The organism is Brevundimonas abyssalis TAR-001 (assembly GCF_000466985.1).
Lineage (GTDB): Bacteria > Pseudomonadota > Alphaproteobacteria > Caulobacterales > Caulobacteraceae > Brevundimonas > Brevundimonas abyssalis.
The window spans coordinates 1-41,153 of the sequence record NZ_BATC01000019.1 but is presented as its reverse complement, the minus strand read 5'-3'; the positions used below and the strand labels follow the sequence as shown (position 1 = coordinate 41,153).

The window sequence follows — 41,153 nt, the reverse complement described above, 5'->3', positions numbered from 1 at the left end:
GGTGGAGGGGGCGCTTCCGCTGCACAGAGAGTTTGATTGCGGTCGAGGTTTCAGAGTGGGGGAGCGGACAGCCCCCTCCACCATGCTGCGCATGGTCCCCCTCCCCAGTGGGGAGGATTACGCCATCCCCGCCAGCCGCGTCAGCTCCGCCACATGGGCGGCGAAGGCCTTGCGTCCTGCGGGCGTCAGCGACAGCCAGGTGCGCTGGCGCCCGTCCACCGCCGCCTTGCGGGGCTTCAGATAGCCGGCCTCCTCCAGCTGCTTCAGATGCTTGGACAGCACCGAGTCCGACACCTTGATGGAGTCGCGGATCATGGCGAACTCGGCCTCGTCGATGCGGGACAGGATGGCGCAGATCTGCAGCCGCCCTGGCGCGTGGATCACCGGATCGAAGACGGGAACGGCGGTCATCCCGCCGTCTCCGCCAGCTCCCGCTTCCACACCGCCATCCAGATGCGGCCGCCGACGATGGCGGCGACGAAGCCCGCCGCCCCGGTGGCCAGCGGCGTCCAGGCGATCCCGGCCGTCTTGCCCCAGAGGGACAGCCCCATCAGGCCGATCAGCACCACGACCAGGCCGATGGCCGCCCAGCGGGCGCGCTTCGGCGAATAGCCGCTGACCCACCAGCCGTATTTCTGCTTCCACCAGTGGATCAGGCCCACCAGCCCGACCATGGACACCACCAGCGCCAGCGCCGCCCACGGCGTCGGCATCCCCTGCCCCGCCACCAGCAGGCCGCAGCAAAGCCCATAGGCGATGTCGTAGCTGAAAGGATACTTCATCTCGCCCGGCACGGCCTGGCGGGCATTTGCGATGGCGTCCAGCGCCTCTCGCGGGTCGGGTTGGTTGGTCATGGCGAACTCCTCACTTTCCATACCGGAAAATGAAGCTGACTTTCCACTTCGTCAAGTGATAGTTTTCCAGATTGGAAAATCAGCGCAGCGCCGCGAACCACCGCTCCAGCATCACCGCCTCGGCACGCAGGCCCTCGGCCCGCTCCGCCGCCTCGGCGTCCACGCCCCAGCGCTCCTCGGTGAAGGCTTCATCCAGCCGCGACAGGTCGAACGCCTCGGCGCCCGACAGGGCCCCGCGCTGCACCGCAAAGGCCAGCACCGCCGAACCCAGCAGCGGCGTGGCCATGGCCAGGCCGGTCAGGGCGTAGTCGTCTAGCGCCAGCGCCTGTTTGCGCACCGCCGCCAGCGCCTCTTCGGCCTGGGACCGGTGCACGATCCCGGCGACGGGAACCAGCACGCAGCCCAGATCCCGCTCGGCCCAGTCGCGCCACGGCGTCCAGTCCCGCGCCTGACGCTCCACCAGGGTGTCCGGCGTCTCGGCCAGATAGCAGATCGCATCCGACCCGGCGTAGGCGGTGATCTCGTCGGCCACCGCCTCGCGCACCTCGCGCACCCGGTCGATGGCGGTGAAGGCCAGCCGTGTGGCGGGCATGGTGGCGGGGATGAGGACATCGCCCTGCCCGGCCCATTCCTCGGCCACCAGCTGCGCGGCGCCTTTCGTCGGCAGCACCAGACTATGGCCCGCCGGGGATTTCGGCATCTTCCCGTCCAGCCTGACCGCCCAGCCCTGCCCGTCCGGCTCGACGCTGACGGCCTTCCAGAACCGGCGCACCTGATCCGGCGCAAACTCGACAAAGCCCGCGGGGCGCTTGGACGGCGTGTCGGCCGCCTTATGGTTGTCCACTAGGGCCCTCTCCTGAAATGCACACGCAACGCCTCAGTCGCGTCATCGAAAACTATACTCTCACCGAATACACCGGGCCCCTCGCACAGGAAAATTCGCCAATTTGCATCAGCGGTCATGCCGAAACGGGCGGTCGCGTTCCTGTGCGCAACCAGATCAGGATGGGTAAGGAAATCGCAAGGACGACGCAGAGCCTCTTCTACGACTTGGCGTATGGCGGGATCGGCGAACAACTCCCGATCATACTGGAAGCTCGCACAGGAATCCGCGTTGATGCAGTCCGGCGCGGGGGGGGCCGCTCAACAAGTGGCAGCCCTGCGCCTTGTGAACCAGGTAACGTTCGAGGCCTGCTCGATCACACGTTCCGCCAGCAGCAAGCGTATAGGCCGCATCCCCCATGTGTTCGTAGTAGCCGCGGCCGGTCATTGACCGAACCAGTGCTTCCTCGGCTGCGGCAGTGAAGGCCATGGAATAGAGGTAGGGATGGTGGCCGTACCAATTGAGCCGTTCGGGGAACGGCCGGGAGCATCCGCTGAGCAGCAACAGCGCGGCCGTCAGGCTGATGAGCGCTTTCACCTGATCCCCCCTCTTGATCGAGGAATTTCTCCTGCCCTCAGGATCTGAGTTCGCAGCACACGGTCAAGTGGTAATGCGCGAAACGGGAGGCCGAAGCGTCCACGAAGCAAGGAAATGGTGAGCCCCCTCGGGTTCGAACCGAGGACCCTCTGATTAAAAGTCAGATGCTCTAACCAACTGAGCTAGGGGCTCCCACACCTTGAAGCGGCGCGGACCATACGGATGTCGCCCCGGCGGGGCAAGACAGGTTGCGACCTCTTTTTTCGCGCCCCTCAGGCCGCCGCTTCGGCTTCGGGTTTAGCCGCCGGGCGTCGTTCGGCGCAGGCCTCGCCCAGGGTCCGGGCCAGCAGGGGCGCGTCGATGGGCTTGGTCAGGAAGGCGTGGACCCCCGCCGCGTCCCAGGCCGCCTTGTGCACATCCATGGCGTTGGCGGTCAGGGCGATGACGGGCGTCGCCACGTTTGGTCCGCCGGCGCGGATGCGGCGCGTGGCCTCCAGCCCGTCCATCACCGGCATCTGCATGTCCATCAGGATGGCGTCGAAGGGCTCGACCCCCGCCGCCTCCACCGCCTCGGCGCCGTTCTCGACCAGGGTCAGGCGACAGCCGTGGGGCTCCAGCAGCAGGGCCAGGATGCGCCGGTTCACCTCGTGATCGTCCACCGCCAGGATGGACCGGCCCTGCAGCGAAACGGTCGCGGGGCGCACGACGGGCGCGGCCTCGACCGCATCGGCCGGGTCCACCGCCTCGACCCGCACGGTCAGGGTGAAGGTCGAGCCCTCGCCCGGCGCGCTGGTCGCCGTCAGGTCGCCGCCCATGGCCTGGGCCAGACGGCGGCTGATGGCCAGGCCGAGGCCCGTGCCCCCGTACCGCCGGGTGTCGCCCGCCGACGCCTGTTCGAAGCTGTCGAAGATGCTGTCGATCTGGTCCGGCGCGATGCCGCATCCGGTGTCGTGAACCTCGGCCGTGAGGGTCGAGGTCGCCTCGTCCCAGCCGACGTTCACCCGGATCGCCCCGTCCCGGGTGAACTTCACCGCATTGGACAGCAGGTTGAACAGGATCTGCTGGAACCGCAGGGGATCGGTGCGGATCGCGTCGGGCACGGCCTCGTCCACCACAACGCTCAGGCGAACGCCGCGGGACGTGGCCTTGGGCTCCCACAGCCGGCGCAGGGCGGCCAGCTTGTTGCGCACATTCATCTCGGTGGATTCCAGCCGCATCTTTCCGGCCTCGATCTTGGAGAAATCCAGCACGTCGTTCAGCAGGCCCAGCAGCATGTCGCCGCCGTCCAGCAGCATGGAGACATGCTCGCGCTGCTGGGCGTCCAGCCGGCTGCGGCGCAGCAGGTTGGCCGCGAGATGACCGCGTTCAGGGGGGTCCGGATTTCGTGGCTGATGACGGCCAGGAACTCGGACTTGGCCGCGCTGGCGTGTTCGGCCCGGTCGCGCTGGGTCAGGGCCTCGGTTCTGGCCGCCTGCATGTCGCCCGTCGTCCGAATGGACTGCTTCACAGCCACCACCAGGTGCGCCACGTACAGAAGCGCAGCGATCAGAATCGCCACCGCCGCCAGATCGCGGGTCATCGCCAGGGTCAGAAGGGGCAGACCCAGGAAATAGGTCGCATGGGGGATCACCGAGGCGATCAGCAGGGGCCGCACATGGTGCATATGCAGGCTGACGTGCAGCAGGGCGCCCGCCACCTGGATCATGGCGAACAACGGCCCGAAGGGACCGCCCTGGAACCACAGATAGACCGCGATGGACGAATAGATCGCCGTGTTCAGCGCAGCAACGCCGGCACAGAAGGCGCGCCGGGCCCGCGAGGGCTCCCCCTCGCCGAGGCGCATCGGCCGGAACGCGATCCAGTCGAGCGCCTGGCCCGCCAGCATCGTCGTAAACCAGATGACAGGCCAGATCGAGGGCGACATCACCATGGCCGCACCACCGATGAACAGGGCGAGGCCGATGCGGGTGGGCAATTCCCTGCCCCGCGCCGTCGCCACCGCTGCATATCCGGATGTGAGCATGGCCTGTCGGCCTCCCTTGCATTTGCGAACAAGGGTATCTCTCACAGTGCAAACGATTAGTTTCCAAGCCTTGACGGATGTCTCCCCCTCGCGGATGGAACAGGGGCGAGGATCAAGCGTTGCGTGTGGCGACAGGATCCGACCGGGTTGGGGAATGAAGATGAGCAAATTCAGACTGATCTTGGCGATTTCCGCCGTTGCGGCCCTCGCCGCCTGTGACGATGAGGCCTATCGCGATCCGGCGCAGGGCGACCTGCCCCCTCCGCCCGCGATGGAGCCGGCCCCCGCCGCCGAGGATGAGGGCGTGGACACGGCTGCCACGACCCCCGAAACCCCGCCGACGGACTACTCCCAGCTTCCCCCGCCGCCCGAGAGCTCCGAATCAACGGTTCAACCGGAAAGCGAGACACTGTTCTATTGAGGCCCGGTTCCCGCCGCGAGGCTGTCACACGGAGATGCTTGACGCCGGTCACGCCCGGCCTCCACCAGTTCCCGGCGGGCCGGAGAGATTGCGTTTGAAACGTCCGCTTCCCCTGATTGTCGTCGCCCTGACGGTCCTCGGCGCCGCGACGGCCGTCCAGGCCGAGCCTCGCGCCCTGGTGCGCGGCGAGGTCGACGGCGATCTCTTTGAAGCGCTCGAACGCGCCGTGGGCGAGACCGACGCCCGCATCGAAAACCGTTTCCAGGCCCGCCGCCGGGCCGCCGCCGCCGCCGCGAACGCCGAAGCCCTGCTTCGCTCCGAAGGCTACTATCAGTCGGTGATCGAGGAGGTCGTGGAGGGTGAAAGCCCGCCGCGCGCCGTCATCATCGTGACGCCCGGCCCCCGCTTCGCCCTGGATCAACCGCGCGTGGACTGGCTGCAGACGCCGCCCGACGACCAGACCGCCCAGGCCGTGCTCGGCACGGTCGAGACCAAGCCCGGGGCGCCCGGCCGGGCCGCCGACGTCATCGCCATGGAGGGGCGGATCGTCTCCGGCCTCACCCGCCGGGGCTACGCCGACGCCGCCGTCGAGCCCCGTCGCGTGGTCGTGGATCACGCCGTCTTTCTGGTCCAGCCCACCTACCGCATCGACGCCGGGGATCTGGTCCGGCTGGACGGCGTGCGGCTGGAGACCCGGGGCCCGACCCGCCCGGCCTGGGTCGGAGGCCTCGCACCCTGGACCGAGGGCGACGTCTACGATCCCGATGACGTGGCCGAACTCGAGCGCCGCCTGCTGGAGACCGGGGTCTATGACGGGGTCGGCGTCGCCCTCGCCCCCGCCGACCAGACCGACGACCAGGGCCTGCGCCCCATCATCGTCACCCTGACCGACCGACCGCGCCGCATCCTTGAGGCGGGGGTCAGCTATTCCACCACCGAGCGCCGGCGTCGACGGCATCTGGACCTGGCACAACCGGTTCGGGCGCGCCGACACCCTGCGCTTCCTCGCCCGCGCCGCGCGCATCGACAGCCGCATCGGCGCCGAGCTGTCCCTGCCCCACTGGCGCCGCCCCGGTCAGACCCTGAGTCTGGCCAGCGCGGCCGTCTATGAAGACACCGACGCCTACGAACGCACCGCCATCAACCTCAGCGCCGACCTGCGCCAGCGCTTCGACCGCACCTCCTGGTACAGCTATGGCGTCGGCCTGGAAGGCGGCCTCTACAACGAGACCCGCTTCGACCCGATCACGCGCGGCCCCGTGGATGTCGAGCGCGACCTGGTGATCCTGACCGGTCGCGGCGGGTTCAACCTGGACCGCTCCAACGACCCGCTCGACCCGCGCCGCGGCTGGCGCCTGTCCGGCTCCGCCCAGCCGACGGCTGTGACCGGCGACGACGACGTCTATTTCCTGCGCGCCGATGTGACGGGCACGGGCTACCTCCCCCTTCAGGATGAAGGCCGCACCGTCCTGGCCGGACGCCTGCGCGTCGGCTCGATCGTCGGCGCCGAGGAGTTCGTGGTCCCGTCCGACCGGCTGTTCTATTCCGGCGGCGGCGGCTCGGTGCGCGGCTATGCTTATCAGGGCGTCGGTCCCCGCCTGACCGACAACACCCCCCGCGGCGGCCTGTCCCTGTTCGAGGCCTCCGTCGAGGTGCGCCGCGACATCGGCGAGAATTTCGGCGCCGTGGTCTTCGTGGACGGCGGCGCGGTCGGCTTCGAGGAGACCCCGAACCTCAGCAACATGCGCTACGGCGCCGGCTTCGGCGTCCGCTACCGCCTGCCCTTCGGCCCCATCCGCGCCGACGTGGCCTTCCCGCTGGACAAGCGCGAAGGCGACGCCGACTTCCAGCTCTACATCAGCATCGGACAGGCGTTTTGACCGACACGCCCACCGAACCTAAAACCCCGCCCGAAACCCCGAAAGAGGCGAAGGCCCGGCGCACGCGCCGGCAGTGGGCCGCCCTGATCGCGGGCATGGTCGCCGGCGGCCTGATCGCCCTCACCGTTCTGGTGCTGATCGGCGGACGCCTGGTCGTCCTGTCCCCCGCCGGGCGCGACCTGGTGATGGGCTTCGTTTCGGGCAAGCAGCTGGGCGACTACGGCGCCATCACTGTGGAGGGCCTGTCCGGCGACCTCTGGGACGACTTCACCATCGACCGGGTCACGGTCACCGATGAGGAAGGCGTCTGGCTGGAAGCCACCGACGTGCGGGTGGACTGGTCCTATCTGGCGCTGGTCACCCGGCGCTTTCACGCCAGCGAGATCACGGCCGACCGCATCCGTCTGATCCGCCGCCCCATCGTCGAGCCTTCCGACGACCCGCCCGGCGGCGGCCTCCCGCTTACCATCGACATCGACCGGTTCTCGGCCAACATCGACCTGGAGGAGGGCTTCAGCCAGGAATATGGCCGCTGGACCCTGACCGGTCAGACCAACATCCGCCGCGTGGGCCTGAAGACCGCCGAGGTCCGGGCCTTCAGCCTCACGCGGCGGGGCGACTTCCTCCGCGCCGACGTGCAGTGGGGCGACGGCATCGACGACCTGCGCGTGAACGCCCTGGCGCAGGAGGCGGGCGGCGGCCCCCTGGCCGGCGCCCTGGGCTATTCGCCGGACGAGCCGTTCCGCGCCCGCGCCCGGATCGACGGCGAGGGCGTCAGCGCCCTCGTCCGCACCGGCGAATTCACGCCCCTGACCATCGACGGCCGCTTCCGGCAGGGCGGCGGCACCCGCATTTCGGGCCATGCCGACTTCTCGGGCTCGGACCTGCTGGAGCCCTTCGTGCGCCGCATCGGCCGCACCGCCCGCTTCGGCCTCGCCACGGTCGCCGATCCCGAACGGCCGGGCTTCGAGGCCATGGCCTGGGATCTGCGCGCCGAGAATTTCACCTCCCGCGCCCGGGGCTTCGTCCGCTCGGCGGACCGCGCCGTGCCCGACGGCATCCGCCTGAACGTGGCCACCCCCTCCCTCACCCGGCTGACCGGAGCCCGTCTGGCCGGACCCGCCGCCTGGGCGGGCCTGTTCCAGGGCGACGCCGCGGCCTGGTCGCTGGACGGCGCCGTCAGCGTCCGCAATCTGACGGCCGCCAGCTACAGCGCCGCCCGTCTGAGCGGCCCCCTGAACGTGCAGGTCCGCGACGGCCGCATGGCGCTGGACGGCGACCTGGCGGTCCAGGGCGGCTCCCGCTCGGGCGTCATCGGCGGCCTCCTCGGCGCCCAGCCGCGCGTGGCCTTCGAGAGCGCGCGCACCCCTGACGGCGCTTTCCTGCTCGAGGACATCGACCTGCGCGGTCAGGGCCTGATCGTGGACGGTTCCGGCGCCCGTGGCATGAACGGCTCGCTGCGCTTCTCGGGCCGGGCCGAGGTCACGGACGCGAGACTGGTCCGCCCCGCCGCGCGCGGCGCTTTCGGCGGACCCATCCGCGCAAGCCGGGCCGAGCCCGGCGCGCCGTGGCGCATCACCTTCGACGGACGGGGCCGCCGCTTCGCCACCGGCATGGCCGAACTGGACCGGTTGCTGGGCGCGACACCGCGTCTGGCCGTCACCGCCGCCTATGACGAGGGGCGCATCGCCATCGACAGCGCCCGGCTGACCGGCACGGCCGGTCGCGCCACGGCCCGGGGGCTGATCGGCGGCGACGGCGCCTGCGCCTCGCCCTGGACTGGGACGCCGAGGGTCCGTTCGGCGTGGGTCCCGTGGCCATCGACGGCGCCATGACCGGCGAAGGCGCCCTCACCGGGACCCTGTCCCGGCCCCGCGCCGACCTGACGGCCCAGTTCGCCGAGGTCGCGGCCGGGCCGCTCACCCTGACGGACGCCGATCTGGTGCTCAGCTTCCGGCGCGGCGCCAACGCCTCCGACGGCCGCGTGGCCCTGACCGCCGACAGCAACTATGGCCCCGCCCGCGCCTCGGGCGACTTCTTCCTGGCCGACGGCGGGGTCCGGCTCAGCGGCGTGGACGTGAACGCCGGCAGCGTCGAGGCCCAGGGCGACATCGCCCTGGTCGGCGGCGCCCCCGCCAGCGCCGACCTGACCTTCACCGCCCGCCAGGGCGCCTTCCTCGCCTCCGGCCAGGCGGACGGGCGCGTGCGCCTGACCGAAGGCGCCGGCTCGGACACCGCCATCCTCGACGTCACCGGCCGCAATGTCCGCTTCGCCGGCTCCAGCTATCTGATCCGCACCCTGGACCTGGAGGGCCGGGGCACGCTGAGCCGCCTGCCCTTCACCCTGACTGCGGACGTTGTGGGCGACACCCCCGTGGAGTTTGACGGCTCCGGCGTCTACGCCCGCGCCAATGGCTCCCAGACCGTCACCCTGTCCGGCGACGGACGGGTGCGCGAGATCGCCTTCAACACCCGCAGCCCCGCTGTGATCGCCCTGGCGGGCGACGGTCGGGTCGTTCGGGTCGATCTGGGCGTCGGCGGCGGCGCCTGGTGGGCGAACTGCGTCAGGACAGCAACGCCTCCCTGATCGAGGCCAATCTGACCAGCGTGAACCTCGGCTCCCTGTCGCCCGACCTGCGCGGACGCGTCACCGGCCGGGTGTCCCTGCGCGGCGCCGGCGACGACCTGTCCGGCTCCGCCAATCTGACCATGACCGAACTGCGCAGCGTCGACGCCGCCGAAGGTCTGGAGGTCAACGGAACCCTGGACGCCCGTCTGGCCGGCGACACCCTGCACCTCCGGGCCCGGGCCGTGGACGAAGGCGGCGTTCAGGCCAGCGCCGAGCTGACCCTGCCGGTCGAGACCTCCGCCGCCCCCCTGCGCCTGGCGGTCAACCGCACCCGCCCCATGTCCGGCGAGGTGTCGCTCAGCGGCCAGGTCCAGCCCATCTGGGACATCTTCCTCGGCGGCGAACAGCGTCTGGCGGGTCAGGTCGACGGCCAGGCCGACATCGCCGGCTCCATCAACGACCCGCGCATCACCGGCACCCTTGATGTGCGCGAGGGCATGTTCCGCGACACCATCACCGGCGTCCGCCTGGAAGGCCTGACCCTGGCCGCCCGTTTCGACGGCGAGTCCGCCCAGGTCCAGACCTTCTCCGCCAACGACGGCTCCGGCGGCACGGTATCCGGCTCCGGCCGCATGAACCTGCGCCAGGGATCGGCCTCCAGCTTCACCCTGAATCTCTCCAGTTTCCGCCTGATCGACAACGAGATCGCCACCGCCGACGCCTCCGGCCCGGTCACCGTGACGCGCGGCGCCGACGGCAACATCCAGCTGATGGGCCGCCTGAACATCGACGAGGCCGAGGTCGCGGCCAATCCTCTCGGCGGCAACGGCATCGTGCGCATGGACGTGATCGAGGTGAACCGGCCCGGGGGCGATCCGGTCGTCAACGGCCAGGACGACCCCGAAGCCGAACGACGCGGCCCCACCATCGGGCTCGACATCGTGCTGCGCTCCCCCAACGGCCAGGTCTGGGTGCGCGGGCGCGGTCTGAATGTGGAGATGAACGTCACGCCCGCGTGCGCGGCTCCCTCGCCAGCCCGCAGCTGACCGGCACGGCGCAGGTGGTGCGCGGCGACTATGATTTCGCGGGCAAGCGTTTCGTGTTCGACGAGCGCGGCACGGTCACCCTGTCCACCAACACCGACCGCATCCGCCTCGACCTGCGCGCCGTGCGCGAGGATCCGGCCCTGACCGCCGAGGTGCGGGTGACCGGCACCGCCGCCTCTCCCGAGATCGAACTGACCTCCACGCCCCAGCTGCCCCAGGACGAGATCCTGTCCCAGGTCCTGTTCGGCCGTTCGGCGTCCCAGCTGTCGGCCTTCGAGGCGGCCCAGCTGGCCTCGGGCGTGGCGTCCCTGGCGGGCGGCGGCGGCTTCGACGTGCTGGGCAATCTGCGCGAGTTCGCCGGTCTGGACCGCCTGTCCTTCGGCGGCGACGCCTCGGCCCTGACCGTCGCGGGCGGCCGCTACCTGACTGACAACGTCTATTTCGAGGTCATCGGCGGCGGCGAGGCAGGCGGCGCCGTTCAGGTGGAGTGGCAGGTCCGACGCAACATCGCCGTGACCTCGCGCGTCGGCGGCGACGGCGACGCGCGCCTGGCCATCCGCTGGCGCAACCAGACCCGGCAGCCGGGCACGGGCCGCCGCGATCGTCGCCCCAACCGGACCGAATAGGGCTCCGGCGCACGAATATTGCCTGACTTGGCTTTTGTCCCGCCGGGCGCGTAGGGTCCGCCCGCATGAAGATTCACCCCCACGACCAGACGGTTCTCGACCGCGTCGCCGAGGCTGGCGCGCACATCCTGTCGCGCGCCGTCGCCTGGAGCGGGATCAACTCCGGCAGCCGCAACGACGCCGGTCTCGCCCGCATGCTGGACGTGCTGGAGGCCGAGGCGCGGACCCTGCCCGCCGAAATCGCGCGCATCCCCACCTCCCCCTCATCCATCGTCGGCGACGACGGCCGGGTGATCCAACAGGCCCACGCCGACTGCCTGAAGATCACCGCCCGCCCTGACGCCCCGATCCAGGTGGTCCTGACCGGCCACTATGACACGGTGTTTCCCGCCGACAGCCCGTTCCAGACCGTGACGACGCGGGCCGACGGCGCCCTCAACGGCCCCGGTCTGGCCGACATGAAGGGCGGCATCTCCGTCCTGCTGGGCGCGCTGGACGCCTTCGAGGCCCACCCGGACAAGGACCGCGTCGGCTGGACCGTCCTGCTGTCCCCGGACGAGGAGATCGGCTCCCCCGCCTCCGCCCCCCTGCTGGCCGAGCTGGCGCGCGCGGGCATCTGGGCCTGACCTATGAACCGGCCTTGGCGGACGGCACCCTCGCCGGCGCCCGCAAGGGCAGCGGCAACTGGCACCTGATCGTCACCGGCAAGGCGGCCCACGCGGGCCGCGCCTTCGAGGAGGGCCGCAACGCCGTGGCCGGCGCGGCCATCCTCGCCGCCGCCCTGCATGGCCTGAACGGCCAGCGCGAGGGCGTCAGCGTCAATGTGGCGAAGATCTCCGGCGGCGGCGCCCTGAACGTGGTGGCCGACAACGCCGTGGTCCGCTTCAACGTCCGCGTCCCCGACGCCCAGTCCGCCGCCTGGATCGAACACGCCGTCACCGAGATCGCCTCGACCCCGCCGTTCGAGGGCCTGAGCCTGCACCTTCACGGCGGCTTCACCCGCCCGCCCAAGCCCATGGACGCGGCCCAGACCGAGCTGTTCGAGGCCGTGCGCCAGACCGGCGCCCTGCTGGGCCAGACCATCGCCTGGAAGTCATCGGGCGGTGTGTGTGAGGGCAACAATCTGCACGCCGCGGGCCTGCCCAATATCGACACCCTGGGGGTGCTGGGCGGCGACATTCACTCCGAGGACGAGTTCGCCTGGCCCGACAGCTTCGTCGAACGGGCGCAGCTCTCCGTCCTGATCCTGTGCAAGACCGCCTCGGGCGAGATCGACGCCCACCGCCTGAAATCCCTTCGACTGGAGACCCTGTAACCGCATGCTCGTCGTCCGCCCCGCCGGGCCCTCCGATCTCGACTCCCTGCTCGAACTGGCCATCCTCTCCGGCCCCGGCTTCACCAGCCTGCCCGAGGACGCCGACGTCCTGTCCGAACGGCTGGACATCAGCCGCGACAGCTTCACCGGCACGCTGCCGCCCCAGGAGCGCTGGTACACCCTGATGCTCGAGGACACCGCCACCGGCGACGTGGACGGCGTCGGCAGCGTCAAGGCGGCGGTGGGGCTGAAGCGGCCGTTCTTCTCGTTCCGCATCGTCAATCACACCCAGTCCTCGCCCTCCATGAACGTGCGGCTGGATCACCAGACCCTGGTGCTGGTCAACGAGTGCACCGGCTGGACCGAGGTGGGCTCGCTGTTCCTCAAGGCCGACCGGCGCAAGGGCGGCGCGGGCCGCCTTCTGTCCCAGTCCCGCTACATGCTGATCGGCGCCGATCCCGACCTGTTCGCCGACAATGTGCTGGCCGAGCTGCGCGGCGTCTTCACCCCCGACGGCGCCTGTCCGTTCTGGGACCATGTGGCGCACAAATTCTTCCCCATGGAGTTCGACGACGCGGACCGCATGACCGGCTCCACCGACAAGCAGTTCATCGTCGACCTGGCCCCGCGCCACCCCATCTACATCGGCCTGCTGCCCGAGCCCGCCCGCGCCGTGATCGGCAAGGTGCACCCCCAGGGCGTGCCCGCCATGGCCCTGCTGGAATCCGAGGGCTTCCGCCCCAACGGCCTGGTGGACATCTTCGACGGCGGCCCCACCGTGGCCTGCGAGCGCGACAACATCCGCACCGTCCGCGACGCCCGCACCCTGACCCTGGCCGTCGCCGACGAGGTGGACGTGGAACTGGTCTCCCTCGCCTCCACCGACAGCGTCACCGCCTTCCGCGCCGTGCGCACCAAGGTGGCCATCGACGGGGACACCGCCCATATGAGCAAGGAAGCCGCCGACGCCCTGAAACTCAAACCCGGCGGCGTCGTTCGGGTTAAGAGCTGACTTAGAAACCCGCTCATCCCCGCGAACGCGGGGACACAGTCCTGTCCAGCTTGACGCTGATGCTTCAGGATTGGCGAGCGGAGCAGACCTGACCCTTCAGGTCATCCAAATCACTGGATTCCCGCGTTCGCGGGGATGAGCGGACATAAAATGACGAACACCCACTTCATCGCCAACCAATGGACCTCCGGCCAGGGCGCCGCCTTCACCTCCACCGATCCCGCCACCGGCGAGACCGTCTGGACCGGCGCCGAGGCCTCCCCCGCCCAGGCCGCCGCCGCCGTGGACGCCGCCCGCGCCGCCTTCCCCGACTGGGCCGACCGCCCGCGCGAGGACCGCATCGAGGCCGTGAAGCGCTATCAGGCCCTGCTCAAGGACCGCGCCGGCGACATGGCCGAAGCCATCAGCCGCGAGACGGGCAAGGCCCTGTGGGAGACGAAGGCCGAGCTGGGCTCCATGGCCGGCAAGGTGGACATCTCCATGCGCGCCTATGAGGAGCGCACCGGCGAGCGCGAGGCCGAGACCGCCTTCGGCCGCGCCGTGCTGCGCCACCGCGCCCACGGCGTGGCGGCGGTGCTGGGCCCCTACAACTTCCCCGGCCACCTGCCCAACGGCCATATCGTCCCGGCCCTGCTGGCGGGCGACACGGTGGTCTTCAAGCCGTCCGAGGAGACCCCCCACACCGGCCAGCTGATGGCCGAGGCGCTGGAGGCCGCCGACCTGCCCACGGGCGTGTTCAACCTGATCCAGGGCGGCCGCACCACCGGCGCCGCCCTGCTGGACCAGAACATCGACGCCCTGCTGTTCACTGGCTCGGGCGCCGCGGGCGCCCACTTCCGCAAGAAATTCGCCGACGATCCCCACGTGATCCTGGCGCTGGAGCTGGGCGGCAACAATCCGCTGGTGGTGTGGGACGCCGCCGACGCGCAGGCCGTGGCGGGCATCGTCATCCAGTCCGCCTTCATCACCACCGGCCAGCGCTGCTCCTGCGCCCGCCGCCTGATCGTGCCCGAGGGCGCGGCGGGCGACGCCGTCATCGAGGCGGTCAGGGCCCTGGCCGACCGCCTGACCTTCGCCCCCTGGACCAGCGACGGCGAGGTCTACGGCGGCCCCCTGATCTCGGCCCGCGCCGCCGACGGGGCGCTGAAAGCCGTGGACGCCCTGATCACCGGCGGCGCCCGCGTCATCCGCCCCTTCGGCCGCATTCCGGGCCTGTCCGACGCCTTCGTCGCGCCGGGCATCCTCGACATGGCCGAGGCCCGCGACATCCCCGACGAGGAGATCTTCGCCCCCGTCCTGCAGGTCTATCGCGCCGCCGATTTCGACGCCGCCATGGCCCGCGCCAACGACACCCGATACGGCCTGTCCGCCGGTCTGGTCAGCGACGATCCGGCCAACTGGGACCGCTTCCAGCGCCGCATCCGCGCGGGCGTGGTCAACTTCAACCGGCCCACCACGGGCGCGGCGGGCGACATGCCCTTCGGCGGCCTGGGCGCCAGCGGCAACCACCGCCCCAGCGCCTACTACGCCGCCGACTACTGCGCCTACCCCATGGCCAGTTTCGAGGCGGACGCGGTCTCGGACATCACGTCTGAAATCAAGGGATTGAAGCCGTGAGCTTGTACGGGGTGCCGAGCCGGAAGATAGGCCCGGAGCCGACGGCTATGAGCCTAGCTCGAAGCCTGAGAACCACATTCTTCTGCGCGACCATGGCGGCCGTCATCGCGACTTTCACCGTCGTGATCAGCATAGTTTCCGCCGATCCCCCCTTATCGTATCGCATCGAAATCTGGTGCTTTACGTTCTGGGGGTGTGGCGGACTTTTGGCGATTGCGCTCCTGACCAACCGGCAATGGCTCGAGGGCGCTCTGACGCTGATCGTTGTCGCGATCATCGGCGGGTTGGTCTGGCGGTTCGCCGCCCCGCTCCTCATAGCCAGCGGCGTCCTCGGACCCTACATCATCCCGATTGAATCATGACCTCAGCCTTCGAAGCCAATGCCGACGGCCTGATCGGCCCCACCCACTCCTATGCGGGCCTGTCCCCCGGCAACCTGGCCAGCGCGCTCAACAAGGGCGAGGCGTCCAACCCCCGCGCCGCCGTGCTGCAGGGCCTGCAGAAGATGAAGCTGCTGGCTGATCTGGGCGTGCCCCAGTTCGTCCTGCCGCCCCACGAGCGCCCCAACATCCCGTTCCTGCGCGGCCTCGGCTTCTCGGGCTCGGACAAGGCGGTGCTGGAGCAAGCCTGGCGCGCCGCGCCCGGCTTCGCCGCCGCCGCCTGCTCGGCCAGCTCCATGTGGGCCGCCAACGCCGCCACGGTAACGCCCAGCGCCGACACCGAGGACCGCCGCGTCCACTTCACCCCGGCCAATCTGATCACCAACCTGCACCGGGGTCTTGAGGCCGAGCAGACCACCCGCGCCCTGCGCGCCCTGTTTCCCGACCGCGACATCTTCAAGGTCCACGACCCCCTGCCCGCCGCCCCGCACCTGTCCGACGAGGGCGCGGCCAACCACGTGCGCCTGTGTGCGGACCACGGCGAGCCGGGCGTCAATCTGCTGGTCTGGGGCCGCGAGGCCTGGGAGGCCTGGGACGGCGCCTTCCCCGCCCGCCAGACCCGCGAGGCGTCCGAAGCCATCGTCCGCCGTCACACCGCCGGCCGCCCCGTCCTGGCCCGCCAGAGCCGCGCCGCCATCGCCGGCGGCACGTTCCACAATGACGTGGTCTGCGTCGGCACGCGCGAGGCCCTGCTGTTCCACCAGCTGGCCTTCGAGGACACGGCGGGCACGAAGGACGCCATCCGCCGCATGGCCGACGGCCTGTTCGAGCCGGTGTTCATCGAGATCAGCGACAGGGAGCTGCCGCTGGCCGACGCCATCTCCAGCTATCTGTTCAACTCCATGCTGGTGACCCTGCCGGGCCGCGACCGCCTGACCCTGATCTGCCCCACCGAGACCCGCGACAACGACCGCTCGCGCGCCGTGGCCGAGACGCTGGTCTCCGGCAACGGCCCCATCGGCGCGGTGGAGTATGTGGACGTGCGCCAGTCCATGCGGAACGGCGGCGGCCCCGCCTGCCTGCGTTTGCGCGTGGTCCTGACCGAGGAGGAGCTGGACGCCGCCAACCCGGCCCAGCGCCTGACCGACGAGCTCTACGCCCGACTCTCCATCTGGGCCGCCACCTGGTACCGGGATGCCCTGACCCCCGCCGACCTGGCCGACCCGGCCCTGCTGGACGAGTCCCGCGGCGCCCTGGACGAACTCACCGAGATCCTCGACCTCGGCGGCGACTTCTATCCGTTCCAGAGCGCCTGACCCTTCTCCCGATGGGAGAAGGGGGAACCCGCACACGAAGACGCGCAGCGGCTTCGTCCTTGCGCGGGGGAATGAGGGTCGCATCGGCTCAGCAATCATCCACCCGACCCTCACCCTGCGCGCAAAGGACGGATGCTGACGCATCCATGCGCGCAGCCCTCTCCCATCGGGAGAGGGATCACATCACCAGCGACCACAGCTCCCGGCCCGCCAGCACGCAGAACAGCGCCGCCGCCGCCGCCAGCATGCCGTTGGACAGCCAGCCGCTGCGCCACTCCTTCGGCGTGCGCTCGCTGTTCAGCAGCCACATCAGCGTCAGGGCCAGGAACGGCATGAACAGCGCCCCCAGCACCCCGTAGGCCACGATCAGGCCGAACGGCCGTCCCAGGAACAGCAGCATCATGGGCGGGAAGGTCAGCCACAGCAGATAGCCCCGGAACGCCGGGCTCTTCTCGCCGCGCACCGCCTCGTCGCCCTGCCGTTTGGTCACATGGGCGAAGAAGTCCGCGAACATCAGGCTGACTCCGTGCCAGACCCCGATCAGGGACGAGAAGGTGGTGGCGAAGAACCCGACCAGGAATAGCGTCCCCACCACATCGCCGAACCGCTCGCGCAGCACCTCGTCCAGATCCAGCAGACCCCGGTCCCCGCCGCCCAGCGCGATGCCGGCCGCATAGAGAATCTCGGCCCCCACGATCAGCATGGCGATCACGAAGATGCCCGTGACGATGTAGCCGACCCGGTTGTCCAGCCGCATGACCCGGATCCACTCCGGCCCGCGCCAGCCCTTGGCCATGATCCAGTAGCCGTACGCCGCCATGGTGATGGTGCCGCCCACCCCGCCGATCAGACCCAGGGTGTAATAGGCCGCGCCCTCCGGCAGCATGGGGATCAGGCCCCGCAGCATGGAGGGGATGTCGGGGGTGACCAGCACCGCCAGCCCCACCACCGTGACGAACATCACCGCCACCAGGGCCGTCATGATCTTCTCGAACACCGGATAGGAATTGAACCAGACCAGCACCAGCCCGGCCACGCCCGCGATCATGGCCCAGGTGATCAGGTCGAACACCGGGAACAGGGCCGCCAGCGGCAGGGCCGCCGCCGTCATGCCCGTGGCCCCGTAAACGAAGCCCCATATCACCACATAGACGCCGAAATAGATGCTCGCCCATGGAAAGCCTTTGGGCCCCAGGCTGGACCAGCCGTCGAAGATGGTGCGGCCCGTCGCCAGGCTCCAGCGCCCCACCCCCTCGGCCAGGGCGATCTTCAGCACCGTGCCCAGGATCGCCGCCCACAGCAGGGCGTATCCGAACCGCGACCCTGCGATCAGGGTCGCCACCAGATCCCCGGCCCCCACGCCCGTAGCCGCAACCACGATGCCGGGCCCCAGCAGCTTCCAGCGGTTCTTCGGCGTCACATCGGTCATCGTTGTCCCCCACCCACTCGGGGTCCATCCATACACGCCGCCCGTCCCGGCGAAAGGCGGGAGGGGCGGAAAGCCGTCAGCTGTTGTCCGGCTCCGGCGCCTCCGCCGCGGACGGCAGCAGCAGGTCCTCGGCGGCGTCGTTCTCGCTGGAGGTGGTGGCTTTCTTCTTCGGCTTGCGGGCCGCCGGTTTGGGACGCGGCGCCTTGCCGGTGGTCATCACCTCCATGGCCTCGTCGCCCTCGCGGCCGAACAGGCTGCGGATGCGCAGGTCGGTCTGCGGGAACGGAATCTCGATGCCGGCCTGCTCCAGCGCCTCGGCGATGGCCCAGGTATAGGCCGCGTGCATGGCCGCCGGCCGCTTCACCGCATCCTGCGTCGGCCACACCAGCAGCTCGAAATCCAGCCCGCTCTCGCCGAAATTCACCAGCCACACCTGACACTTGCGCGCGTCCGTTTCGGGCGAGGTGAACGGCGAGGCGCGCGCCGCCGCCAGCACCACGTCCCGCACCTCCCCCCGGTCCGCGCCATAAGCCACCGAGAACGGAATGTGGATGCGCCGGGTGTCGCCCTTCAGCGTCCAGTTGGTCAGGGGGTGCTCGATCAGCTGTGAGTTCGGCACCAGGATGTTGATGTTGTCATTGGTGCGGATGCGCGTGGCCCGTGGCCCGATCTCCATGATGGCGCCGCGCGCCCCGCCCTCGATCTCCACATAGTCACCCACGCTGACCATCCGGTCGAAGATCAGGAAAATGCCGGAGACGAACTCCTTCACCACCCCCTGCAGGCCCAGTCCCACGCCAATGCCCAGCGCCCCGGCGAACACCGCCAGCGAGGACAGGTTCAGGCCCGTGGCCGACAGGGCCAGCATGCCCCCCGCCACGATCAGGCCGTAGCCCACCAGCTTCTCCAGCAGGTACAGCGCACCGCCGCTGCGGCTGGACCGTGCGCGCAACCGCTTGATGCCCCGCGTGGCCAGCCACGCCAGCACCAACGCCACCGTCAGGATGATGGCTGCGGAAATCAGCCCCCCCGCCGTGATGGATGTGCCCGCCAGGCGCAGCACCGGCGCATTCTCGATCTTCTCCAGCGCCTGGAGGCTTCCAAGTTCGGTCATGCGGCTCCAGCGCGCGAATACGGCCAAGTTCCCGCCGTCACACCACCTTGACCCGCCGCCGCGCCCGTGGCCATTGCGCCGCCCATGCTGACCGCCGATTTCGATTTTCACCTCCCCGAGGACCTCATCGCCCTGCGGCCCGTCAGCCCGCGCGATTCCGCCCGCCTGATGGTGGTGCGCGACGGTCGCATCGAGGACCGCATCGTGCGCGATCTGGCCGACCTGCTGCAGCCCGGCGACGCCTCGTCTTCAACGACACCCGGGTCATCCCGGCCCGCCTCGACGGCGTGCGCGACCGCGACGGCCTGACCGTGCCGGTGGAAGCCACCCTGCACCAGCGCACCGCGCCCGACCGCTGGACCGCCTTCATGAAGCCCGGCAAGCGGCTCAAGCCCGACGATCGGGTGATGTTCGGCAAGACCGCCGACGGCGCCTGCCTGGTCGGACGGCTGGACGCCCGCGTGGTGGACAAGGGCGAGGACGGCCTGATCACCCTCGCCTTCGACCTGGCCGGCCCGGCGCTGGACGACGCCATCCGCGAGGCGGGCGTCATGCCCCTGCCTCCCTATATCGCCGCCAAGCGGCCCGAGGACGACCAGGACCGCATCGACTACCAGACCCTCTTCGCCCGCCACGACGGATCGGTCGCCGCCCCCACGGCGGGCCTGCATTTCACGCCGGAGCTGATGGCGGCGCTGGCGGCGCGCGGCGTCTCCACCCACGCCGTCACCCTGCACGTGGGCGCGGGCACCTTCCTGCCGGTCAAGGCGGACAACGTCGCCGACCACCGCATGCACGCCGAAACCGGCGAGGTCTCGCCGGAAAGCGCCGCCGCTCTCAACGCCGTGCGCGCCGCGGGCGGCCGCATCGTCTGCGTCGGCACCACCTCCCTGCGGCTGCTGGAAAGCGCCGCCGACGAGGACGGCGTCATCCGCCCCTACAGCGACGCCACCGCCATCTTCATCACCCCCGGCTACCGCTTCCGCGCCGCCGACGTGCTGATGACCAATTTCCACCTGCCCCGCTCGACCCTGTTCATGCTGGTCAGCGCCTTCGCCGGAACCGAAACCATGAAGGCCGCCTACGCCCACGCGGTGGACACCGGCTACCGCTTCTATTCCTACGGCGACGGCAGCCTGCTGTTCCGGGCCTGACCTTCCTTCTCCCCTTGAGGGAGAGGGGGAATGACCAAGCTACTAAATTATCGAATTCATTTCGAGCACCGAATGGCTGTGTAGCTGCTGTGCAGCTCAGCCCTGTCGGCGCAGACGCGAATGCAGTTGGATACCAAGCTAGCATCGCAGACGGGCAGTTGCGTCTAAAATCCAGGTGCCGAAGGTAGAAGTAGAGGTCCCGTTCGATGAGGAACTACAACCCGAAACTGGCGGCACGGAAATTCCTTGCCTAGCAGAACACTGGCCAAGGGTTCGTTACAGATTGGCCGGGGCGTGATTTGGCTAGCTGGATTGAATGTCGAAGTCAGGACACATGGAGCGGCAGCCCGGAGGAGTTGTCGCCCAGCGACAGAAATGACCAGGCGCGGACCCTAGCAGGCTAAGCTCAGCGAAGGTCGCGGGTTCGGCGCGTAGCAAAATGACCACCAAATGCCGAGATAAACCCCTAACAGGCTTCCCACAGGAACTGATAGGCTGCGCCGGCGCGCATAAAATCTACTCCCTTGCTCAGATAAAGCGGAGTTCCGTCGTAGCACAGATGGACAGTCGCACCCTGCAACGAGCGTAATTCGATGCGATGCAGCGTGTCGAATTCCGCTATTGGAATAGACGCCAAATCATCTTGCCTCTTAAGTGCTGCATAAGTCCATGAAGAACCCGCCGCACCACCTTGAAGACTCCGTGTTATAGACAGTTCCGTGCTTTCATCGATGGCTATATAATCGACCTGATTTTGATCATTTTGCTTCTGAGAGCAACCTGCTGTGAGCAGTACTATTGTCATCGTCGCTGCTAGGGATCTAAGTTGGACATGGGTTTGCTTGTGCATATTCGATTCCCCGTTGTATGCTCGTTTGATCCGCCGGATCATCTCCGTAAGGAGCGGAACCCCGCCAGTTTCCCCACTGCGGATCATAACCGCGGCCAGGAGCGTTGTAGTGTGTCTGTCCCCAACCTGCTCCACGCAGCAGCACCGACTCAGGGAGCCCCAACGCTGTGCCGGTCGCGCCATATGCGAAATTGCCATAGCCCTCGTATACTGAACTCCTTGTCTTGAAGTCCCAATCACCTCCTGGCTTAACTAAATTAAACCAGCGGGAACCACCTTCAAATAGCATCTGCTCGGGTGTTAGTCCGATAGACCCATGAGGCAATCTTGGAGTGTACAATTGCCCGGCCCGGCAGATCAGGTCATCAATGCTTACCCCATCGGGTTGCACGATGGGCTGTTCAGCTGTGCCGCCCGGGGGGCTTGGCCTCCCGGGGAAGTTAACCCACTGATCTTCGCATATTAGGACGAATTGAACCTCACGGGGACCCTCACTGGTAGGTGGTCCCCACCGCGACTCCGACCGGCAAACTCTTATAAGTATGCTGTCCAATCCCCACGGATCAATACGGTTCAACGGATCATTTGCGACGTATCCATACAGGTTCAGCCCGTCACCATACCCGATTGGATCGGTTTGCATGAACCGCCCGATCGCGGCGCTGTAGAAGCGGTTGCGGTGGTTGTAGAGGCCCCAGGCCGCAGACGCGGTGAGCTGCCCGGTGTACTGAACGAACTCAACGTTCCCGGCACCAGGGCGGCCGTACTCGTCGTAGGTGTTGATGCCGGTGCCCACACCCGAAGCGTTGCTGAGCCCTACCACGGAGTTCTGGTGATCGGTCAACAGCCAACTGCGCGCGCCGGTGCCCGGTCCGTTGTTGTAACTGGCCAGCTCGTCCATTGCTGCGCCCGGGACGAACCGGCGATAGAGCGCGCCTGTGGAGGTAGTGACCATCCCCAAGCGCTCTCCCCCTACGGTCTGCAAGGACATCGCCCCGTAGCCATAGGGCTGGCCGAGCGGATCGTAGGTGAAGTTTACACCTCCGGCCGACGTCATCCGATTTGCCGCGTCATAGGCATAGGTCCGCACGCCGTCGTAGGTCAGGTTGCGGTTGGCGTCATAGGTGAAGGTCGTGCCGCCCGCCGCAGTGATCTCATTGCGGCCGTTGACTGTGTAGGTGGTGCTCTCGTTCGCCGGCACATGGGCGTAGAGATTGTTGTTGATGGTTCGGCTGGTGACCTGACTCGCCGGGTTGTAGCCCATGGTGAAGGTCACATCCTGGGCCGTTCCGGCCAGGTTGTGCACGATGGAGGTCAGACGGCCGATGTCGTCATAGCCATAGCTGGTGGGCACCCCGTTGCCGCGGGTGATGCCGGTGCGGCGGCCGAGGTTGTCATAGGCGTATTGCGCCAGCACCCCGGCGCCGGAAGAGGCGCCGTTTTCCCTGACCGCCGTAACCTGGCCGTACAGGTTCCAGTCATACTGAGCGTAGAAGGCATCCGGCCAGGTGATGCGTGTCCGACGGCCGGCCGCGTCGTACTGGAACGCGAAGGTTCCCAGCGGATCGGTCTGGCTGGTCAGCCGGTTCAGGACGTCCCAGGCGTAGGTGACGGCGTGGCCCGGTTGGCTGACCGAGGTCGGGCGGCTCAGATTGTCGTAGGCATAGGTGACGTTGGCCATAGTCCCCGGCGTGGTGAGGAGGGTCCGGCGGTTCAGATTGTCGTAGGTCGAGGTGAAGGTCTGGTTCCCGCGTGAGCGGTAGGTGGTGACGTTGGAGTTGGCATCGTAGGTGTACTGCCCATAGTCCGAGGTCGAACTGCCGCTGGACGACGGATTGGGGAACCGCAGCCGATAGACCCGGTCGAAGCCGTCATAAATCCAGGTCGAGAGATTGCCGTCGCCATCCTGGGCGGTGGCCAGCTGGCCGTTGTGGGTCCAGGTGAGGTTCTGGGTGATGGGCGCGCTGGAGTTGTGACCGCTGGTCAGGCTGGTGACCCGGCTGGCCACGTTATAACCGTAGCGGACAATCCGGTCCTGTCCGAACGAGCCGGTCGTCCCCAGACTGCAGGCGGCCGGGGGGCTGGCGAAGGTGGCCGGATTCATGCGCGTGACCACGCAGTCCACCCGGCCACGCGCGTCATAGCTGACCTGGCTGAGCGCGCGGGTCGTTCCGTTTGAGCTCTGGACACGGGTATGGGTCGGACGGCCATACGTATCGTACTGGTTGGCCTGGCGCTGAAGCGTGACGAAGGCCGCCCAGTTGGGATCGGTCAGGCCGGTCACCGTGCCCTGCTCGGTCAGGGTCACCTGGCCGCGCGGATTGTAGGTGTAACGCTGGGCTCGGCGCAGCAGTGGTCCGGTCCCATCCGGGTCCGGCCCGATCAGGCCGATCAACTGGCGCGCCACGTCGTAGCGGTAATAGGCGGTGTCCGTGGTTCCCGATAGCGGACCGTTGACCGAGGCCAGGTCGCCGTTCGGGGTATAGGTGAAGGCCGTGGTGGCCGTGACGCTGCTGGTTCCCGAGCGCTGGTTGACGCTGGTGGGCAGCCGGTTCGTGGGCGAAGTGGTCCCTCCCGAGCCATAGAAGAGGGTGGTCACCACCTCGTTGGCTGCGTTGGTGCAGGAGGCGCCGGTGACGCAGGCGCGGGTTTCGCGGGGCAGGGTCACCTGGGTCGGGGCGGACGAGATCGTTCCCGGCGCGGTGTAGTACCAGGCGCGTGTCGTCCAGTACTCGAACCGGGTCTGCGGCCGGGCTGCCCCGGTCGTGGGGGCGGGAGCAGTGATGGTCAGCACCCCGCCGTGGCTGGCGTCGTAAGTAAAGTTGGTGGTGTTTCCCCGGGCGTCCGTGACGCTGGTGGGTCGGTTGCAAATGACCGGGTTCGAGCAGGTGGCCGGATAGGCCGCCGTGGTCACAATGTTGGCGAGACTTGAACCCGATTTGGCGACCTGGGTCACCGAGGTGACGTTGCCCCGGTTGTCGTAACCGTACTGGGCGTAGTTGCCTTCAGGCAGGGTGGTTCGCTCCAGCCGTCCCTGCGTGTCGTATTGGAAGGTCGTGGTCTGGTTCAGTTCGTTACGGAAAGACGTCAACTGGCGCAGGCTGGCGTCCGCTATGGCCACGGTCGTACTGGCGTCCGGATTGGTGGTGGTCGTAGTTTGCGTTCCCCCACTGGTGGTCCTTGCATAAGCCCAGGTGGAGCCGGCGACGGTTATGGTCGCCAGCCCCAGTCCCGATCCGGTGTAGGTCATGGTGACGTCGTCCGCAGTCGAGCCGGGCAGGCGCAGCCCGGTCATGCGGAAGGCGTTGATCGAACTGAAGCGGTAGGTCGTCGTGCGGCCGGACTGGTCGGTGACCAGCTCCTCGAACGGCGCAGTCCCCGCTGCGTAGGTCACACTGGGCCAGGTGTGGGTCACGCCGGAACAGATCGGCCCGTTTGGATTGCAATACTCGACCGCCAGGTTGATCCCGCCCGCCCCGATCCGCTGGAAGTAGACATCAGCCGGATCGTTCAGACCCGGGGTCTGATACGAGAAGTTGACCTGATACCCGCGATTGTTGGTCACGGACTGAAGCCGAAGCGCCTCACGCCAGTCCTGACAGTCCGGACCGGGCGGATTGTCAGCGCAGTAGGGCATGGTGGCGTAGTTGAAATTCACCCTCTCGCCTGCAGGCTGGGTGATGGACTCGATTAGCGCGTGGCTGTCAGGCCAAGGGTTGGTCGTATTGGCCAGCAGCGTATTGTAAACTGCCACCATGCCGTCCGAGGTGGTGAAGATGTACTGGTTACCGGACTGGACTAGCGTCGCGCCCCGATTGGACTGCGGCGTGAAGGTCGACCCCGAGCGGAAGAATATCTCCGAGATTCCACCCAGGCTGACGGTGTAGCGGGAGCCGGCCGTGATGATCGTGCCAGACAGAAGATCGCGCCAGCCATCTCCGGTGTAGACGCGGCCATGGACGATGCCGCCGTTCCCCGGCTGACCGATCACCACCTCTTCAGCCACATGAATGAACTGGCCACGAACCAGATCCACACCGCGTCCATCCAGGGAATAGTGCTCCGGCGGCACCACCTGCTGCTGGGCCAGCGCCGGATTGGCGCAGATCAGCCCAATGGCCGCCGCGCCCGTCATCAACAGCGTGCGCGAAGTGTTGGTCCAGCCCATGAGCCCCTCCCGGCCGTGAATTTCTTCAGTCGTCGTGTTCGGCTTCGTCCTGCGTAGGCGTAACGAGTGCATCAGCGCCGTCCGCGGCATCCGGCTCGTTCGGGTCAGCGTTCGCCGTTTCCGGGTTCGGCTCCGCCATGAGCGATGACGCACCCGTGGTCACCCTGGAGGTGCGGCTGTCGCCGCCGTCGTAGGCATAGGCGGTGTTGGGACCCGTGCTCCGGCTCGCTCCAATGAGCCGGCCATGAACGTCATAGGTGTAGGTGGTCGTCTCTTGGGCTGCTGCCACCGAAGCAGACATGCCCAGAACAGCGCTGAGCGTCAGGATTCTCAGCATGCTCAATCTCCGCGCTGGGACTAACCGAACGCTGGATTGGCAACGCTCATCCGTCAAGCGAATTGTCGCGCGTTAAGCGTGTAAAATGGGCAGGTGCTACCTGCCGGAGTCTCTTTCCTGGTGCCGCTCAACAGCTTGGCCGCTCTTCGCCGGACTGCGCCCCAACCCCAGAGCGAGAACTATGGTTTCCGCAAACTCCTCGCGCCCAAACCGCAAACTCACCGCATCCCTGTGACGGCTCATGGCCACATACGCCGCATGCCGGTCCATGTGCGAACTGGCCAGCACATAGGCCTCGTCGAAGGTTGCGCCTTGGACCTTGTGGATGGTGGCGGCGTAGCCGTGCGCTAGGTCCGCATAGTCCTTGCGGTCGAACCGCAAGGTTCTGGCGTCGTCGAGCCTCACCTCTAGCTCTGATCCGCTGATGCGGACCAGTGTCCCCAGCGTCCCGTTCTTCACCCCCAGCGACCGCTCGTTCCTGATGAACATCACCCGGTCCCCGGCGGCGAACGCGACCGGCCCTCGCGGGGTCTCCATCACCTGATCGTCGCCCAAGGCGCCGTCGGCCCTCAGCGCCGCCCGCGCCAGCCGGTTGAGCTCGGCCACGTCCGCGCGGGTATAGGCCATCATCATGCGTGAGGCGGCTGGATTGCGCCGCCGGTCATCCGCCCACTCCGCCACCAGCGCCGCGCGCGCATCGGTGCGGGTGTCATGGCCCGTGACCGCACCGGCCTGTTCATAGCGGGCCAGCGCCTCCGCCGTGCCGCCCGTGGCCAGCTCGCGCGTCGCCTGCCGCTGCCAGTCCGTTCTCTGCCTGAGTACCTCGGTGATCTCGGCGGCGCCGTGGCGCTCCACCACCCTGCGGAACGGCGCGCCCGCCTCAATGGCCTGCAACTGTTCCGGATCCCCGGCCAGCACCACCTTGGCGCCGGAGAGCATCGCTTCGTTCAGGATGCGCGCCATCTGCCGCGTCCCCGCCATGCCCGCCTCGTCGATCACCAGCACGTCGTTGGCCGTCAGACGGTCCCGGTCCCGCGCCCATGCGTACTCCAGGCTGGCCAGCGTGCGCGAGGCGATCCCCGAGCCCTTCTCAAGGCTCTCTGCGGCGATGCCAGACAGCGCCGCGCCCCGCACCCGATACCCCTGCGCCTCCCACGCCAGACGCGCCGCCCCTAGCATGGCGCTCTTGCCGGTCCCGGCGTAGCCGACCACGGCCGACAGGCCGTCGCTTTGAAGCACGTGGCTCAAGGCCAGAACCTGATCCTTGGTGAGCGGCCGGTCGCCGTGTTGGACAACGCGCGCCGCTGCGCTGACGGCCCTTTCGCTCACGGGGTGATGGTTGCCGCCCGCCAATCCATCGGCGGCGCGGATCAGCGTCTGCTCCGCCCGCACAATGTCGGCGCTGGTGAAGCGCTCGCGGCCGCGCTCGTCCTCACCCAGACGCACCAGAGCGCGTGACGACAGGATGGCTCCCATGGCTTGGTCAAACTGGTCCTTGCCATCCGTGCGCGCGAACACGAACCGGGCCAGGTCATGGCGGCTGAAGCTCGCCTGATTGTAGGTCAGCGCCTCCAGGGCGTGAGCCGGATCGCGGATGATAAGGTCGCCGTTCCTGCGGGCGACGGCCCGGTGATCTTCAATCCGTTCCGAGGCCCGGCCGCGCGCCTCCAACCGCGTGGCGGCCGGGCCGATCTTCGGCTGGGGCTCAAGGTCAATGCCCTGGTCATGCAGGCTGCGGTGATCGATGCGGATGTCCAGGTCCAGCTGGGCCAATCGCTCGTTCACATGCTCGGCCCAGGCCTCGCGCCAGTGCTCCAGGAGGGCGGTGCTGTTCCAGTCCCGCACCTTGGCGCCGAAGCCGTCCCTGGTGACCCCGCGCATGGCCAGCATCACGTGGGCATGGGGTCTGGGCAGGCCGTCCTCGCCGATGTCGCAGTGGACGTTCAGGTCAGCGACCATCCCCCGGTCCACGAACTCGCGCTGGACGAAGGACCGGGCCAGTTCGATGGCGTCGTCCGGCTGCATCTCTCGCGGCAGGGCGAACTCGATCTCGCGGGCCAGTTGGGCGTCCTTGCGCTTCTCGCCCCACTCCACCTCGTTCCAAAGCGCCTGCCGGTCCTGCCAGCGCTCGGGCGCGTGCGCCGGCGCCATGATCTCGGAATGCAGCACGCCCGACTTGCGTGTGTAGTCGCAAGGCCGCTCGGTGCGCTCGTCGTAGAGACGGGACGCCGAGCGATAGGCCGCCGCCGCCACGGCGCTGCGGCCCGCCGAGCGGGCGATGACCTTGGCGGAGAAGTGGTAGATCGCCACCGGGGCTCTGCTCCGAAGCAAAGCGCACGTCGGAACGACGTATAAGCGCGCACTCCGGACATCCTGTCCGTCGTGAGGGGCGCTTCGCGACCCGTAGGGCTACGGAAGAGCCTCCACCCTCTTAATGAAGCTGACCGGTTTGCAAGCACACGGCGTCCGTGCAACTTGCGACGCTCAGCTTACCTGCGCTCTGGAGACCGCATTCCATGGATGAGACCCGCCCTGAGGCCGATCTGGTCGGCATGACCACCGACATCGTCTCTGCCTATGTGTCGAACAATGCCGTGGCGCCGGACGCCCTGGCGAACCTGATCACCAGCGTGCACGCGGTGCTGGCGGGAATGCCGTCGGGATTAGAGCCGGAAGTGGAGCCGCAGGCCCCGGCGGTGCCGATACGCAGGAGCGTCACGCCGGACTACATCATCAGCCTTGAGGACGGGTCCAAGTACAAGTCGCTCAAGCGCCACCTGTCCACCAAGTACGACATGACGCCGGAGGAATACCGGGCGAAGTGGGGCCTCCCGTCGGATTATCCGATGGTGGCGCCCAACTACGCCAAGGCCCGCTCCGAACTGGCCAAGTCCATGGGCCTCGGCCAAGGCGGGCGAAAGCCCGCCAGGAAACCGCGAAAGCCCAAGGCGTGAGCGTACGCGCGGGCGCATCTGCGCCCGCGCGCGGCCACCGTAGGCTTACGGATGCGCACACGGAGTCCGCACCCGCTATTCTCCGCCAGTCCATCGCACCGGAGGGAGCAGGATGCGCAAGCCAAGGGACATTGATGCAGAGCTGGCCGCGCTGGCCGAACGCGCCTCGGCGCTGAAAGCCAGGCGCGTCACTCAGCTTGGCGAGCTGGTCGGCGCCGCCGGCGCCGACGCCCTCGACATGGACACCTTGGCTGGCGCTCTGTTGGCCATGGCCGCTGAACGGGACGGCGCGGTCCGCGCCGTCTGGAAGCGAGACGGCGAGCGGTTCTTTCGCGGCGAACGCAAGGCTCCGGGCAAACCTGACCGCGCTCGCCAGACAGCTGGCCAGACTCCCGGCGCTCAGGCGGCGGGCTGAGATGGTTCTGGCGCGCGCACATCGGCACGAGCGAAAGGCCGACCGCCGCGCCCGCACGCGCAGGCTGATTGAACTGGGCGGGCTCGTTCAGAAGGCCAAGCTGGTCGAACTGACTGGCGATGACCGCACCGTCCTGTTCGGCGGCCTCCTGCTCGTCTCCGAACTGCTGCAATCCGACCGGCGAGACACAGCTCTGGGGGTCCTGAAACGAAAAGGCCGACGCGGCTTTGGGGGTGACAAGGAGTCCGCCAACGACGAAGCTCTGGCCCCATGGTGATCCGCCGCGAATACCACCGGGCCGGCCGCGAGGAGCTTCGCCTTGCGAAGCGCGGCGGTAAGGGGAAGACTCGTGAGATGAAAACGAGTCTCGAACATCTGCCGCTCGGAAAGCGCCGCGAGTTGAACCACGTGCTCGGCGTGATCAAGGACGAGTTTCGCAAAGCCATCGCCAATCGCCGCGCAAAAGGCGTGAAAGACGGCCAGATTCTCAAGGTCATCCTATACGGATCATACGCGCGTGGTGATTGGGTCGAGGACCCGGTCGGTCGCTACTTCTCCGACTTCGATCTGCTGATCGTGGTCAGCGACGAGAACCTTACGGATGGGCTGGAGTTCTGGGAAGGCGCCGAGAAGCGACTGCGCGCAGACCTCGCTTCTGGAGCCAATCTTCGCACTCCGGCTGACCTGATCATCCATTCGCTGGATGACGTGAACAATGCACTGGCTCAGGGGCGGTATTTCTTCGCCGACATCGTGCGCGAGGGCGTGGTGCTGTTTGAAGAGCCGAATAATCCGTTCGTTGACCCTCAGCCGTTGCCGAGCGAAACAGCAGTCAAGGAGGCGGAGAAGTATTACGGCGAGCATATGATGGCAGCGAGCCGCTTTATCACGCACGCGCGACTGGACATCGAAAATCAATGGAACAGCCTAGCTGCGTTTCATCTCCACCAAGCCGCCGAGAATTTTTACAACGCCGTTTTGTTGGCCGCGACGCTCTATACGCCGAAGTCCCACAATCTTGTTCGCCTGCGAAACGCGGCCGAACCGATTGATGCGCGGTTAGCAGATGCCTGGCCGACTGAGACAAAGTTTCAGAAGCGATGCTTCGAACTGCTCCGTGCGGCATACGTAAAGGCGCGGTACTCAGAGCATTATCGAGTGACTCCCGAGGAACTCGCTTGGATGCTAGAGCGACTTCGGGTGCTCGAGGATACGGTCGAAACGATCTGCCGGAACCGCCTAGATCATTTGGGTGCCGACGAAGGCTGAAAAGCGCCATAAACGGACATTGGCACAATGAGCAGATCCAGTCGGTCCGAGTGATTGCCAGTCAGGGATGGTCATTGCCTCTTTCGTCATCGGCGATGGTGCTGCGGCCTTAGGAACACCTCGGACGGAACGTTATCCCCGCAGAGCGTCTTCTCGCGGTGGGTTTTCCAAGCGCCTGAACGACGCTTGATCTCATCCATGACCCCGGGTTCGAAGGCTTTCATGATGCTGTCGGCGGGCAGCTCGGAACGGTCCCACATGTCGCATCGGCTATCGACGATCTTGAGAAACAAGACGCTGGCCCGCCAGAACTCTTCCGGAGAGGTTGCCTCGGTCATTTCGTCATACCAATCCTTGGCCCAGACATTCCGTTCGTAGGCGTACTTGGCGGCCTTCAGAGCCTTGCCTAACAGGCCTTCCTCCGAAGCAGTGCGGGACAATATCTCGTCCGCGAAGGGTGTCTGGAGACCGAAGCCCAACACCATCATCCCTCGCGCATTGTCCGCCGGCACCGGGCTCTGAAGCTTGCTGCGCGCATACGCCTCAAGAAACGCTGACTTGCCCGATTGCAACGCGGCGATGACTTCCTGTGCGATCTGGTGGTCTGTCTTAGCAGCATCCAGGCGCTGCGTTCGGATCGCGTCCATCTCAAAATTGTCTGCCGCCTGCCAGATGGTGAGCGCTGTGAGCGAAACGGACGAAGCCCCCATGATGTAGGTCACGACGCCTTGCTCTTTCGCGAACCGATCAAAGATCTTTTTCGCCAGCGTCGGTTCGGTTCCCGACAGACCCTGAGCGACTCGCAGCGCGAAGTGGGTCAGTCGGTATGCCTTCTTGCGGTCGAGCCCGAGCAACTCCTTACCTACGCTTAGGGCGATGTCCGGTGCCGTGTCGATCAGTGCCGAGATGGCGGCGCTGCCCACATCTTCAACGATGATGCGAGCGTTCTCTCTCGTCAGGGATTGATCGAAGCTACGGAAGACTCCCAATAGGATCGATGACGAGCGTCGAACTCCTCGTCCGTTTCGTTCATCCGTTTTACGAACGCTTCCATGCCACCTTTGTCTTCTTCCGGTTCGATGACGTCGAAGAAGCCAAAAGCGGGCGGTGATGAGTTTGAGATTCTTTGGGTGACGAGCGGCGGAGTGAGAGGAATGTCGATCGCCAGCGCTCGGGCAACGGCGGCGTGGACCCGGGCCGCCACGTCGCGTTGGGTATCCTCACCCAGTCTCACCCCCGCATAGCCAAAGAGTTCGGGAACTACATTGTCCAGGATGTTCGTCGTGGACGTCAGCCCATGATGGGCCGCCTCAATGAACGCTAGCGATCCGTACCAACGTTCGAAGCTTTCGTTTCGCGGGTCGAGCCGCGACATCCGCCAGTCGCTAGCGATAAAGGTGCGCAAAAGCTCTTGGTCTTCAGTATGCGCGACGATGTCGAAGGCGATCGCCCTCACTGCCGAGCGCGGGTGTTCGATGAACGCTTCGATCGAAGCACGAGCCTCATCGTTTAGAGGCGTGCCGGAGTGCCTGGCGAAAGACAGAGCGGCCAAGGCGCGGTTTTCATCCTGACTTTCCAGGGCCTGTTGCAACGCAGCAGCGAGCTTGTCGGGATTGGCGGGTTTGACCACCTCTCCGAACTTGATCAACGGCGACCCGGGGGACGCCAGTCCCATCAGGTAATCGAGCTGCGCGTTCCCCCCAAGATGGGGAAATCCAATCAGGATCGCGTATTGGGTGGTGATCCACGATACATTGGATTCCGGGGTGTCTTTTTGGCGCGGCCTGCTGATGTCCGCAGCGGTTCTGAGAAGGTCCGCCACCACCTCTCGGTCCATGGCGGCGCTGTGCTGCTCCATCGAGCAAACCCCCAACCGACGCACCTCGGGCTCACGGCTGAGCAATGACCGCGTATAGTCGCGGACCACCTGCATGGCGGTCTGAGGCCGGAAACGCGCTACGGCGGGGCGCGCATCTTTAAAATGATGATCCTCGATGCCCATCGAGCGTGACTTGGTGAGGGAGGTGATATCGATCTGTGCGTAGTCCTGCGCCGCTTGCCCCACATTCGGCGGCTCGACCGATGCGGGGTCGCATGGGTCGGTGGCGCTGTAGTTTTCAACCTGCCGCCAAGATGGGTATCGTTCTCGATCAGCGGTCAGTTCGTCGACGAGCTCGTTTGCCCGCAAACCATCCTCCTCGCGGCTCAATCCGCGCAGGAGCTGAACCAGCGCCCATTTCGCCGTCGCAGATGCATCGAGGGCACTCAGAAACTCCGCTTCATGGAGGAGGGCGTCGCGGGTCTCCACCCAATCGACGCGATTGAACCGAATGAGGCCGATCAGCTCTTTGTAGGCGTCGCGGATACTGGAGTGCAGAGCCGTCGCAAATGCGCAGGCGACGATCTCGGCGGCGAAGCCCGCTAGCGCTCCACCCGCCAACAGTTCGCAGGCCTCCTGGTGGAAGCGTGCGGGGTCTGATTCATCGTTTCGGTCCAGTTTGTCGGAGAGGTATGCACGCTCGGCCTCGCTCAGGCGGTCCAGCCGACCGGCAAGTTTCTCTGCCTGTTCTTGGACCTTCCTATCGTAAGTGTCCTTACCCTGGTGTCGTATGCTGATGAACACCGACAAGCTTGGTTCCAGACTGTAGGTGCGGAGCCATCGCCGAACATACGAGCCGATCGCGTCCGCGCACTCCGCATCGGACCGGACAGCACGCAGGGCCTCGGTGAGCCAATGCTCGTTGGGACGACGGAGGTCGCTGGAGAACAGCTGTTCCGTCGCGCTTAGCGCGGCATCCGGTGACAAGCGAACAGTCCCGACAAACGGTTCGTAGTCTTCATCATCAGTGTTTTGGAGACCGACGAAACCGACATACAGGGCTACCTTCAGCGTCTTGGACATCTGGTCGTCGACGCTGGCGACAAGCAAGGCAGAGAGCATCGCGTCGGCCGTCATATCCAGCGCGGCAATCGGCTCCAGCATCTCGTTGAGCGCCTCTTCGACCGGGCGCCCGTTGCGCTCGGCGCCGCGCAACGCCTGGAGAATGGCGAAGCCCAGCGCTAGACTGAGGGCATCCTCCGGCAATGTGTAGAGAGTCGGCTCTCCCGGTATGGCTTGGAAAAAATGCTCGGCGGCGGTGGCCAAGCGCTCAGCGGTAAGGACGTACTGTCCCGAAGCCGCAAACTGATCGAAAATCAGGCGATCGTCGCGCTGTTGGGCTTTGACGCGCTCGATGATTTCGCGGGCATGATCCGCCATCCGACGTTCAAAGAGCCTTGGGGCTTCGGCTGATACCGTATCGGTGTCGCTGGCGCGAATGTGCTCATAGAGGAGGCGCTCGACGCTGAGCTCGGTGAAGCTTTGAATTTGCGCTCCGTTCAGAAGCCGAGCGGCGATCCCCAAGATCCTAGGATTTCGAAGGCGTTCACGAACCGGCGCGGCGACTTCTTGAGGATTGATCCCTTGTTGGCGTAGCAGCTCATCAAGCTCGGCGAGCGTCCATTCGGGAACGCTTACCGGCGTAATGGGTGTGTTGAGAGAATGCCGGAGCCGTTCGTTGTAAAACCCTTGGCGGACGGTGATGATCAGAGCCCCGCCGAGACGCTCGATGTGGGCTGCGGCGTCGTCGATCCAACGGCGCCATTCAAACGTCGGCTGTTCGTTGAGCCCATCGACCCAAAGAAGGAACCGGGGCCTTTCTGGTTTAGGAGCTTCGGACCAAGCTTGGGTCCGGCGGAGCCAGCGGTTGCGACTGCGATCGTCGTCTATGTCTGAGGACTGCCGGATAACTTGGCTGATGAGAAAAGTCGGGAACTGACCGTAAGCCGCCGCTGGACTCATATCGGTGGCGGAAACCACCAACATGAGAGGGCGTGGGTCCATCTCCAGCCAAGCTTCGGCGGTGAGCCAGGATTTCCCATTTCCCTCGCCGCCGACAACCGCCACGAGTGACCGTGAGGGCGGCGCAAGCAGGTGCGTCTGAACCTGCGCTGACAGAGCTTTCCTCGGGCAAAGGGGCAAGGGCCCCGATCCTTGAGGGGCCAAGGCCTGCCCGAAAGCGGCTCGCGCCTTGGCCCGATCGGAAAACTTGTCTGAGAGCCACAGCTGGTTGGCTACAGTGGCGTTCGCCATGCCGAGAGACGAGGTGCGTACCTCTGACGCTATCGCCTGCGCGTGCCTGTCGAAGTCCGGCATAGCGCGGAGCGCGTCCAGCGCCACCTTGGCGTTAGCAATCAGGCTGGCGTTATCGACATGCGTCTCAAGGAAATCCGCTGTGGTGTCGACTGCCATGGCCAGAGCAACCGCAAGAGGCGGATAGGCCGACGTCGCGGGCCAATCGAGGATCAAGACGCCTAAGCCGAACCGAGTGGCGGCGGCCTGCAACGTTCCCACGAGCTGGCTGCCGGCCTCCACCGTCGCGGCCAACGCCCACACGTCCGGTGGGTCGGCGCTACCGGCGAGTTGCGTGATCTTCGCCTGGACGTCAGCACTGCTCAAGGCGCTCGTATACAGCTTGCATTCGTAGGAGATGTGGCTTGTCACAGCCGCCGTATCGCCATCTCTGCCTGCCTGAATTCCGGAACGAGCTAGTCGGAAAGGTTGACCGGCGACCTTTTCAAGCACAGCTCCTAGCAAGCCTTCAAAACCTAAGGGGCCTGTGGCTGTGAGCTTTAGGATTGCTTCTCTGATTTCGTTTAGTCTGGACATGTTGCTGACTTCATCACCTTAAGCGGAACGATACCAGAACAAAACGATCTTGCTTTAGCGTTGGATATCCAATCGGCGATGCTGAAAATTGACAACTTAAGTTCGCTCGGGCGGAAGATGCCAATCTCCATCCCGATTTCAGGCTACCGGGGGCGCGGCCGCCCGTGTGGCTTCGGCATGCCTCGTAGTATGCAAAGGACAGATCGACCTTGTCGCGCCCGTGCGAGCTTTGGACCGGCCGTGAAACCTGAGAGGTTCGGGCCTGAGGTATCGAACGATGCAGACTTGCCTGGTCATTCTGAGCCCCCGTCGCGCCTCAAGCCAAGGCACATTAGACAGATCAAACCGCTTGGAGTGCGAGTTGGATCGATGACATAATTCAGCTAGTGCGAGAGTCAGAGCGAAAGCTCGCTTCGGGGCCAAATTACGCATGGGGCACAACTACAAACCAACCGCGATTACGAGAGTTGGCTTCGCTTATCAGGATTTGGTCGCCGCCGAGACGCTCCTCGACTTCTATCGAGACCCTCAAAAGTATCAGTGGGTCCAGGTAGAGGCGTCGGACCCCTCTTTTCGCGCTGTGGATGATGTTGTTGCGTGCCGCGCCGACGGACGCTTTGAGCTTACCCAAGTCAAATTTGCTGTCGATCCGGACAACCCGGCAACAGCCCTCGATTGGGAATGGCTTCTCGCCAAAAAACCCAAAGGAAAGTCGCTCCTTCAACATTGGGCCGGGCCTGTCACGGCACATGTGGACGCCGGGACCCTCGCGAGCGCGTGCCTAAAAACCGACCGAAAGCCCGACGCGGATTTTGCCAAAGCGCTGAACGGTAGCCGCGTCAGCCACTCGGAGATCTCAGCGCCCATCCGCAAGCGGATCGCTACCCAGCTTGGATCGACCGCCGCCGCTCAGAAGTTCTTCGCGAACTTTGACTTTGTTCATTCCCAGCCGCTGCTGGAGCATCTCGACGCCGTCCTGTGGACGCGCATCTCATCTGACACAGACCGCGCTGGCTGGGCTCTATTTCAGAAGCAGCTCCAGTTGTGGGCCACACAGAAGAACTGGCCGCACCCCGACGGGCGTGTCCGACACGTCCATCTCCAGCAGGCCTTTTCGACTGAACGAGCCAAGCCCCTCCCGCAAGGCTTCAAGGTGCCCGCTGACTATCGAGTGCCCGACGCGGTTTTCGCCAAAAAATTCTCCACGCACGTGCAGAACGAAGACGGTGTCACGGTTCTTTGGGCACCCCCTGGACGAGGAAAAAGCACGTTTCTCAGCCACTTCACGTCCGCCTTGGATAGCAAAAAAGTGGTGTGCATCCGGCACCATTACTTCCTCAGTCTCGACGACCGATCCGAGGGCCGGTTCCATGTACAAGCTATCGCACGATCGCTTGAATCACAGCTTGAAGACGCGATCCCAGATTTTGCTGCAGGAAGGCAGAGTCTGGGCGAAACGATCGAACGCGCCGCGCAGCAGGTCGTGGCCGACGGCAAGCGCCTGATCATCATCATCGACGGACTTGATCATGTCTGGAGGGAGGGCCGTGATCGCGAGCACGCAGAAGAACTATTCAACGCGCTCGTCCCCATAGTGCCTGGCGCTCATCTGGTTGTCGGTACCCAAAAGATTGCTGAGAAGCATCTTCCCACAAGATTGCTGGCCACTTCGCCGATGAAGAGTTGGATCGAACTCCCGCTTATGAATCGCGAGGCGGTGCAGGCCTGGGTCGCATGCCAACACCGTGCAGGAAGGCTCAACCTCCTCCGCTGGCCGCATCAGTCCGAGGCGAACGCGGTGGCCGCTGTTTCAGATGCGTTCTTTGACATCTCCAAAGGCCTCCCTCTGCACTTGATCTATTCATTCGAGGCAGCCGCACGCGCGGGCAATGAAATAACGCCCGATATCGTTCGAGCGTTGGCTGCCTGCCCCACCGGCGACATTCGAGATTACTATGCCAGGTTTCTCTCGCAGCTTTCCCTACGTGGTAAAGCGATCTTGCATGTGCTCGCCGGTCTCGATTTCAGCCCACCGCCATTCGCGCTCAATAGCTGCTTCGGCGTGGACGATCAGAGCATTTTGGGACTAGCGGAGATCGGCCATCTCCTCGACTTCCGAGAGATGGAATTGCGGCCGTTCCACGGAAGCCTGTTTGCCTTCCTTCGCGATGACCCCGACCACCACTCAACATTCATGGCCAACAGCGCGCCGACGCTGACGTGGTTGGAGACGGAAGCGCCTTCCTATTGGCGAGAGGCGTGGCTTTGGATCACTGAGGCAACTCGTGGGAACACAAAGAACCTCATCGAAGGGCCGACCCGCGAGTGGGCACTGTCGTTTGTCACCGCAGGGTATCCGATTGACCGCTTGATCAATGTACTTGATCACGCCGAACGGGCGGCATTCGAAGCATTCGACCTCTCAACCGTCTCGCGTCACCGATTCCTGAAGGTACGCGCGATAAATGCCAAAGAACTACAACACGAAGAACTCGCCCAAGTCTGGTACCTCGCCGCTGCGCTGAGCGGCGACCCTTATGTTCCCGGGATCCTCCGCGCCGACCTGAACAATTTGCCACCATCGCTGATCCCGGCGCTCGTCCAGATGACTGACGAAAGTCAGCGAGCAGCGCTCGTCAAACGGGCGATTAGCGAACTCAATGGACGCATTAGTCAGAACCGCCGCGACGAGTATGTCAGCAATGATCGGTACGGCGAACTTGCCAGGGCCGTGGTTGCCGTTGTTGCAGCGAGCAAGGATAATGAGGTTAGTCGGGTGCTCCGCTTTGCGCGCAGTGCCGCCAATCCTGATCCTATCCTTGCCGCTTTTGCCCAAAGCGCTCGGCTCGTTGGGGCGACTGACTTCGTCTTCGAAACGGGCAAAAAATTCAAAGGTGTCGAGTTCGACCGCGAATTGCTCGCGTGTCTGTGTCTCGAAGGTCTACCGCCTTCCAGTCAGTCACCGTTGAAGGCTGCAAAGCATCCCGCCATCCGCTGCCTGGGGCTCGTCAAAGGAGACACTGTCAAAGGCAGCCACGCTGGCAAGGATTTCACGAAGCTTTTTGCCGGCGCTGAAGGCCCGGAGGATCGCCACCAGACTGACGTTCGAGGAATCGTGTACACGAATTTCATGTCAGCGCTGGCAGCGGCTCTGGCCGGCAAGCCAACAAGCAGCTGGGCAAAAATCCCAGATCATGCGTCCAAGAGCTGGCTTGGAAGCGCTGTGCGTGCGTTCGAAAAACTGGCGCAACGCATCGCAGCATACTGGGCCAGCACGCAGCGTTGGCCAACTCTAGGCGAAGTGTTCAGTTGGTACGAGGGACGACCTAGCTACGAGCGAGGGTATGACGCTCAAAGCCGCTTCATTGCTGTACGCCTCGCCCTGATCGACGCCGCCTTCGACCTTTGCCTTATCGGCAGAGGGCTCGATGCAGCATATCAAATCGACGACGTTGCTCTCTCTGAGGCGCGTGAGTCGGCCTTTTGGCTCGACGAACTTTGGCTAGAGAAACTGACAGCACGACGAGTCTCATTGCATGACGATGCGAGCGCCGAGACCTTCATCTCCACCTACATGCATGAGCTAGTTCGCACAGTGGCTGAGTTCAACGAGAAGGCTGCCACATTTGGCAAGCTCGCCCTTGCCGCCCTCGATCACAATAAGCCTCAACTCGGGGCGCAGGCGCTGAAGCGATCTGTCGATTGTCTGCTTGGGTATGGTTGGCGGAAGGATGTCTTCGCCGGGGACGTTCTCACTGCCTTGGAAATGATGATCGAGGCGGGCGATCAAGACGCGAAGCCAACTCTCTTGGAACTGGCCGCCGCGTTTCACAACATTACGGACTACACCGATGGCTCCGAAACCAACCACATCCGCAGCAGCTATTATGCTGCGGTCGCAAAGCATTACCCTGACCGCATCGCGCCGATGCTCGATGACCTGATCAAGGCTGAGGATTGGCGCTACGTTGAGGATCTCTACGAAGAACTTCCCTCGCTGCCTCTCGCCCAGACTGTCGAAGGAGCCGCGCTTCTCTCGACCTACATTACGCCGAGCGAAAAGCGCGCCGTTGAGAACGCCAACCTAGTTCCCGCCATCGGAGATGCTCTTCGCAGAAAAGTCGGCCCCAATATCGAGCATGCCCGCAAGGTCGACCGCTATTCATCGAGCAGCCCGAAGGACACGGAAAAGAGCGAGGTCGAGCTGCCAATGCCCGGCGACTATCCCCCGGGGAAGCTCTCAGCACTGATCGCTGAGCGTGGCCGCCTGAACATCTACGATAGTTCGAGATCGGCAGTTAGAGAATGGCTCGCCCATTGGGATGCCAATGGCCAAGGCGCGGCGGCACTGGCTGACTTGGAGGTGCGACTGTCCGAGACACGGTTGCACCTGGACATTGAAAGCGGCCTGGATACCGCAGCAGAGATGGCCACCAAGATTCACGGTCGCAGCGAAGCGTTCAAGTGGTTGGTGCGCGCCCACATCGTGCGCCACGGCTGGCAAAGATACTTCACTAGCAACGACGAGGCGGAAGCTCGCCTTCGGTTGGTTGCTCGCGACTACAAGCCGCGTTGGAAGGATTTTATCAGGGATACGAGCAAACCAGCCCTCGATCTTCGGGAAAGCAGAAACGGCTTGGTGATCGGCCTCACGCGGCTCATCTATTTTCTCATTCAGTTGGGCGAGCTTGAGCTCGCCAAAGCCCATACCGCAGCCATAGTAGACACCTTCAAAGCGGAGCTTGCCCAGCAGCCGCTGGACAAGCCGTCATGGGCTTAGCTTTGCCAACGATAGATATCTTGCTGACGCGCCTTCTGTGGCCTGTCCCTCGCGTTCGGCTGGAAGCTGCGAGGCTCTCGCCGCACTGATAAGGAGTGGTGATCGAAATGCCGCTGATCGCTTGCTGGTGTGGATCAGCCAGAGGAGGTTTGAAAGCGAGGTGATTATCGGCCTCAACATCATCGAGGCTTTCGACCTGGCCACCCATTTCACCTTTGCTGAAGTGCGGAACTCGGTGAATGCAGCCTCGCATCTGTCTGACTGGCTGATGAAAGAAAATTTCGCCCAAGCCGACGGACTCTTTCCGTTCAGATACGCTTATGCGCCTGAGACAAGAGCGGACCTGCCGGAGTCAGTGCGCCACTCCTTTTCCGCCTTTAACGGCGTGCCGCAGATGTTTCACTCCCACCTATCTCATCTGGAGAAGATTTCTGGACTTCCCTTTTTGATGCGCTGGCAACACGAGTGGGATTGGCTACAGGCGGACGAGCTACGCAGCCAAGGCGATCCCTCCTACTTCTTTCATGGCAACCGCGAGATTACCGGCCAATTCGACTTTGCTGACCGCGAAACCTACGTGTCGGCGTACCTACGGACGCTCGCTTTTGCCGCTGTGGAGTGGGGGGTTCCTCACGAGATCGCTGAGCGGCATTCGCGCGCTGCACTAACCTTGAATCGAGGTCTTGCCAGCGTTGAGCCGATCGAACGTCCCAAATGGTCAGATGGCATTTTGCCAGGCGATCGCGACATAAGGAACATTGCTTCAGCCATCTGGGCTGCCGCATCGTCAGACACGAATTCCAATCACATGGTGGCCGCACTGCGCGCCGTTGAAGTGGCCGAGACCGACTATGCTGTGTTCGAATTCGAGGTTGTAGTCGGCAGCGCTACTGCCTTCGCAAGCCATAACGAACCCGCCGATGAACAATGGTCCTATCTAGCCAATCCTGCGCGCTACGAAGGCGGATTCTATTCACTCCAGGATGTCCATGATGGCTCGATGCCAAGGCTGTTTTGCGGAACAGCGATAGCGTTCGAGGTGGGACGTGGCTTGGTCGAACTCGTCGCCCATGTGCATCTGCCTACACCCGACATCGATCATCCCAACTTGACGATCGCCTGCCGTCACAACGGCGTCGAGATGCAGGATGGCGCACTGCCGATCGCGCATTGGGAGTACTGGTACTGCGACTGGGAGCCCACATACCCTCGCAAGGTTGACGGGCTCATTGGATACAGGACCACAGTGAAGCGGGATTTCGTCGAGGGCGTGCGCGAGCGCAACTCTCTCAAAAGCGCCGTGTGGTGCAGCGTGAAATCAGGCACGCGGCAATACAGCTATTCGGATTTCCAAGAGCAGAAAGCGGGTTTCTGGATCGACACGTAGTTCGCAGTACGGAAAGATTGTTCGGCCGCGCAATAACCGCAGGCCTTGCCCACATAGATCAAATGTCTGCTTTCTGGCAGGAGGCGAATGGGCGTATATATCTTTCACA

General features: G+C 65.5%; 30 protein-coding genes, 1 tRNA gene and 3 pseudogenes. 19 read left to right on the top strand and 15 right to left on the bottom strand.

Going from position 1 to position 41,153, the window contains the following annotated elements:
* Positions 1-117 precede the first annotated feature (117 nt).
* The 7 genes and pseudogenes from MBEBAB_RS06960 to MBEBAB_RS18635 all read right to left on the bottom strand — a co-directional run.
* A complete protein-coding gene (locus MBEBAB_RS06960) occupies positions 118-411 on the bottom strand; it encodes a winged helix-turn-helix domain-containing protein (protein ID WP_021697243.1) in 294 nt (97 codons plus the stop codon).
* Positions 408-854, bottom strand: coding sequence for a hypothetical protein (locus tag MBEBAB_RS06955; protein ID WP_148291464.1), 447 nt, complete (start codon positions 852-854; stop codon positions 408-410). The genes MBEBAB_RS06960 and MBEBAB_RS06955 overlap by 4 nt, the downstream gene beginning before the upstream one ends.
* Before the next feature lie 79 nt (positions 855-933).
* A complete protein-coding gene (locus tag MBEBAB_RS06950) occupies positions 934-1,698 on the bottom strand; it encodes an ATP12 family chaperone protein (RefSeq protein WP_021697241.1) in 765 nt (254 codons plus the stop codon).
* 240 nt (positions 1,699-1,938) lie between these two features.
* Complete coding sequence (locus MBEBAB_RS16145) at positions 1,939-2,274, bottom strand: hypothetical protein (RefSeq protein ID WP_148291463.1); 336 nt, start codon at positions 2,272-2,274, stop codon at positions 1,939-1,941.
* Between the two features lie 115 nt (positions 2,275-2,389).
* Positions 2,390-2,466 (bottom strand) — tRNA-Lys (locus MBEBAB_RS06945).
* Between the two features lie 80 nt (positions 2,467-2,546).
* Entirely contained in the window at positions 2,547-3,470 is a 924-nt protein-coding gene (locus MBEBAB_RS16480) for an ATP-binding protein (RefSeq protein ID WP_373852886.1), read from the bottom strand.
* Positions 3,471-3,554: 84 nt separating this feature from the next.
* A pseudogene (locus tag MBEBAB_RS18635) lies at positions 3,555-3,751 on the bottom strand (histidine kinase dimerization/phospho-acceptor domain-containing protein); the annotation flags it as partial.
* A gap of 706 nt (positions 3,752-4,457) precedes the next feature.
* Here MBEBAB_RS18635 and MBEBAB_RS06935 point away from each other — a divergent pair.
* From MBEBAB_RS06935 to MBEBAB_RS06900, 12 genes and pseudogenes are all read left to right on the top strand, one after another.
* A complete protein-coding gene (locus MBEBAB_RS06935; RefSeq protein WP_045318999.1) occupies positions 4,458-4,718 on the top strand; it encodes a hypothetical protein in 261 nt (86 codons plus the stop codon).
* Between the two features lie 178 nt (positions 4,719-4,896).
* Complete coding sequence (locus MBEBAB_RS17470) at positions 4,897-5,829, top strand: BamA/TamA family outer membrane protein (protein ID WP_242397114.1); 933 nt, start codon at positions 4,897-4,899, stop codon at positions 5,827-5,829.
* On the top strand, positions 5,714-6,598 hold the full coding sequence (locus MBEBAB_RS17465; RefSeq protein WP_242397115.1) for an autotransporter assembly complex protein TamA: 885 nt from the start codon (positions 5,714-5,716) through the stop codon (positions 6,596-6,598). The genes MBEBAB_RS17470 and MBEBAB_RS17465 overlap by 116 nt, the downstream gene beginning before the upstream one ends.
* Positions 6,595-8,433, top strand: coding sequence for a translocation/assembly module TamB domain-containing protein (locus MBEBAB_RS17460; protein ID WP_021697236.1), 1,839 nt, complete (start codon positions 6,595-6,597; stop codon positions 8,431-8,433). The genes MBEBAB_RS17465 and MBEBAB_RS17460 overlap by 4 nt, the downstream gene beginning before the upstream one ends.
* Positions 8,412-9,185 carry a translocation/assembly module TamB domain-containing protein gene (locus MBEBAB_RS17455; protein ID WP_021697235.1) on the top strand — a complete coding sequence of 258 codons (774 nt, stop codon included), beginning with the start codon at positions 8,412-8,414 and terminating at the stop codon, positions 9,183-9,185. The genes MBEBAB_RS17460 and MBEBAB_RS17455 overlap by 22 nt, the downstream gene beginning before the upstream one ends.
* Entirely contained in the window at positions 9,149-10,213 is a 1,065-nt protein-coding gene (locus tag MBEBAB_RS17985; protein WP_021697234.1) for a translocation/assembly module TamB domain-containing protein, read from the top strand. The genes MBEBAB_RS17455 and MBEBAB_RS17985 overlap by 37 nt, the downstream gene beginning before the upstream one ends.
* Complete coding sequence (locus MBEBAB_RS17980) at positions 10,183-10,839, top strand: translocation/assembly module TamB domain-containing protein (RefSeq protein WP_021697233.1); 657 nt, start codon at positions 10,183-10,185, stop codon at positions 10,837-10,839. Before MBEBAB_RS17985 ends, MBEBAB_RS17980 begins: the two co-directional genes overlap by 31 nt.
* 65 nt (positions 10,840-10,904) lie before the next feature.
* Positions 10,905-12,154 (top strand): annotated as a pseudogene (locus MBEBAB_RS06920) (hydrolase).
* Positions 12,155-12,158: 4 nt separating this feature from the next.
* Positions 12,159-13,166 carry an arginine N-succinyltransferase gene (gene astA / locus MBEBAB_RS06915; RefSeq protein WP_021697231.1) on the top strand — a complete coding sequence of 336 codons (1,008 nt, stop codon included), beginning with the start codon at positions 12,159-12,161 and terminating at the stop codon, positions 13,164-13,166.
* Positions 13,167-13,316: 150 nt separating this feature from the next.
* Positions 13,317-14,783 carry a succinylglutamate-semialdehyde dehydrogenase gene (astD, locus tag MBEBAB_RS06910; protein ID WP_021697230.1) on the top strand — a complete coding sequence of 489 codons (1,467 nt, stop codon included), beginning with the start codon at positions 13,317-13,319 and terminating at the stop codon, positions 14,781-14,783.
* A gap of 92 nt (positions 14,784-14,875) precedes the next feature.
* Positions 14,876-15,145, top strand: a complete 270-nt coding sequence (locus MBEBAB_RS06905) for a hypothetical protein (RefSeq protein WP_148291462.1) — start codon at positions 14,876-14,878, stop codon at positions 15,143-15,145.
* Positions 15,142-16,479, top strand: coding sequence for an N-succinylarginine dihydrolase (locus MBEBAB_RS06900; RefSeq protein ID WP_021697228.1), 1,338 nt, complete (start codon positions 15,142-15,144; stop codon positions 16,477-16,479). Before MBEBAB_RS06905 ends, MBEBAB_RS06900 begins: the two co-directional genes overlap by 4 nt.
* A 178-nt stretch (positions 16,480-16,657) precedes the next feature.
* On the opposite strand, the gene MBEBAB_RS06895 is transcribed toward MBEBAB_RS06900, so the two are convergent.
* Positions 16,658-17,908 (bottom strand): Nramp family divalent metal transporter, encoded by a 1,251-nt coding sequence (locus MBEBAB_RS06895; RefSeq protein ID WP_021697227.1) that lies wholly within the window; start codon positions 17,906-17,908, stop codon positions 16,658-16,660.
* A 76-nt stretch (positions 17,909-17,984) separates the two neighbouring features.
* Positions 17,985-19,022 carry a mechanosensitive ion channel family protein gene (locus MBEBAB_RS06890; protein WP_045318995.1) on the bottom strand — a complete coding sequence of 346 codons (1,038 nt, stop codon included), beginning with the start codon at positions 19,020-19,022 and terminating at the stop codon, positions 17,985-17,987.
* Positions 19,023-19,106: 84 nt separating this feature from the next.
* Here MBEBAB_RS06890 and queA point away from each other — a divergent pair.
* Positions 19,107-20,176, top strand: a pseudogene (queA, locus tag MBEBAB_RS06885) (tRNA preQ1(34) S-adenosylmethionine ribosyltransferase-isomerase QueA).
* A 466-nt stretch (positions 20,177-20,642) separates the two neighbouring features.
* On the opposite strand, the gene MBEBAB_RS16140 reads toward queA, so the two are convergent.
* From MBEBAB_RS16140 to traA, 4 genes are all read right to left on the bottom strand, one after another.
* Entirely contained in the window at positions 20,643-21,026 is a 384-nt protein-coding gene (locus tag MBEBAB_RS16140) for a hypothetical protein (protein WP_148291461.1), read from the bottom strand.
* The gene (locus MBEBAB_RS15065; protein WP_021697224.1) at positions 20,998-25,194 is read right to left on the bottom strand and encodes an RHS repeat-associated core domain-containing protein; all 4,197 of its coding nucleotides are present in this window, start codon (positions 25,192-25,194) and stop codon (positions 20,998-21,000) included. The genes MBEBAB_RS16140 and MBEBAB_RS15065 overlap by 29 nt, the downstream gene beginning before the upstream one ends.
* Positions 25,195-25,219: 25 nt before the next feature.
* Positions 25,220-25,531, bottom strand: coding sequence for a hypothetical protein (locus MBEBAB_RS16135; protein WP_021697223.1), 312 nt, complete (start codon positions 25,529-25,531; stop codon positions 25,220-25,222).
* Between the two features lie 96 nt (positions 25,532-25,627).
* Positions 25,628-27,841 (bottom strand): Ti-type conjugative transfer relaxase TraA, encoded by a 2,214-nt coding sequence (gene traA, locus MBEBAB_RS06870; protein ID WP_021697222.1) that lies wholly within the window; start codon positions 27,839-27,841, stop codon positions 25,628-25,630.
* 206 nt (positions 27,842-28,047) lie between these two features.
* On the opposite strand from traA, the gene MBEBAB_RS06865 reads away from it, so the two are divergent.
* From MBEBAB_RS06865 to MBEBAB_RS06850, 4 genes are all read left to right on the top strand, one after another.
* Entirely contained in the window at positions 28,048-28,485 is a 438-nt protein-coding gene (locus MBEBAB_RS06865; protein ID WP_021697221.1) for a Ros/MucR family transcriptional regulator, read from the top strand.
* A 112-nt stretch (positions 28,486-28,597) separates the two neighbouring features.
* Positions 28,598-28,900 (top strand): conjugal transfer protein TraD, encoded by a 303-nt coding sequence (traD, locus tag MBEBAB_RS06860; RefSeq protein WP_021697220.1) that lies wholly within the window; start codon positions 28,598-28,600, stop codon positions 28,898-28,900.
* Position 28,901: 1 nt separating this feature from the next.
* Entirely contained in the window at positions 28,902-29,177 is a 276-nt protein-coding gene (locus MBEBAB_RS06855; RefSeq protein WP_045318994.1) for a conjugal transfer protein TraD, read from the top strand.
* Complete coding sequence (locus MBEBAB_RS06850; RefSeq protein WP_021697219.1) at positions 29,171-30,169, top strand: HEPN domain-containing protein; 999 nt, start codon at positions 29,171-29,173, stop codon at positions 30,167-30,169. Before MBEBAB_RS06855 ends, MBEBAB_RS06850 begins: the two co-directional genes overlap by 7 nt.
* 86 nt (positions 30,170-30,255) lie before the next feature.
* Here MBEBAB_RS06850 and MBEBAB_RS06845 read toward each other — a convergent pair whose 3' ends face one another.
* Complete coding sequence (locus tag MBEBAB_RS06845) at positions 30,256-31,092, bottom strand: hypothetical protein (protein WP_045318993.1); 837 nt, start codon at positions 31,090-31,092, stop codon at positions 30,256-30,258.
* A gap of 32 nt (positions 31,093-31,124) precedes the next feature.
* Positions 31,125-34,793 (bottom strand): hypothetical protein, encoded by a 3,669-nt coding sequence (locus tag MBEBAB_RS06840; RefSeq protein WP_148291460.1) that lies wholly within the window; start codon positions 34,791-34,793, stop codon positions 31,125-31,127.
* A gap of 514 nt (positions 34,794-35,307) precedes the next feature.
* On the opposite strand from MBEBAB_RS06840, the gene MBEBAB_RS06830 reads away from it, so the two are divergent.
* Both MBEBAB_RS06830 and MBEBAB_RS06825 read left to right on the top strand, forming a co-directional pair.
* A complete protein-coding gene (locus MBEBAB_RS06830; RefSeq protein ID WP_021697216.1) occupies positions 35,308-39,657 on the top strand; it encodes an NACHT domain-containing protein in 4,350 nt (1,449 codons plus the stop codon).
* A 121-nt stretch (positions 39,658-39,778) separates the two neighbouring features.
* On the top strand, positions 39,779-41,044 hold the full coding sequence (locus tag MBEBAB_RS06825; protein ID WP_045318989.1) for a hypothetical protein: 1,266 nt from the start codon (positions 39,779-39,781) through the stop codon (positions 41,042-41,044).
* Positions 41,045-41,153: the final 109 nt, after the last annotated feature.

What these genes read in the sequence shown, in the direction of transcription:
- MBEBAB_RS06960 (WP_021697243.1), bottom strand. Translation starts at nt 411, where the DNA reads ATGACCGCCGTTCCCGTCTTCGATCCGGTGATCCACGCGCCAGGGCGG.
- MBEBAB_RS06955 (WP_148291464.1), bottom strand. Translation starts at nt 854, where the DNA reads ATGACCAACCAACCCGACCCGCGAGAGGCGCTGGACGCCATCGCAAAT.
- MBEBAB_RS16480 (WP_373852886.1), bottom strand. Translation starts at nt 3,470, where the DNA reads ATGAATGTGCGCAACAAGCTGGCCGCCCTGCGCCGGCTGTGGGAGCCC.
- MBEBAB_RS06935 (WP_045318999.1), top strand. Translation starts at nt 4,458, where the DNA reads ATGAGCAAATTCAGACTGATCTTGGCGATTTCCGCCGTTGCGGCCCTC.
- astA (WP_021697231.1), top strand. Translation starts at nt 12,159, where the DNA reads ATGCTCGTCGTCCGCCCCGCCGGGCCCTCCGATCTCGACTCCCTGCTC.
- astD (WP_021697230.1), top strand. Translation starts at nt 13,317, where the DNA reads ATGACGAACACCCACTTCATCGCCAACCAATGGACCTCCGGCCAGGGC.
- MBEBAB_RS06905 (WP_148291462.1), top strand. Translation starts at nt 14,876, where the DNA reads ATGGCGGCCGTCATCGCGACTTTCACCGTCGTGATCAGCATAGTTTCC.
- MBEBAB_RS06900 (WP_021697228.1), top strand. Translation starts at nt 15,142, where the DNA reads ATGACCTCAGCCTTCGAAGCCAATGCCGACGGCCTGATCGGCCCCACC.
- MBEBAB_RS06895 (WP_021697227.1), bottom strand. Translation starts at nt 17,908, where the DNA reads ATGACCGATGTGACGCCGAAGAACCGCTGGAAGCTGCTGGGGCCCGGC.
- MBEBAB_RS06890 (WP_045318995.1), bottom strand. Translation starts at nt 19,022, where the DNA reads ATGACCGAACTTGGAAGCCTCCAGGCGCTGGAGAAGATCGAGAATGCG.
- MBEBAB_RS16140 (WP_148291461.1), bottom strand. Translation starts at nt 21,026, where the DNA reads ATGCACAAGCAAACCCATGTCCAACTTAGATCCCTAGCAGCGACGATG.
- MBEBAB_RS15065 (WP_021697224.1), bottom strand. Translation starts at nt 25,194, where the DNA reads ATGGGCTGGACCAACACTTCGCGCACGCTGTTGATGACGGGCGCGGCG.
- MBEBAB_RS16135 (WP_021697223.1), bottom strand. Translation starts at nt 25,531, where the DNA reads ATGCTGAGAATCCTGACGCTCAGCGCTGTTCTGGGCATGTCTGCTTCG.
- MBEBAB_RS06865 (WP_021697221.1), top strand. Translation starts at nt 28,048, where the DNA reads ATGGATGAGACCCGCCCTGAGGCCGATCTGGTCGGCATGACCACCGAC.
- traD (WP_021697220.1), top strand. Translation starts at nt 28,598, where the DNA reads ATGCGCAAGCCAAGGGACATTGATGCAGAGCTGGCCGCGCTGGCCGAA.
- MBEBAB_RS06855 (WP_045318994.1), top strand. Translation starts at nt 28,902, where the DNA reads ATGGTTCTGGCGCGCGCACATCGGCACGAGCGAAAGGCCGACCGCCGC.
- MBEBAB_RS06850 (WP_021697219.1), top strand. Translation starts at nt 29,171, where the DNA reads ATGGTGATCCGCCGCGAATACCACCGGGCCGGCCGCGAGGAGCTTCGC.
- MBEBAB_RS06830 (WP_021697216.1), top strand. Translation starts at nt 35,308, where the DNA reads ATGGGGCACAACTACAAACCAACCGCGATTACGAGAGTTGGCTTCGCT.